This is a genomic window from Fodinibius roseus (genome assembly GCF_900129315.1).
Lineage (GTDB): Bacteria > Bacteroidota > Rhodothermia > Balneolales > Balneolaceae > Fodinibius > Fodinibius roseus.
Genome location: NZ_FQUS01000028.1, coordinates 1 through 54,754, shown reverse-complemented (window position 1 = coordinate 54,754; position 54,754 = coordinate 1). Strand labels below are relative to the sequence as shown.

60 protein-coding genes and 1 pseudogene are annotated in these 54,754 nt (G+C 45.1%); 28 read left to right on the top strand and 33 right to left on the bottom strand.

The window, feature by feature from the left end:
- The 8 genes from BUB16_RS18910 to BUB16_RS18875 form a co-directional block, all read right to left on the bottom strand.
- On the bottom strand, positions 1-521 hold a 521-nt coding region (locus tag BUB16_RS18910; RefSeq protein ID WP_170864470.1), incomplete at its 3' end, for a transposase.
- A 256-nt stretch (positions 522-777) separates the two neighbouring features.
- The gene (locus BUB16_RS22375) at positions 778-1,035 is read right to left on the bottom strand and encodes a hypothetical protein (protein ID WP_211483234.1); all 258 of its coding nucleotides are present in this window, start codon (positions 1,033-1,035) and stop codon (positions 778-780) included.
- 96 nt (positions 1,036-1,131) lie between these two features.
- Positions 1,132-1,923, bottom strand: coding sequence for a penicillin-binding transpeptidase domain-containing protein (locus BUB16_RS18900; protein WP_073068012.1), 792 nt, complete (start codon positions 1,921-1,923; stop codon positions 1,132-1,134).
- 162 nt (positions 1,924-2,085) lie between these two features.
- Positions 2,086-2,607: a GNAT family N-acetyltransferase gene (locus tag BUB16_RS18895; RefSeq protein WP_211483233.1), complete on the bottom strand. Its 522-nt coding sequence runs from the start codon at positions 2,605-2,607 to the stop codon at positions 2,086-2,088.
- 43 nt (positions 2,608-2,650) lie between these two features.
- The gene (locus BUB16_RS18890) at positions 2,651-3,184 is read right to left on the bottom strand and encodes a dihydrofolate reductase family protein (RefSeq protein WP_073068009.1); all 534 of its coding nucleotides are present in this window, start codon (positions 3,182-3,184) and stop codon (positions 2,651-2,653) included.
- A gap of 164 nt (positions 3,185-3,348) precedes the next feature.
- Positions 3,349-4,083 carry a helix-turn-helix transcriptional regulator gene (locus tag BUB16_RS18885; protein ID WP_073068008.1) on the bottom strand — a complete coding sequence of 245 codons (735 nt, stop codon included), beginning with the start codon at positions 4,081-4,083 and terminating at the stop codon, positions 3,349-3,351.
- Between the two features lie 177 nt (positions 4,084-4,260).
- Positions 4,261-4,674 (bottom strand): type II toxin-antitoxin system VapC family toxin, encoded by a 414-nt coding sequence (locus tag BUB16_RS18880; protein WP_073068005.1) that lies wholly within the window; start codon positions 4,672-4,674, stop codon positions 4,261-4,263.
- On the bottom strand, positions 4,667-4,846 hold the full coding sequence (locus BUB16_RS18875; RefSeq protein ID WP_073068003.1) for a hypothetical protein: 180 nt from the start codon (positions 4,844-4,846) through the stop codon (positions 4,667-4,669). Before BUB16_RS18875 ends, BUB16_RS18880 begins: the two co-directional genes overlap by 8 nt.
- A gap of 227 nt (positions 4,847-5,073) precedes the next feature.
- On the opposite strand from BUB16_RS18875, the gene BUB16_RS18870 reads away from it, so the two are divergent.
- From BUB16_RS18870 to BUB16_RS22310, 7 genes are all read left to right on the top strand, one after another.
- On the top strand, positions 5,074-5,682 hold the full coding sequence (locus tag BUB16_RS18870) for a helix-turn-helix domain-containing protein (RefSeq protein WP_139240383.1): 609 nt from the start codon (positions 5,074-5,076) through the stop codon (positions 5,680-5,682).
- 102 nt (positions 5,683-5,784) lie between these two features.
- Positions 5,785-6,354: an ATP-dependent Clp protease proteolytic subunit gene (locus tag BUB16_RS18865; protein ID WP_073067999.1), complete on the top strand. Its 570-nt coding sequence runs from the start codon at positions 5,785-5,787 to the stop codon at positions 6,352-6,354.
- Positions 6,355-6,590: 236 nt separating this feature from the next.
- The gene (locus BUB16_RS21975; RefSeq protein WP_244545745.1) at positions 6,591-6,833 is read left to right on the top strand and encodes an IS110 family transposase; all 243 of its coding nucleotides are present in this window, start codon (positions 6,591-6,593) and stop codon (positions 6,831-6,833) included.
- Positions 6,803-7,666, top strand: coding sequence for a transposase (locus tag BUB16_RS18860; RefSeq protein ID WP_073067997.1), 864 nt, complete (start codon positions 6,803-6,805; stop codon positions 7,664-7,666). The genes BUB16_RS21975 and BUB16_RS18860 overlap by 31 nt, the downstream gene beginning before the upstream one ends.
- Positions 7,667-7,883: 217 nt before the next feature.
- A complete protein-coding gene (locus BUB16_RS18855; RefSeq protein ID WP_073067995.1) occupies positions 7,884-8,081 on the top strand; it encodes a type II toxin-antitoxin system VapB family antitoxin in 198 nt (65 codons plus the stop codon).
- Entirely contained in the window at positions 8,078-8,473 is a 396-nt protein-coding gene (vapC, locus tag BUB16_RS18850; protein ID WP_073067993.1) for a type II toxin-antitoxin system VapC family toxin, read from the top strand. The genes BUB16_RS18855 and vapC overlap by 4 nt, the downstream gene beginning before the upstream one ends.
- Positions 8,474-8,649: 176 nt before the next feature.
- Complete coding sequence (locus tag BUB16_RS22310) at positions 8,650-8,913, top strand: phage integrase N-terminal SAM-like domain-containing protein (protein ID WP_084088438.1); 264 nt, start codon at positions 8,650-8,652, stop codon at positions 8,911-8,913.
- Between the two features lie 134 nt (positions 8,914-9,047).
- On the opposite strand, the gene BUB16_RS18840 is transcribed toward BUB16_RS22310, so the two are convergent.
- The gene (locus BUB16_RS18840; protein WP_073067991.1) at positions 9,048-9,392 is read right to left on the bottom strand and encodes an AtuA-related protein; all 345 of its coding nucleotides are present in this window, start codon (positions 9,390-9,392) and stop codon (positions 9,048-9,050) included.
- A gap of 165 nt (positions 9,393-9,557) precedes the next feature.
- Here BUB16_RS18840 and BUB16_RS18835 point away from each other — a divergent pair, with 165 nt between their 5' ends.
- The 3 genes from BUB16_RS18835 (at position 9,558) to BUB16_RS18825 (ending at position 11,957) form a co-directional block, all read left to right on the top strand.
- Positions 9,558-9,914, top strand: coding sequence for a SnoaL-like domain-containing protein (locus BUB16_RS18835; RefSeq protein WP_073067988.1), 357 nt, complete (start codon positions 9,558-9,560; stop codon positions 9,912-9,914).
- A gap of 365 nt (positions 9,915-10,279) precedes the next feature.
- Positions 10,280-11,530 carry a beta-ketoacyl-ACP synthase II gene (gene fabF / locus BUB16_RS18830; protein ID WP_073067986.1) on the top strand — a complete coding sequence of 417 codons (1,251 nt, stop codon included), beginning with the start codon at positions 10,280-10,282 and terminating at the stop codon, positions 11,528-11,530.
- A gap of 154 nt (positions 11,531-11,684) precedes the next feature.
- Positions 11,685-11,957 carry an Rdx family protein gene (locus tag BUB16_RS18825; RefSeq protein ID WP_073067983.1) on the top strand — a complete coding sequence of 91 codons (273 nt, stop codon included), beginning with the start codon at positions 11,685-11,687 and terminating at the stop codon, positions 11,955-11,957.
- A 67-nt stretch (positions 11,958-12,024) separates the two neighbouring features.
- Here BUB16_RS18825 and BUB16_RS18820 read toward each other — a convergent pair whose 3' ends face one another.
- Both BUB16_RS18820 and purM read right to left on the bottom strand, forming a co-directional pair.
- Positions 12,025-12,558: a DinB family protein gene (locus BUB16_RS18820; RefSeq protein ID WP_084088437.1), complete on the bottom strand. Its 534-nt coding sequence runs from the start codon at positions 12,556-12,558 to the stop codon at positions 12,025-12,027.
- A gap of 289 nt (positions 12,559-12,847) precedes the next feature.
- Positions 12,848-13,858 carry a phosphoribosylformylglycinamidine cyclo-ligase gene (gene purM / locus BUB16_RS18815; RefSeq protein WP_073067979.1) on the bottom strand — a complete coding sequence of 337 codons (1,011 nt, stop codon included), beginning with the start codon at positions 13,856-13,858 and terminating at the stop codon, positions 12,848-12,850.
- A gap of 448 nt (positions 13,859-14,306) precedes the next feature.
- On the opposite strand from purM, the gene dtd reads away from it, so the two are divergent.
- Together dtd and BUB16_RS18805 are read left to right on the top strand one after the other, a co-directional pair.
- Entirely contained in the window at positions 14,307-14,747 is a 441-nt protein-coding gene (gene dtd / locus BUB16_RS18810; RefSeq protein WP_073067977.1) for a D-aminoacyl-tRNA deacylase, read from the top strand.
- A 115-nt stretch (positions 14,748-14,862) separates the two neighbouring features.
- Positions 14,863-15,771, top strand: a complete 909-nt coding sequence (locus BUB16_RS18805) for an alkaline phosphatase family protein (protein WP_073067974.1) — start codon at positions 14,863-14,865, stop codon at positions 15,769-15,771.
- Positions 15,772-16,080: 309 nt separating this feature from the next.
- Here the strand turns inward: BUB16_RS18805 and BUB16_RS18800 are convergent, their stop codons facing one another.
- Positions 16,081-16,641 carry an adenylate kinase gene (locus tag BUB16_RS18800; protein ID WP_073067972.1) on the bottom strand — a complete coding sequence of 187 codons (561 nt, stop codon included), beginning with the start codon at positions 16,639-16,641 and terminating at the stop codon, positions 16,081-16,083.
- Between the two features lie 643 nt (positions 16,642-17,284).
- On the opposite strand from BUB16_RS18800, the gene BUB16_RS18795 reads away from it, so the two are divergent.
- Positions 17,285-18,166: a mechanosensitive ion channel family protein gene (locus BUB16_RS18795; RefSeq protein ID WP_073067969.1), complete on the top strand. Its 882-nt coding sequence runs from the start codon at positions 17,285-17,287 to the stop codon at positions 18,164-18,166.
- A 104-nt stretch (positions 18,167-18,270) separates the two neighbouring features.
- Positions 18,271-19,497, top strand: a complete 1,227-nt coding sequence (locus BUB16_RS18790; RefSeq protein WP_073067967.1) for an ABC transporter permease — start codon at positions 18,271-18,273, stop codon at positions 19,495-19,497.
- Between the two features lie 238 nt (positions 19,498-19,735).
- Here the strand turns inward: BUB16_RS18790 and BUB16_RS18785 are convergent, their stop codons facing one another.
- The 8 genes from BUB16_RS18785 to rpmB all read right to left on the bottom strand — a co-directional run bounded on the left by BUB16_RS18785 (position 19,736) and on the right by rpmB (position 24,232).
- Positions 19,736-20,194 (bottom strand): MarR family winged helix-turn-helix transcriptional regulator, encoded by a 459-nt coding sequence (locus tag BUB16_RS18785; protein WP_073067965.1) that lies wholly within the window; start codon positions 20,192-20,194, stop codon positions 19,736-19,738.
- A gap of 71 nt (positions 20,195-20,265) precedes the next feature.
- On the bottom strand, positions 20,266-21,033 hold the full coding sequence (locus BUB16_RS18780) for an exodeoxyribonuclease III (RefSeq protein WP_073067963.1): 768 nt from the start codon (positions 21,031-21,033) through the stop codon (positions 20,266-20,268).
- Between the two features lie 216 nt (positions 21,034-21,249).
- Positions 21,250-22,467, bottom strand: a complete 1,218-nt coding sequence (tyrS, locus tag BUB16_RS18775; RefSeq protein ID WP_073067961.1) for a tyrosine--tRNA ligase — start codon at positions 22,465-22,467, stop codon at positions 21,250-21,252.
- A gap of 14 nt (positions 22,468-22,481) precedes the next feature.
- The gene (locus tag BUB16_RS18770; RefSeq protein WP_073067959.1) at positions 22,482-23,039 is read right to left on the bottom strand and encodes a CvpA family protein; all 558 of its coding nucleotides are present in this window, start codon (positions 23,037-23,039) and stop codon (positions 22,482-22,484) included.
- Positions 23,040-23,051: 12 nt separating this feature from the next.
- Entirely contained in the window at positions 23,052-23,507 is a 456-nt protein-coding gene (locus BUB16_RS18765) for a GatB/YqeY domain-containing protein (protein WP_073067957.1), read from the bottom strand.
- A 124-nt stretch (positions 23,508-23,631) separates the two neighbouring features.
- Complete coding sequence (locus BUB16_RS21290; RefSeq protein WP_073067955.1) at positions 23,632-23,802, bottom strand: DUF4295 family protein; 171 nt, start codon at positions 23,800-23,802, stop codon at positions 23,632-23,634.
- A gap of 15 nt (positions 23,803-23,817) precedes the next feature.
- Positions 23,818-23,982 (bottom strand): 50S ribosomal protein L33, encoded by a 165-nt coding sequence (rpmG, locus tag BUB16_RS18755; RefSeq protein WP_073067953.1) that lies wholly within the window; start codon positions 23,980-23,982, stop codon positions 23,818-23,820.
- Positions 23,983-23,986: 4 nt separating this feature from the next.
- Positions 23,987-24,232: a 50S ribosomal protein L28 gene (gene rpmB / locus BUB16_RS18750; RefSeq protein WP_073067952.1), complete on the bottom strand. Its 246-nt coding sequence runs from the start codon at positions 24,230-24,232 to the stop codon at positions 23,987-23,989.
- A 286-nt stretch (positions 24,233-24,518) separates the two neighbouring features.
- Here rpmB and gyrB point away from each other — a divergent pair, with 286 nt between their 5' ends.
- Both gyrB and gyrA read left to right on the top strand, forming a co-directional pair.
- Complete coding sequence (gene gyrB / locus BUB16_RS18745) at positions 24,519-26,447, top strand: DNA topoisomerase (ATP-hydrolyzing) subunit B (RefSeq protein ID WP_073067949.1); 1,929 nt, start codon at positions 24,519-24,521, stop codon at positions 26,445-26,447.
- A gap of 60 nt (positions 26,448-26,507) precedes the next feature.
- Positions 26,508-28,964, top strand: a complete 2,457-nt coding sequence (gyrA, locus tag BUB16_RS18740) for a DNA gyrase subunit A (RefSeq protein ID WP_073067947.1) — start codon at positions 26,508-26,510, stop codon at positions 28,962-28,964.
- A 220-nt stretch (positions 28,965-29,184) separates the two neighbouring features.
- Here the strand turns inward: gyrA and BUB16_RS18735 are convergent, their stop codons facing one another.
- From BUB16_RS18735 to mnmG, 4 genes are all read right to left on the bottom strand, one after another.
- Positions 29,185-30,135 (bottom strand): L-lactate dehydrogenase, encoded by a 951-nt coding sequence (locus BUB16_RS18735; protein WP_073067945.1) that lies wholly within the window; start codon positions 30,133-30,135, stop codon positions 29,185-29,187.
- Positions 30,136-30,173: 38 nt separating this feature from the next.
- On the bottom strand, positions 30,174-31,118 hold the full coding sequence (locus tag BUB16_RS18730) for a helix-turn-helix transcriptional regulator (RefSeq protein WP_073067943.1): 945 nt from the start codon (positions 31,116-31,118) through the stop codon (positions 30,174-30,176).
- Positions 31,119-31,301: 183 nt separating this feature from the next.
- On the bottom strand, positions 31,302-31,937 hold the full coding sequence (rsmG, locus tag BUB16_RS18725; RefSeq protein ID WP_170864468.1) for a 16S rRNA (guanine(527)-N(7))-methyltransferase RsmG: 636 nt from the start codon (positions 31,935-31,937) through the stop codon (positions 31,302-31,304).
- 12 nt (positions 31,938-31,949) lie between these two features.
- Positions 31,950-33,839 (bottom strand): tRNA uridine-5-carboxymethylaminomethyl(34) synthesis enzyme MnmG, encoded by a 1,890-nt coding sequence (gene mnmG / locus BUB16_RS18720; protein ID WP_073067938.1) that lies wholly within the window; start codon positions 33,837-33,839, stop codon positions 31,950-31,952.
- A gap of 146 nt (positions 33,840-33,985) precedes the next feature.
- On the opposite strand from mnmG, the gene BUB16_RS21845 reads away from it, so the two are divergent.
- Positions 33,986-34,219, top strand: a complete 234-nt coding sequence (locus tag BUB16_RS21845; protein ID WP_211483232.1) for a hypothetical protein — start codon at positions 33,986-33,988, stop codon at positions 34,217-34,219.
- Here BUB16_RS21845 and BUB16_RS18715 read toward each other — a convergent pair.
- Complete coding sequence (locus tag BUB16_RS18715) at positions 34,188-34,511, bottom strand: hypothetical protein (RefSeq protein ID WP_073067937.1); 324 nt, start codon at positions 34,509-34,511, stop codon at positions 34,188-34,190. The two genes, BUB16_RS21845 and BUB16_RS18715, sit on opposite strands and share 32 nt — an antisense overlap.
- A 442-nt stretch (positions 34,512-34,953) precedes the next feature.
- Positions 34,954-35,457 (bottom strand): fasciclin domain-containing protein, encoded by a 504-nt coding sequence (locus BUB16_RS18710; RefSeq protein ID WP_073067935.1) that lies wholly within the window; start codon positions 35,455-35,457, stop codon positions 34,954-34,956.
- Between the two features lie 738 nt (positions 35,458-36,195).
- Here BUB16_RS18710 and BUB16_RS18705 point away from each other — a divergent pair.
- A complete protein-coding gene (locus tag BUB16_RS18705; RefSeq protein WP_073067933.1) occupies positions 36,196-37,542 on the top strand; it encodes a Gfo/Idh/MocA family protein in 1,347 nt (448 codons plus the stop codon).
- 173 nt (positions 37,543-37,715) lie between these two features.
- Here BUB16_RS18705 and BUB16_RS18700 read toward each other — a convergent pair whose 3' ends face one another.
- Both BUB16_RS18700 and BUB16_RS18695 read right to left on the bottom strand, forming a co-directional pair.
- Positions 37,716-39,905 carry a carbohydrate binding family 9 domain-containing protein gene (locus tag BUB16_RS18700; RefSeq protein WP_084088435.1) on the bottom strand — a complete coding sequence of 730 codons (2,190 nt, stop codon included), beginning with the start codon at positions 39,903-39,905 and terminating at the stop codon, positions 37,716-37,718.
- A gap of 793 nt (positions 39,906-40,698) precedes the next feature.
- The gene (locus BUB16_RS18695) at positions 40,699-40,965 is read right to left on the bottom strand and encodes a hypothetical protein (protein WP_073067931.1); all 267 of its coding nucleotides are present in this window, start codon (positions 40,963-40,965) and stop codon (positions 40,699-40,701) included.
- Between the two features lie 624 nt (positions 40,966-41,589).
- Here BUB16_RS18695 and BUB16_RS18685 point away from each other — a divergent pair.
- The 6 genes from BUB16_RS18685 to BUB16_RS18660 all read left to right on the top strand — a co-directional run bounded on the left by BUB16_RS18685 (position 41,590) and on the right by BUB16_RS18660 (position 47,130).
- Positions 41,590-42,537, top strand: coding sequence for an NAD-dependent epimerase/dehydratase family protein (locus tag BUB16_RS18685; protein WP_073067927.1), 948 nt, complete (start codon positions 41,590-41,592; stop codon positions 42,535-42,537).
- Between the two features lie 418 nt (positions 42,538-42,955).
- Positions 42,956-43,360 (top strand): hypothetical protein, encoded by a 405-nt coding sequence (locus BUB16_RS18680; protein ID WP_073067924.1) that lies wholly within the window; start codon positions 42,956-42,958, stop codon positions 43,358-43,360.
- Between the two features lies 1 nt (position 43,361).
- On the top strand, positions 43,362-44,837 hold the full coding sequence (locus BUB16_RS18675) for a phenylacetate--CoA ligase family protein (RefSeq protein ID WP_073067922.1): 1,476 nt from the start codon (positions 43,362-43,364) through the stop codon (positions 44,835-44,837).
- A 28-nt stretch (positions 44,838-44,865) separates the two neighbouring features.
- Complete coding sequence (locus tag BUB16_RS18670) at positions 44,866-45,573, top strand: phosphoribosylaminoimidazolesuccinocarboxamide synthase (protein WP_073067920.1); 708 nt, start codon at positions 44,866-44,868, stop codon at positions 45,571-45,573.
- Between the two features lie 6 nt (positions 45,574-45,579).
- Positions 45,580-46,275 carry an SDR family oxidoreductase gene (locus BUB16_RS18665; RefSeq protein WP_073067918.1) on the top strand — a complete coding sequence of 232 codons (696 nt, stop codon included), beginning with the start codon at positions 45,580-45,582 and terminating at the stop codon, positions 46,273-46,275.
- Positions 46,276-46,281: 6 nt separating this feature from the next.
- A complete protein-coding gene (locus BUB16_RS18660) occupies positions 46,282-47,130 on the top strand; it encodes a Cof-type HAD-IIB family hydrolase (protein ID WP_084088434.1) in 849 nt (282 codons plus the stop codon).
- Between the two features lie 223 nt (positions 47,131-47,353).
- Here BUB16_RS18660 and BUB16_RS18655 read toward each other — a convergent pair whose 3' ends face one another.
- From BUB16_RS18655 to BUB16_RS18645, 4 genes and pseudogenes are all read right to left on the bottom strand, one after another.
- Positions 47,354-47,701 carry a DUF6122 family protein gene (locus tag BUB16_RS18655; protein ID WP_073067916.1) on the bottom strand — a complete coding sequence of 116 codons (348 nt, stop codon included), beginning with the start codon at positions 47,699-47,701 and terminating at the stop codon, positions 47,354-47,356.
- Between the two features lie 294 nt (positions 47,702-47,995).
- A complete protein-coding gene (locus BUB16_RS18650; protein ID WP_073067914.1) occupies positions 47,996-48,769 on the bottom strand; it encodes a TspO-related membrane protein in 774 nt (257 codons plus the stop codon).
- Between the two features lie 39 nt (positions 48,770-48,808).
- Positions 48,809-48,943, bottom strand: a complete 135-nt coding sequence (locus tag BUB16_RS22085) for a hypothetical protein (protein WP_280173672.1) — start codon at positions 48,941-48,943, stop codon at positions 48,809-48,811.
- 491 nt (positions 48,944-49,434) lie between these two features.
- Positions 49,435-49,764, bottom strand: a pseudogene (locus BUB16_RS18645) (transposase); the annotation flags it as partial.
- 117 nt (positions 49,765-49,881) lie between these two features.
- Here BUB16_RS18645 and BUB16_RS18640 point away from each other — a divergent pair.
- Together BUB16_RS18640 and BUB16_RS18635 are read left to right on the top strand one after the other, a co-directional pair.
- Positions 49,882-50,607, top strand: a complete 726-nt coding sequence (locus tag BUB16_RS18640) for a type IV toxin-antitoxin system AbiEi family antitoxin domain-containing protein (RefSeq protein ID WP_073067909.1) — start codon at positions 49,882-49,884, stop codon at positions 50,605-50,607.
- Positions 50,608-51,588: a nucleotidyl transferase AbiEii/AbiGii toxin family protein gene (locus BUB16_RS18635; protein WP_073067907.1), complete on the top strand. Its 981-nt coding sequence runs from the start codon at positions 50,608-50,610 to the stop codon at positions 51,586-51,588.
- A gap of 116 nt (positions 51,589-51,704) precedes the next feature.
- Here BUB16_RS18635 and BUB16_RS18630 read toward each other — a convergent pair whose 3' ends face one another.
- Positions 51,705-51,992 carry a hypothetical protein gene (locus tag BUB16_RS18630; protein ID WP_139240380.1) on the bottom strand — a complete coding sequence of 96 codons (288 nt, stop codon included), beginning with the start codon at positions 51,990-51,992 and terminating at the stop codon, positions 51,705-51,707.
- A 518-nt stretch (positions 51,993-52,510) separates the two neighbouring features.
- On the opposite strand from BUB16_RS18630, the gene BUB16_RS18625 reads away from it, so the two are divergent.
- Together BUB16_RS18625 and BUB16_RS18620 are read left to right on the top strand one after the other, a co-directional pair.
- Entirely contained in the window at positions 52,511-53,698 is a 1,188-nt protein-coding gene (locus tag BUB16_RS18625; protein ID WP_073067903.1) for a tyrosine-type recombinase/integrase, read from the top strand.
- A 2-nt stretch (positions 53,699-53,700) separates the two neighbouring features.
- On the top strand, positions 53,701-54,669 hold the full coding sequence (locus tag BUB16_RS18620) for a hypothetical protein (RefSeq protein ID WP_073067901.1): 969 nt from the start codon (positions 53,701-53,703) through the stop codon (positions 54,667-54,669).
- The last annotated feature ends 85 nt before the right edge of the window (positions 54,670-54,754 follow it).

Sequence of the window (54,754 nt, the reverse complement as noted above, 5' to 3'; positions counted from 1 at the left end):
CGCACTTTGTAGTGCATTGCATCCAGCCACACAATACAGTAGACTGGCTCCAGCGGGCGGTTCTGCCAGGCTTTGACCTCAGGGATGATCCGGTCGGTAATCTCCGAGAGTACCGTGTGGGAGATCTCACTGTCGTACATCTCCTTGATATGAGAACTGATGTCGCGAAGGCTCATCCCCAGCCCATATAGGCCAATGATTTTATCGGCAAGATTATCGGCCAGAATGGTCTCCCGCTTTTTGATGATCTGTGGAGAAAATGAGCTCTGCCGGTCTTGCGGGGTCTCAATCTGGAAAGTTCCTTCAGCGCTTTTGATCGTCTTAGCCCCTTTACCGTTGCGTTTGTTGCCGGCTTGGCGCTGCTGGTCGCTCAGATGATCCTCCATCTCCGCCTGCAGGGCGGCTTCTAAAAACTGCTTGAGCATCGGGGCAAAGGCCCCTTCTTTGCCAAACAGCGGCTGCCCGGATTTAAATTGCTCCAGGGCCTTCTTCTGTAGTTGGTCTAATTCTTCTTGTGTCATGAGTTGTCTAAGTTAAGTGTATGTTGATAGTACGTATTATTTAACTTAGACAGAGTTAGATTTACACTCTCATTGCTTATACACATTGTTAGCACCAGTATTTATTTTTTCATTTCCTTTTTCCTTTAATGTAAGCATACATAGCCATTGCGTGTCCATGACCTAATTCAAAATCTTTTTAAGCCAATTAGTTATTTCTGTGGCTTTAACGACTAACTCCCCATTGTTAGTAAATCCTTTTTCTTCAGCTATGGTTTTAAATTCTTGAGCCGTTTTTACCTGTTTTATCTTCTATGTTTTTGATATACGCTTGAAATGACATGATTATTGATTTTTCATTGGTGAATTGGTTTTGTTGACCGTAGGAATAAGAAGCTCCAAGAACTACTCCTATTACTATCAGCATTAAAATATTGGCGATATTTTTGTCTACCACCATATGATTTATTGCCGCTAATATTTGATTAAATGTTAAACCTGCGTATGCCAGAATTTTAATGTCCAAACCTTTCAACTATAGCACGAAATTATTTTTAAAAATGGCCTTCCGTTTTTAGCCTTTCGTTAGTCTGAAGTATGAGCTGATGTTGGTCGTTTATTGTTTTACTCGTTAATACGCTTGTATTTCCTTTAATATTCGTTTAGTAACTTCTTTTCTTCCGCTTAAAAAGTCGGGGTTTTTCTCGTTTTTGTCTTTGGTCAGTCGCGTGGCAAAGAAGTAAACGTTGTCGTTTGTTTCAAGGTAACCTACCCACCAACCAATATCCTGTCCATTCTTTCTTGTCCAGCCTGTTTTGCCTCGAAAAGTTAGACTGTCGCTACTTTCTGAAATCATAATTCGTTTGACTATGCTAATATTCTTCTTTGAGAAGGGAAGTCGATTTTCGTATAGCTTGATTAGATATTCAATTTGATTTTTAGGCGTTACCGTAAAGTCGCCATAATTCCAAAAGTCGTTTCCCTTTTCTTTCAGGTTGCCATTACCGTAATTGAGTTTTTGTAGGGTTCTTATGTACTGTTCGCGTTTAATTTTTTTTGAAGCCTCTACGTAAAACCAAACCGTTGAATTTTTAAATGCCGTTTCCAGATCGGTGTCTTGGTTCCAGGCTTCGATTACCATTCCGAGGTGTGATTTTTCTGTTCCGTCCCATTTTATGATTTCCTTTTCGTTGGCTACGACTTTGCTTTCAAGGATTATCAATGAGTTTGGAATTTTAAAGGTTGAAGCGGGCAAGGTTCCTTTTTCAGCATCCAAGCTGTCTGTAAAAATCCACTTTTTATTATTGTAGTCATAAATCGTTGTACTTCCATTTAGATGTAGACTGTTGAAGTGTCTATTGAAATCTTGACCAAATGATACCATCGGAATTAAAAAGAGTATAAATATTATGACTTTATACATATTGGGGTTTTGGAAAAGTTAATCATTGGAAATCTTATCCTTTACTTTTGTTCCTAACAGCAACAAACCGACGGATAAATAATAATAATTCTTCACCGTGTTTTATCGCATTTAATATGTTGAAAAATGGTTCTTCTTTGAGTTCGTACTTTTATACTGATGCTAGATGTTAGTCAGTTTATAAATAAATTCATCTGTTTCTGTTTGTCGTGCATTTGCAAAACAATTTTTCTTAGCGATTTTGACAAAACCACATTTTTCTAAAACTTTTTGTGACCCAAAATTGTCAAATGCAACTCGTCCTAATATTGGCCTAGTAGTTTCAATATCAAGAAAGTCTTTTAGTGCCTTTGTTACAATTCCTTGTCCCCAACAGTCTCTGTCGATCCAATAAGTAACATTTATTTCACCCTCCATTTCAAACTTCACAATACTTCCAACAATAATATTATTAACCAAAATTGTCATATAATTTACCGTTGGATCATTCAACATTTTTGTGTGTTTGAATAAATAGGCTGATTTGTTAGTTGAGTCTTTTGGCACGAATGCAGCTAGGTGACTTGCTTCTTTGTCAAGTTGAAATTGAAAGAACTTGTGTAAGTCTTCAATTTCTGTTCGTCTAAGTTTTATCTCAATTTTCTCAGTCTCGATTTTTTCTGGAGTTGTAGTATTAAAATTCACTTTTCTTTATTTCACCAAATTTAATTTAATGACGATTCATTTTTCATTTCTTTCGTCTGTAATGCAGTTGAGCTAATCCTGTGTCAAATGTTTTTGAAGTTACAAATTCAAGCGTTTGTTCCGGTCTACCATCTTTAAAAAGTCTGATTCCGTTACCTAACAATATTGGAATGATTGAAATAATAAATTCATCAATCAGGTCATTTTTTAGAAGTTCGTTTATTATTTCAGCCCCACCATCGCAATAGATGTTTTTTCTTTGGTCGTTTTTCAATTTTTGCACTAACTCGGTTAGATTGCCGGAATAAAACTTCACTCGTCCGGCATTTGGTCTTTCTGTTCTTGTAATTACATATACATCCCTTTTCCCATTATCGTAATGAGAAGGGCCTATTTCTCTAAGAACATAATCGTATGTTTTTCTACCAACAATAATGGTGTCAACCGTTGCGGTAAATTCTGCATAACCATAATCTTCGCCTTCTTTTTCTACTAATTCTAAGAAGCTGAGATCATCATTTGGCTTTGCAATATAGCCGTCCAAACTTGTGGCTATGAAAAGTGATAGTTTTCGCATTTTTCTTTATTTGTTGATTGTCCGATTTGTTAAGAAGATATCATTTTAGCCCGGCGACTTACGACGCTATATCAGGTTTGTATATGTTTTCAATCACTCCTGATTTTCATTTCAGCCAAAATAGAAATTGTTTTTAAAAGCTACTTTGGAAAAATACGACAACATCAAAGTTGAGATGGGACGAGGCCAGTTTTCCTTTTAATTTCATTAGTTAGATGTGAATGGTCGTAGTAACCACACTCAATTGCGATATCTAATAAACTTCTATCCTGGCCGGAGTTTTTAATTATAGATAAAGCATTCTGAAACCGGACAATATTGGAATACTCTTTTGGGGTAATACCTATGTGCGTTTTAAAATTTCGTTCCAACCGCCTTATTGATATAAAGCTTTTTTTTGCAATTTCGCTTATGCTTACCTGACCGTTCGATTGGTGAATATCGCTGATTATCGATTGCAACAGGTCGTTTCTATTTTGTAATCTATCAGTAAAAAATAGGTTCAGATAATAGAGAGGGTTTTTAATGAATTTGTCGATGTTAAATGAATATTTTTGTTCAAGCTGTACAGTTTTATCTGTCAGTTCATTTTGTGGAGCATAGCTATAAAAATTAGAAAAAATTCCAGGTTTTAGGCATACTCCAAACAGATGGGTGTCAGCTTCAATGAAACTATCCTTAAAGGACGTCATGGTTCCTACAACATACGTTTTAGCAAAATCCATTGTAACAACTCCGTTGTCGGTAACACAAGTGTCCCCCAGATTAATCACCAAGCCAGGACAACCGTCAGGGAATATTCGCTCCCATTGTCTATCATTTTCCTCACCTTTTAATTGCCAAAAGGAATGAATATATGGATCTAATGCTGTGCTGGGTTGAATTTCTTTATATTTCATTGACTGTCGGAGTCTCAGTTTTTTTTTCTAAATAAGCCCTATAACGACCAGCAGATAACCTGCGTGGTGATTACAAATGTAATTTAAAAGACAATACTGGAACTGCAAGGCCAGGGAGTACTGAAGAGACTGTACTACGTCAGGTTAATTTGCTTGTTAGCCATCCAGCCCAGCGGTTCACAGCTTCAGGAGTGAAACTTCTTTAATAGGCTCAAAGTCTCTGATATTAAAAGTGGCGAACTCATCAACTTCATGGGCCAGACCGATACTTATCATCTCAAAGTCATGTACTCTCAGACCGGTTGGGCTGTAGCGACCGATAAGCTCAAGGAAAATAGCCAGCGATTCATGGTTGGGATAAAGGATCGTAACTCCGGCAATGATCTCTTCCAGGATCTCTAAGGCCAGATCGGGTTCAAGATCATAGCCTGAGGATCGGGTAACAACAGCGAGAAACTCGCTAAGATTTTTCGAAGTTGTGAACAGTTGGTTCTTCGTATTTTCTATAACATCCCGGGCTTTTGAATAGAATTGAGAATCCTGATCGATTCCATAGACCAGGACATTGGTATCAACAAGCAGTTTACTCATAGGCTACAGATCGGATGTGCTGTTTGTCTAATTTCCCGTTGAGCTTGAGGGAGGGAATGTTGAGTTTAGACTTTTTTGTCCTTTTCAGAGAAGTGAGATACAGATAAACCTTTTCCAGCTCCACTTCGGAGAGTCGGTCAATTTCCTTTTTAACTTGTTCTTTGGTAATCATGGCTGAAAAATGATTTTAAGATTCTGTTTGTAATCTAATTAACGGAGGGCAAAGTTCATAACGTGTGATAGTTTCAGGCTGTGTGGCTAACGACCCAGCGCATAACCTGCACGGAGATTATGAATTATATAAGGATACAAATTTATGAATTAGAAAACTAATAAACTCGAAGGCGGGATCGTGTCAGTCGTTGATGCGCTTGTTATACGGCGTTATAAACTTTGGGGTTGATTAAAAAGTTAGCACTTCGTGTTAGCACCTTTTATATTACAGTTTCAAAGGAAAAACAAACTTTATTACAACGAAAAAATAATGCTCTGAATTGTATAAATTCACGCAAGCAATTATATATGGATATTAAAATGATCCCCGAAACAAACATCTCTTACGCTTCCTACTTGGATGAGCTTCAAATAATGCTTGCCGAAGCCAGAATAGTTTCATCACATCAGGCTATTACAGGTGAAGCTAATCGAAAAGAGAACAGAACAGATCATAACTCGGAATTAAAGCCGGTGGTTGGGCGAGTAGTCGTTTATATGGAAGAGCATTTGACTGAACAATTGAGCCTTGAGAAACTGGCCGATGAAGTACAACTAAGCAAATATCAATTGATTCGTCGGTTTCGTGAGGAAACAGGTGTGACACCATGGAAGTTTCTAATCGCCAAACGGATTAATAGAGTAAAAGAATTTTTGAAAGATGGGATACCGCCAAACCAGGCAGCTGTAGAGGCTGGTTTCTATGATCAAAGTCATTTGACTAAAACATTCCGCGAAGAAATGGGATGTACTCCCAGAGAATACCAGGAAAAGTATTTTAAAAATCGGAATTAAAGAAATTATAATTGGAATCTAATATTCTGCAATATTTTACAATACTTAGATAAGTAAATGTTCTACTTTTAAGAATCTTAATTTAAATATAGATTCTTAAGTATGAAACAAAACAAGAAACCAATTCTCCCCAAAACAGTTAATGATCGACTATTCAAATCACGTATTATTATCATTAATGGACAAATAACCCAAGAATTAGTGGGAGAGGTTGTCGGTCAATTATTGGCTCTCGCATCAGAATCCGATCATCCGATAACGTTATTTATCCATTCGCAGGGCGGCCACGTAGATTCGGGCCATGCCATCTATGATGCCATTCGGTTTATTGATGCACGCGTTCGAGTGGTTGGCATCGGATGGGTAGCCAGCGCCGGTGCTTTTATTTACGTATCAGTACCTGCTGAAGATCGTTATTGCTTGCCCAATACCCGGTTCTTATTGCATCAGCCCTTAGGAGGCGTTAAAGGAAGCGGCAGCGATATTGCCATTGAGGCCGAAGAAATTGTAAGAATACGAAAGCGATTGAATACAATTTTTTCAAAGGCTACCGGCCAATCAATTGAAAAAATTCAAAAAGATACCCAACGAAATTTTTGGCTCACCGCTGAAAAAGCTCAAAAATATGGGTTGGCAGGTTCAATCGTGGAAAATATTTCAGAGATTGATTAACGATCTTCATTAGTAAAATGTGTTTACTATAAAAATTTATTCAAATATGACCACGAGCCGTATAACGACCTTGCGCATAAGCTGCCTTTAGATTAGGGTACCAAAATAATCATATCTTGGAAGAATCGAAGAAAGCAACTGGGAACGGCCGGGGTGACCTATATAAGCTGCGAGCCTTGCGGGCCAGCGCGCGTATGAGTCCCCGGCCTTTTTCCGACTAACGAGCACTAGTTAGAATGTGGGCTCGAAGGGAGCCGGTAAAGGTAATAGTGGTTAGTCATTGTCCCAGTCTAATATCAATTATTAATATAGGAGAAAAACCGATGGAAGGGAACTACCGGATTGGAATCGACATATCGAAACGGCAGTTGGACTGGCAGGTAACCGAGGCAAGCAACCAGCAGCTGGCCACAGGAACCGTTCAAAACAGCCCCGCGGCTTTACGGGATTGCTGGAACAATGGTCTCGTCAGGGTATAGGCCTAAAAGAGATGATCGTCTGTGTTGAGCATACCGGCCCGTATGGGCTGTTGCGGGCGGCGATGCTGGAGGAGACAGGGGTTCGGTATGTGATGGTGGCCGCTGCCCAGGTTCAGCGCTCATTAGGTATCCGCCGGGGAAAGTCTGATCCCATTGATGCGAGGCGCTTGGCGGAATACCTATGGCGCTTTCGGGATCGCCTGCAGCCTAGCAGGCTTCCTTTAAAAGCGTTGCTTGAGCTACGTGGATGGCTGCTGTGGCGGGAGAAGCTCATAAAAATGCGTACAGGGTTAACCAATGGCATCAAAGCAAATATCCTTACCAGCCAGATAGCAGATCTTGGTGAAATAAACGATCAGATGCAAGCCCAGCATGATAGGTTGACCGAGCAACTGACGTTAGTTGATCGGAAGATTCGGGGCCTGCTTCGCCGGTATAATAACATGGAAGGTCAATACGAGCTGCTCATTAGTATTCCAGGTATCGGATCTGTAATTGCCGGATGGCTGTTGGTGTATACCGAAGGGTTTACCCGGTTTGCCAATGCTCGGCAACTGGCCTGTTTTGTCGGTAGCGCTCCATTTCCTAACCAATCCGGCAACATCAAGAACCCCGACCGGGTCAGCGAGTGGCGTTGCGTACGACTGAAGACACTGTTGCTCAATAGCGTACATTCGGCTATCCAGTATGATCCGGAGCTGCGGGTGTACTACCAGCGCAAGTGCGGGGAAGGCAAACACCCGCAGAGCGTGAAAAATGCTGTTGTGTGTAAGCTGCTTTATCGGGTCTTTGCTGTCATTAATCGTGGGACGCCTTATAGTGAAATTATATGAGCATAAGAATACAACAATAGCTTGACTTAGTCTTAGAATACGCACGTAAAAATGTTGAGTTGATAAATAATGAACGGAGAGCTAAAAAGCCAAAAAGTGGCAAGACCTGCGAGGTGCGTCCCCTCAATGCGCGGGTTAGGTGTACAATAAAGTTAGGAATTTAGCAGTTATGTGTATAGATTGATAAAAAATACACATTAACTAAACCGATACAATTATGCGCACGAATGTAGTGATCGATGACGACTTGATGGATGAAGCCTTGAAGGTGAGTCGATTGAAAACGAAAAAAGATGCTGTGGAAGAAGGCTTGAAATTGTTAGTCCAGCGTAAAAAGCAAGAAAATATCAAAGACTTGCGCGGAAAATTGCACTGGAAAGGCGACTTAGAGGACATGAGAACTGACGAGAAGTGATTTTAGTAGATACAAGTGTATGGATTGATTATTTCAACGGCTTAGAGAATAAACAAACAGAAAGCCTTGACCGGATTCTTTCTGAACAGTCAGTTCTTGTAGGAGACATCATTCTCACTGAAATTCTGCAAGGTTTTGATAGCGTCAAAGAGTTTAGATTAGCCAAACAAGCGCTGGATCCATTAGATTGTGTCCATCTCGGAGGTAAGTCTCTGGCAATAAAAGCAGCATCTAATTTTCGTTTTCTCAGATCGAAAGGCGTAACAATTCGAAAAACGGTAGATATGCTCATTGGAAGTTGGTGCATCGAACATGAAGTAGAGCTGCTACATAATGATAAAGACTTCGCTCAGATAGCAACTCAGCTGCCATTACAAATTTACACTGATTAATGTTGTACACCTAACGGCCCCGCGTTTAAGCGGCACACGTCAAATTCTGTTGTACTAATTAATGAACTTTTTAGCTACGAAAACTAAAACCGGCAGCCACCGGCGAGGTGCGTCCGTTTGAAACGCTTGTTAGGCATTTATTACTATAAACCAAGTAAGTATACCATGGCTATGTAATTCTTTCATTACTGTGTCGAACGAAAAACTATTCCTACCGCACGGAAAAAGCGTATGTACGATGGATTGTTCGGTTCATAAAATTTTGTAAAACCAGGCATCCCTTAAAAATAAAACCGAAAGAGATTGAGCGTTATTTGAGTCATTTGGCCGTTAACAAAAAGGTAGCGGCTTCCACCCAAAACCAAGCGTTATGTGCTATTATTTTTCTTTATAAACAGGTGCCGGAAAAGACATTACCGGAGTTCGAGCATATTAAATAGGCTAAAAAGCCTAAAAAACTGCCCCCAATTCAAAAAGATGCGATAGCAAAAGAAAAAAAATTAAATTGGGAATGGGGAAATAATACCTAATAAAATCGATCGAATGGAAAAGTATGTTAATAAGCAATAAAACCCTAACGAGTCACCTTTTCCAGCAACTCATCCGGCACGTCAATATCCATGCGAAGCAGCGTTGCAGCATGCGTTTTCCCCTGGGCGTCAAGCTTTAGGGATACCGTACCACCGCCTCCCAGGCTATCGTTCAGTACGAAGTTCAGCGCATCTATGTTGGCCATCTCGTAGCGCTCAACTTCTCCCTTGCAGATATGCTTCATATGCTCTTTTACCACATCGGCGGTAAGCGTTTCTTTGAGAAAGGAATACACGTCGGGGTGACGAGCAATAATTCCCACATTACTTTTATTTCCCTTGTCCCCGCTGCGTCCGTGGGCTATGTCAATGAGTTTAACCTGTGCCATACGATCTGATCTTCCGACCTTTGAATTAGTTACCGGCTGATGCGTAATCAAGATAGCTGGCTCCAGGAGTTCCTGCAAATAAAAAAGTCCGATGATCGCAAACGATTTCTCTGGCAGCTTGGTTATACAATCTCATTAATGCTTTAATATTAAACTAATTTACTTATGAGCTACTTAGACAAAATTACGGATATCTATGATCACATTGCACAGGGCACGGCCTTGGATGCTTTTGAAGAGTACTATGCCGAAGATGTAGTGATGGTATTGGAAGATGGTACCGAAGTGGAAGGGAAGGACACCAACCGCAAACGGGAAAACGAGTTTTTTGACAGCGTGGAAGCTTTTCACGGCATAGAGGTTACCTCCATTACTTCGAACGAAGAGGAAGCCACCACCGCCGTTGAATCTGCCATGGATGTCACATTTAAGGGTGGTGACCGGGTCATTCTTGAGCAGGTGGCCGTACAGCACTGGGATGGCGATGAGATCGCCAGGGAGCGATTTTACGCCACTCAGTAATACAGGTATTCCATTTCTCATTGAATAGCTCCCTGTGCTCAGGGGGCTATTTTTATGCGGAATTGCCGGGACAATTCCACCCCCTCAATCATATTCAGACTGGTATGGCGGCCAATATTATCGTATCGGCCAGACCTGTCAGGCACAAACCCGGTCTTTTCATTTCTTTAATCATATCAAGCAAACCACATATAACCATAATTCGTTTTCCTTTTTTCGCGAAGGTTTAGTTTATTGTAGCCGACCGGATGATCCGGCTGAACAGGTTATTATCTATTGTTTATTATATATTGTGAAAGCCGATCAGATCCTCCTTATATTTTACCCATACCGAATTCCTTTATTAATAAATATCTTTTCTTAGCATGAGCAAGCCGAACAGAGTTGTCATTACCGGGTTAGGAGCCCTTTCTCCCTTAGGCAATAACGTGGATGATTTTTGGGATAACCTGAAGAACGGTGTCAGCGGTGCCGACTATATCACGCATTTTGATCCTTCGGAATTTCGTACGCACTTTGCCTGTGAACTCAAGGATTTTGACGTCACGGAGCATCTCGAGCATAATACGATTCGACGCTCCGATCCCTACAGCCACTATGCCCTGGTGGCTACTCAACAGGCGGTAGAGGATTCCGGACTCGATTTCGACGAGATGGATCCCTTTGACAGCGGCGTCATCTGGGGAAGCGGCCAGGGGGGGATGTTCACCTTCGAGGAGGAGGTCAGAAACTATGCCGATAACGATTACTCCCCCCGCTTTAACCCGTTTTTTGTGCCCAAGCTGATTATCAATATGGCACCGGGACTTATTTCTATGGAGTACGGGCTGATGGGGATCAACTACGCCACGGTTTCGGCTTGCGCAACCTCGAATACGGCTATTATGGATGCGCTTAACTATATCCGCTGGGGAAAGGCCAAAGTGATCATTACCGGCGGATCGGAGGCCGGCATTACGGAAGCATCATTCGGAGGATTCTCGGCGATGCGCGCCATGTCCCAGCGGAATGACGATCCCAAACACGCCTCTCGGCCTTTTGACAAGGATCGGGACGGTTTTGTGATGGGCGAGGGAGCAGCAACGCTGATTCTGGAAGACTACGAACACGCCAAAGCCCGCGGAGCCCATATTTACGGGGAAGTCACCGGTGCAGCCATGACGGCCGATGCTTATCATATGACGGCCACCCACCCGGAAGGCAAGGGGGCCTCGGTAGCCATGAAGCAGGCACTGGACGACAGCAATCTCAATCCTGAAGACGTGGATTATCTTAATACCCACGCCACCTCTACCCCGATGGGAGATGCCAGCGAAACCAAGGCGATCGCCCGGGTATTCGGCGATCAGCCGGATCACCTGTCCATCAGTGCCACAAAGTCAATGACCGGACACCTGTTAGGGGCTGCGGGCGCTATTGAGGCAATCGCAAGCATAAAGGCGATGAATGAAGGCGTCATCCCACCCACCATCAATACCGAAACGATTGATGAGGAGATTCCATCCGGGCTTGATATCGTACTGGGAGACACGCTTGAAAAAGAGGTCAATGTGGCGATGAGCGATACCTTCGGCTTCGGGGGACACAATGGCATTGTGGTGTTTAAGAAGGTATAGCTTGTTAAGCGAGTCTTTTCCGGGGAGGGAAGAAAGGAGGACAGAAGAACGGGAGTAGGGATTATTATTTAATGGTCCAAATCACTTTTTACAACTATTCAGCCGGTACACGCATGCGGATTCATTCCCTAATGGTTATCCATAAAACAGAAGAATGGCACATAAACTAAAAATAGTATACTGCACGCAATGCCGGTGGCTTTTCCGGGCAAGCTGGATGACCCAGGAACTGCTCACTACCTTTGAACAGGAACTGGATGAAGTGGCGTTAGCCCCCGGATCCGGGGGCACTTTTGATGTGATACTGAATGAAAAAACGATCTTTTCAAGATCTGAGGAAGGGCGTTTTCCCGAATCAAAAGAATTGAAGCAGCTGGTCCGTGACCAGATAGCACCTCATCGTGATCTGGGACACAGCGACCGGTAACCAAGCCGGTTACTTTTATATCGCCTAATATGCAAAGCACCTCGTCAGCTGCTCATCTCTACTTTACTTACTCACTCCAGGGCGGCACCACCCCATTCACCCGGGCATAGGCTATCGCCTGTCCCACGTGCTCGCTCTTATGGGTAATCAGCTGCATGAGTACCGCCCGACCGTTAACCGTCCTGCCGTACAACTCAGTTTGTTCTTGTAATCTGGATTCCGGCATCGCTTCAACCTGCCCTTTTACGTATTCAATCGACTGCTCCAGTATCTCCACGACCTCCTCTTTGCCGGTAATAGATTCAATATTGTCGACATCCACATCATCCGGGACGGAAACCCCAAGCGAATTCTGCAGATAATAAAAGTTATATCGCGCGATATGGGTATACACTTCCTCCACAGAACTGACGCCCTCTCCCGGACGCCAGGAATATTTCTCGGCGGGCATAGCTTTAGCAAGAGAAAGGACCCGGGAAGCATAATCAAAATGCTGGCTGAACTGCTCCTTGAAGTTATTACCGTCTTCCTGGGCTTTCGTAGTTTGCACGGCTGATGCCAATATTAAAAGCGATAAAATTATGCTATTTAGTGTTTTCATGGCTCTAATCACTATAAGTTTTTAAGTTGCCTGTCTCTCATTTACACCCGTAGCTCAAAAAAAGTAAGTACTCCCGGGTACTTTTATTTTCTTTTCGCTGTTTATCCTATTCATGGCAGTATACACCTGCTTATCAATTCCCGCGAAGATACTCCGGCACCGAATAATAATTCAGGTTACATGTAATTAGATATCGGCTGATTATATTATCCAAACACTGATATCAAAATGTCACCCTATTCGGTATTAGCATTTTTAAATTCAAATTATAGCCGCAGGTTCCTATCCGTTATGCTATTCTTCCTATTTCAATAATTTCCTCATTCATCCCTTCAGCTCTTTCTTTTACCTCTGCTGCCGAACCGGCATCCACAATAGCTATAAGTCCGATTCCCAGGTTAAATGTGGCCCGCATATCGTCTTCGGGGACATTCCCGAGGTTCCTGATAAGTTCAAAGATAGAGGGGATCTCCCAGGCTCCCCAGTCTAACTGTATAGTTAGTTTATCCGGTACCACGCGTTTGGTATTGCCGATAATTCCTCCCCCCGTAATGTGCGAAAAACCGTTGACCCCGTCTATCGTACGTAATTCACGGATAACCGGCAAATACGACTTGTGGACCGCCAGCATTGCATTGCCGATCGTGGTGCCCAGTTCATCTACACGATCATCGATCTCATAGGCTGAAAACAGTACCTTACGGGCCAGCGAATAGCCATTGGTGTGCAGGCCGGTACTGGGAAATCCCAATAGCACATCCCCTTTCCGGATGCGCCGGCCGTCAATAATCTTCCCGCGATCAACCATGCCGACGATGGTTCCGGCCAGATCGAACTCGCCTTCACTGTAAATATCGGGCATTTCTGCGGTCTCTCCCCCAATAAGGGCAACCCCGTTTTGCTTGCAGGCCCGGGCAAACCCCTTTACTACCTGGTAACCGACATCCTGTTCTAACTTACCGGTTGAAAAATAATCCAGGAAAAACAGGGGGTCGGCTCCACACACAGCGATATCATTGATACAGTGGTTCACGAGATCCTGTCCCACCGTATCATACTTCCCGGATTTGAAGGCTACAATTAATTTGGTCCCTACCCCGTCAACGCTGCTTACCAAAACAGGATCGTTATAGCTTGTTAAGTCAGGGCGAAAAAAGCCACCGAATCCCCCGATGTTGCTTAATACCGCATCGCTGTGGGTTTCCCGGACCATTCCTTTGATTGATTCAACCATTTTTTCCCCGGCTTCAATATCGACACCGGAATCTTTATACGTGAATTTATCTGACTTTGAACTCATCTCGGATAACTGGTTTGGCTTTTAAGCTGATAAGAATATAGAAAGTTTAGGCCTGCTTTTTAAGGATTATTTCTCCACATTATCCACCGGAATACATGGTATATACTAAATAGATATTATTTGTAGTACATTGTAGAGGCTGTGGATAAGTGGAGAACTTTTTGATCCACATACTTGTTGTTCTGAAAAACAGAATGTGGATTACTTTGTTGATAATTATCCCAATAAAAACAAGCACTTAGGCCGGATCCAAATAAGTTATCCACAAATATTTACAAAAGTAATGTCAAATTTTTTTTGTTATTGGCAGGGAAAGTTCACTGTATAACCTGTGGATAATGGAAAATTTTTGTTGAAAGCTGTGGAGAATTTTTGTTGGTTTTGAGTGGTTTGTTCTGAGAAGAAGTTATACACACATTTATCCACATACTTATTAACAGTATTTACTATGAAAATTGTGCTCCAAAGAGTTTCCGAAGCCTCTGTTTTTGTTGATAAAGAGCAGATTGGTCACATAAGTCATGGACTGCTACTGCTGGTGGGGGTTCATGAGGAGGATGAAGAAGAACAGATGCAGTGGCTGGCCGACAAAATTTTAAAGCTTCGTGTATTTAATGATGAGGAGGGGAAGATGAATTGGTCTGTAAAGGATGTAGAAGGCGAAATATTGGTGGTTCCCCAATTTACCTTGTATGGGGATTATGAGCAGGGGAACAGGCCCAGCTATTTTGAGGCGGCGGGACCTCAAAAGGCGGAAAAACTCTATGAGAAGATGATCCGTTACTTAAAGGTGCACTCCGGACTGAATATTGAAACAGGACGTTTTGGCGCCTATATGGATGTACGAATACGTAACGACGGGCCTGTGACGCTGGTGCTGGAACGATAAATCGATAAATATATAAATTAATTAGTTAATTAAATTTATTAAACGCCTGTTTTTTTTGAAGATTGCTTGCGTTTCAATTGTGTCTTAAAATGTTGTATTATTTAATAGGTAACCAATGGCTGTCATATTTCTGTTCATCGATGGAGTGGGATTGGGAAGAGAAGATGATTCAAATCCTTTTTACCATACTGATTACAGGGGATTCTCAGCCCTGGCGGGTGATCAATCCTTCTCAGAGAATGCAGGTGAAGTCCATGAAAAGCAGCATTTTTTTAAAAAGGTGGATGCCACCCTCGGCGTAGGGGGTCTGCCCCAGAGCGGTACTGGTCAGGCTACACTGCTCTCCGGGGAAAATGCGGCCCAGGTGATCGGAAAACATTTTGGCCCCTATCCCCATTCAGGAATAAAATATTTGCTGGAGGAGGAAAGTCTTTTTTTGAAGGCACAGCGACAGGGAAAGAAATGTCATTTTATGAATGCCTATCCCGATATTTTTTTTCAGAAAGCTGAAAAGAAAAACCGGTGGAGCTGTACTACGCTGATGGCAAAAAATGCTAATATAACCTTGAACACTACCGAGGAGGTTAAAAGAGGCCAGGCCCTGACTGCCGAGCTAACACAGGAGGCATGGAAGGATCAGCTTCAAATTGAGGTACCGGCCATAAGTCCGGAAGAGGCTGCTGATCGATTAATTAATCAGTCTGTTAATTACGATTTACTGCTGTATGAGTATTATTTGACGGATAAAGCCGGCCACAGCCAGAATAAGACCAGGGCCTACAGGTTTATTGATACCTATGATCGCTTTTTATGGAGGTTGATGAAACAAAAGCCCGCAAGCACTTCGATCGTATTATGCAGCGATCACGGGAATGTAGAAGATCTATCCATTAAGACACACACCTATAACGAGGTACCCTTGGCGTGCGTAGGACCGGGGGCTCCGATCTTTAAAGAAGCTCAAAGCATCCGGGATGTCACACCGGGTCTATTGGAAATATTGCAAACCCAATTAATTGACTAACTACATAGTTAACTATTTATGGGCAACACTCTTCGCCCTGGTAGTAATATTGAGCAATTGAATTGAATGTAACTATGTTGATTTTCCACACGCTGTATCTCAAAGGTGTCATAAGTACCCCCAATATACCCTATCCGACCTCTGAACCGTTGCGCTTCATATAAATGGCCCCTACAGGCTTGCTGCGATGACAGCTTATGCCATGAAAGGGTGGAGGTTTTTCCCTAAGTTCCGTATCAGGTATCATAACCAGGGCGGGATCAGGGGTAAGGAGGATGGAACGATGGCCTATTTACATTTATTAGTTGGTTAATTATCGGGAAGAATAGTGGTAATACGGTTAAAAATGTCTTCAATGGATCCGGTTCCGTCAACTTTGTGTACGGCTCCTTTCTCCCCGTAGTATTCGAGAACGGGCTCGGTTTCTTCCCTGTATACCTTCAGTCTTTTCTTTACTCCATCCCTGGTATCATCGGACCTCCCTTCGCCGCGGCTTAATATTCGCTCAATAAGTTCTTGTTCAGGAACCTGTAGCTGTAAAAATGCCGTTAATGTTTCACCATTCTTTTTGAGGAGATCATCAAAGGCTTTTGCCTGGACCACAGTGCGGGGAAATCCATCCAGGATGTATCCGTCCTCGTATTTGTCATTCTTTAGCTCTTCCTCAACGAGGTCTACCACTTTCTCATCAGGTACCAGATCGCCGGCGTCCAGGATAGCTTTTACTTCTTTGCCCAGTTCAGTTTTATTTTTGATGGCCGACCTGAATATATTGCCTGTGGAAAGATGGGGGATATCGTATTCTTCGCTGATCAGACTTGCTTGTGTTCCTTTTCCGGCGCCCGGGGGACCAAATATAATGATGCGCATAATGTTTTTTTAAAGATTTTCTTTTTAAATTGAGAAAGGGCCAATAATAGCCTAATCTGCGGGTATATTCAATAGGAAATGACTCTCCACTGCTCGTATCAAAAAATTATATTTTAAATAGGAAGCTTTTTGGCAATATCTATTGCGAGTCCGTCGAATGTGATCGGATTCAGAGCGTTACGTTATATAGATCCACTTTACCTCAAAAGATTCCAGGCCTGACTCATATCTTCTAACTGTCGTCACTATCCTCTGAGCCTGACATCTTAAACAAGGACTTTGTCAATTTTAAATACCTCACCTATTCCACTTTATAGTATTTTTGAGCAATTATCATCTATCCAAGTTGTCCCCTTATTGGACACAAGCCAAAAAGTTTTACCACGACACCAAATGCGGAATACTGATATTATGCTGTGATCGGAAGATAATGTATATTACCGAAACCTACTTGCTATTCCATAGATGATACTCTATCGTTTGATTTACATGAGAAGTTTGGAAAATCAAGGATCAACGATCTAAGGATAACGTCGTGGGAGCCGGGATTTCGCAGTTGGGAGATTACTTAAATTCGGTACTGTGATATAGCCCTTTAATCCCTTATTTCATATCGTATGCTATTAATGAATGGTAAAGCATTATGACCTGGGAAGAAGTTTTCAGCTATATACGGGAAACTTTAAACTTTCGCATATTTAGTGTCAGCGAAGCACCGGTAACGGTAGGTTCGATACTGATTTTTTTACTGCTCATCACCTTTTTTGTCGGAGCGGCTATTTTGGCCCGGCGTGCCCTGAATCGCCGCGTATTCAAGCGCATCAAAATTGATGCCGGGACCAGCTATACGCTTTCGCGCATCACCCAGTATGCTATTATTACCATCGGGGTATTAGTCTCATTCAATTTTGTGGGAATTAATTTAAGTAGCCTCACCGTTATCTTTGGACTTCTTTCGGTTGGGATTGGTTTCGGACTGCAAAATGTAACGGCTAACTTTATATCGGGACTTATTATCCTGTTTGAGCGACCGATCAGTGTGGGTGACCGTGTTGTGGTAAGTGATATTGAGGGGGATGTTACCGAGATCAATATTCGTTCAACCATGGTGCGAACGGTCAATAATATTTTTATCATTGTACCGAACTCAGAGTTTGTCTCCAAGGATGTGATCAATTATTCTCACGGAGACCCCACCTACCGGCTGGATATCGATGTAGGCGTATCTTATGGGTCCGATCTCGACACGGTATTAAAGGCAATGAGAGAAGTGGCTGAAGAGAATAACAACGTAATGCAAAAACCGGAAGCCGAAGTGCATCTCATTGAGTTTGGGGATTCCTCCTGGAACATGCAGCTCCGGGCCTGGATCCGAAATGTAAAGGAGTACCCGCGAATCAGAAATGAGCTCAACCAGGCCATTGTGCGGACGTTTAAAAAATATGAGATTGAGATACCATTTCCCCAGCGCGACCTGCATGTACGGAGTTCAGTGAAGCTGCCGATCGATGACGGACAACAATAAATTGATGCGCCGTATAAGGCCGTTTCAATTCTGTGGACCTGAGTTGGTCGCTCCTGTCTTTTAAGCTGTAATCCTGACGTATTATCGTTATTTTCCTTCTATCTATGAAAACAACCGGATTTATAGCAAGGCGGTATCTTTTTTCAAAGAAGCATATTTCACTGATATCCACATTGACGGTTATCAGTATTGCGGGCGTAACGGTTGGCACCGCCCTGCTGATCGTGGTGTTATCGGTATTCAACGGGTTTTTTGACGTCATAAAAGGCTTCTTGCTACAGAACGATCCCGACATTCGCATCGAATCGGTTGAACAACCGTCCTTTCTCTATGCCGGAGAATTAGAAAAAACACTGTCGGGTATCCCGGAAATAACGGCCGTATCCCCCTTTGTGACAGGAAAAGCCCTGATGGTTCAGAATACGGAAAATAATAAGGTAGTTCAGGTCAAAGGGGTGGACAGGGAAGCATTTTTTCGGATTAATGACCTGAGCGAAAATATTGTCTCGGGCACGGCGGACCTGAGCGTACGAGACGGCACGCTGGGAATGCTGGTGAGCGAGCAGCTGATGGGAGAACTAAACCTGAACACCGGGGATGAAGTGTCGATTTTAAGTGCTGACGGGATGCGTAAGTCCCTGACCCAGTTTTCCCTTCCCCGGAACTATCGATTCGAGGTAAGAGGAAGTTATTCACAGATTCAGATTGTAGAAGGAGCAGCTGTATATGTGGACATGGAGGCCGCTCAGCGTCTTTTTGAGGTCCGGAATCAGGTTTCGGGACTCGATATTCGTCTCAAAGATCCCGCGGCGGCAGACCGAACCAAAGACCTGCTAAAAGCCGATCTGGGGGAAGGCTTTCAGATCTCCACCTGGTACGACCTGCAGCGCCCGCTCTATGATATCATGTACCTCGAAAAGTGGAGCTCCTATGTCATCCTTATGATTATCGTAATCGTGGCCGTCCTGAATATTATCGGCTCCCTGACCATGATCGTTATTCAGAAAAACCGCGATATCGGGGTATTGCAGACCATGGGTTTTACACCGGCTGATATAAAAAATGTCTTTGTGCGTCAGGGACTCTATATCGGGCTGATCGGCTGCGTTATTGGTGGAGGGCTCGGCTTGCTTTTGAGCTGGATGCAGCAGCAATACGGACTGATTAAGCTCTCGTCGGCTTTTATTATAGATGCGTACCCGGTAAGTATAGAAGTGGTGGATGTGAGTATTGTGCTGGCGGGCAGCCTGCTGCTTTGCCTGCTGGCCAGCTGGTACCCTGCCCGGCGTGCGGCATCGGTGGCTCCGGCAGAGGCGATTAGATATGATTAGAGTCGAAAGACCCAAAAATATGGCTCAAATCGTCTCTACCCCTCCCCTTTAAGTCCGATTCCCTGGAGGAAGCAGGATCTTGCTTCTTCTCGCATTTCCCATGAAGAAATTCGCATAGACATGGCCGCATGCCCGTAAAAAGGGGATGGGCGGTTAAGCCCACCCCCGGAGGGTTTATGAAGCTACTCACTAATTGAGATGTTGCTCTCAATTCCCACTTGTATAACTTAGAAGGGCGCTACTTATTGTTTGGATCCTGCAGGCCGATTTTTTTGCACATCTCGGCCAGCTGGTCCAGCTCATCATGGGAGAGGCACTTAAACTCCTGCATAATATTGTCGAGGTGCTGAGGGAAGTAGGAGCTGATCAAATCTTCTCCCTCTTCGGTCAGGTGAATAAGCATCGATCGGCGGTCTTTGGGATTTTGCTGGCGCTCCACCCAGCCACTTTTTTCCAGATTGTCCACAACCAGCGTGATGTTGCCCCCGCTCTTGAGCAATTTTTCCCCCAGCGCTTTCTGATTAAGGGGCCCCAAATGAAGGAGCGCTTCCAATACCCCGAATTGACTGACAGTAAGATCCTGCTCAGCGAGCCGGCGATTCAGGCGATTACTTATTGACTCCGATGCACGCATCAGCTTGATAAATGCATTTAACGTTTTGACCTCTTTTTTGCTTCCTTTGTAATGCGTGCCCATTAGCTTAGAAAAATCTGTTATATAAGATGATTTTATAATGTATCAATATACAACTTTGTATACCAAATATATTAAATACTATAATGGATGGTAACGGGGGCATGGTCAGAGAGGTCCCACTCCATTTCTATGGTTGCTTTTTGAGCGGCCTCCAGCAGCTCCGGGGAGCTTATATGGTAATCAATACGCCATCCTTTATTTCGCTCCTTGGAGGCCGCGCGGTAGCTCCACCAGCTGTACAGGTCGGGCTCCCCCTCATGGAGGCGACGATAGACATCCTCGAAACCGGTTTCGAGCAGCTCCGTCACCCATGCGCGCTCTTCGGGAAGGAATCCCGAAGTGTTCCTGTTCCGCCTGGGATTATGGATATCGATGGACGTGTGACAGATGTTAAAGTCGCCGCAAAAAACGACGGGCTTGTCACGGTTAAGATATTGCCGGGCAAAAGGAAGAAAGGCCTCCAGGAAGTCCATTTTTAGCTCTTGGCGGGCATCGCCGGTGGTGCCGCTTGGGGCATAAATCGAGAACACCGTGAGCTCTTCAAACTCCGCCATCAGTACTCGTCCCTCGCGGTCGATCCAGTCCACGCCGATACCTTTGCAAACGTCAAGGGGCGCTTCCCTGGAAAGTATGCCCACCCCGGAATAGCCTTTCTTTTCGGCCGTGTGATAAATGTCGTGATAGTCCATATCCCGGACCGGGTCCGGCACCTGGTGTTCCATGGCCCGAAGCTCCTGGAGACAGATAATATCGGGCCTGCCCCGGGATACCCAGTCCGTAAAGCCCCTGCGTTGCGCCGCTCGAATGCCGTTGACGTTGAGGGAGGATATTTTGAGCATGTGTCTGTAGTTTTGAGAAATGAGATTTTGGTTTTCGCTGTCGCTTATTCCCCAATAGGTCGCTTTAAAAGCGAGAAGAAAAGAGATTTAACAACCGTGCTTTGTCTGGTTTTGATAGCATAGCAAAACACTTGCAGGTCACTTCTGATCGTTTCCGGTTGTCCGTGGGAAAAAGGAATTTAAGATGAGAGAGAAGGTCGAGTCCAAGAATATTTTTCACTGCTTACTTTTTACAATAGCATAATTCCGCTTGCCGACTTTGAGCGTGAATTCCGTATCCTCTCCGAACGTCACCCGGTAGCCTTTATCAGATATCTTTTCATCATTGACAGAGATGCCGCCCTGCTTGATCAGGCGCTTGGTTTCCCCGTTGCTGGAAGTAAATCCGGCCTCGGAAACGATATCCAGCAGGCGCACTTCGGTTCCGGCCTCATACCGGAGGGTGGGGGCGTCATCGGGGACGGCATTGCCGATGACCGTCTGTTCGAAATGGGTGCGGGCGGCCTCTGCCTGCTCCTTCCCGTGATACATCCGGGTGATGGTCAGGGCCAGCTCATGCTTGGTATTGCGCGGGTCTGCCTGCGCTTTTCGCTGGTACCCGGGGAGCTCGTCCACCGGAATGTCGGTAAGCAGCTCAAACCAGGGATAAATGAGGTCGTCGGGAATGGAAAGCACTTTGCCGTACATGTCATTGGCAGGCTCGGTAATACCGATGTAATTGTCGTATGACTTCGACATTTTTTTGGTGCCGTCGGTGCCTACCAGCAGCGGCATCATGAGGGCGATTTGCGGCTCCTGTCCGTCATCCTTCTGGAGCTGGCGTCCCACCAGCAGGTTGAACTTCTGGTCGGTGCCGCCCAGCTCCACATCCGAATGCAGATGCACCGAATCCTGTCCCTGCGCCAGCGGGTAGAGAAACTCGTGCAGGGAAATAGGCTCGTTATTGTTATAGCGTTTGGAAAAATCATCCCGCTCGATCATCTGTGCCACTGTTAGCTTCGAAGACAGCTTGATAACATCTTCAAAGCCCATGGTCCCCAGCCACTCGGAATTATAGACGATTGAGGTCTGCGATTCGTCCAGGATCTGCGTGGCCTGATCCAGGTAGGTGGACGCGTTTTCCCGGATCTCTTCGCGGCTGAGAGGGGGACGCGTTTCATTCTGTCCCGTCGGGTCCCCGATCAGAGCGGTAAAATCGCCGATAATGAGGATCGCCTCATGACCCAGGTCCTGGAACTGCCGCAACTTCCGAAGAATGACCGAGTGTCCCAGGTGGAGGTCGGGACGCGTGGGATCGCAACCCAGCTTTATCTTGAGGGGTTGATCTTTCTTTTTTGAATGCTTCAGCTTTTCAACAAGCTCATCTTCCGGCACTATTTCCACGGTGCCTCTTTTAATAACGTCGAGTTGCTCGTCAACAGGTAAAAATGACATGGAATAATATAGGGTTACTGTTCGAAAGTGGGAAAATTGGTAATAGGATTGTGTTTATCGAGGGTCTTGCGAACCGTTTCGGTAAAATCTTCGGCCCCGGGATATACCGATGCCACCGTATCGTAGGCCCAGGGAGCCAGATAGATAACATAGGGATAGGACGTGGAGTCCTCCCGTAGCTCCTGCGAGGGTATATTCAGTCCGGCCGCCATCAGGAGCAGGGCACTGATGATGATGCCGCATTTGAGCGCCCCGAAAGCAAGTCCCGTCGCCCGGTTGATAAAATTAAGGCGTATCGTTTCGAGCAGCTTTCGGGCCAGAACGGCCACTATATTTACCACCACCAGCGTGCCGATAAAAATAATAAAGGCAGCGATAAAGGGAATATACTCCGCATTGCTTCCGATATAAGGCTGAATATATGTCCCGGCCTCATCCATATACCGAAAGGTTAAGAATACGCCCAGCACAATACCGGCAATACTGAGTACCTCCCGTATGAGCCCGTTTTTAAAGCCCCGGTAGGCAAAAAACGCAATAGGCAGTACGATCAGAAGGTCCAGGAGGTTCATACCGTCGTCTTATCAGGAAAGTTCTTCTTTAACGACTTTGCTCACCAGCGATCCTTCGGCTTTGCCCTTCAGCTCCTGCATCATGGCGCCCATAACTTTGCCCATGTCGGCCATATTCTCCGCGCCCAGCTGCGCTATTTTATCACGGGCGACTTCACGCACCTCTTCCTCCGAAAGCATCTCCGGCAGATAGCTGTTAATAATCTCAAGCTCTGCTTTTTCGGATGCGACCAGGTCCTCGCGGCCCCCCTCGCTAAACTGTTCAATAGACTCTTTTCGCTGTTTGGCGGCCTTCATCAATACTTCAATAGTCTGCTCATCGGATAACGAAGCCTCCCCGTCTTTACGCTCGCTGATTTCGCGTTCCAGAAGATTGGCTTTCAGGGATCGCAGCACGCGCAAGCGTTCCTGCTCTTTGTTTTTCATAGCCTCTTTGAGGTCGGCCATGATCCGGTCTTTAAGTGCCATAATTCAATGCTGGTGTTATCATGTTGTAAATAGAGTTGATCTGCCTGTATTGGCGTACCCTTCAAAAAAAAAGGTTCCACCCGTAAAACGAGTGCAACCTCTTCCGACAGCATAAAGAATGTTATTACTCTTTATTGGCTTTGATGAAGTCTTGCACGTCGTCTTGCTCAACAATGGCTTCCTTATAGCCGAACTTGTTGTTGGCCGTCTTCTTCGCAACAATCACCTTTACCATGCGACGGTCGGCCTCGTTCTTATTCTGGGTCTGCGTTCCAAAAACTTGTTTTTTCGCCATGATCCTAATCGTTTACTATTTGATTTCTTTATGAACAGTGTGCTTGCGAAGCACCGGGTTGTACTTTTTGAGCTCAATCCGATCAGGACTATTACGACGGTTTTTTGTCGTAACATATCGGGAAGATCCCGGTTTTTCCGTGCACTCTAAAATAACTTGAATTCTGTTTCCTTTTGCCATAATGCTATACGTCTTTTAAAAGAGTTCCTTTTTTCCTGGCTTCTTTTAAAACGGCACTAATGCCCTTTTTATTAATCGTGCGAAGCGTCTTGGCAGAAACCTTTAATGTGACCCACTTATCTTCCTCGGGAACATAAAACCGTTTCTTTTGCAGGTTCTGCTGAAACTTATGCTTCGTTTTGTTGTTCGACTTGGAGGACCGGTAACCGTTTAATGCTCCTTTGCCGGTAATATCATCTTTGCGTGCCATGATTCTGAAAACTCGTTGTTAACAATTCGTAGAGAGACGAGAAAAATAGGCTTATTCCTAAAAAATATCAATGTTTCTTTTGACTAAAAAAGCCAAGCCTTTTTACCCGGATTTCGAGGAGGGGATAAGGCCGCTTTGGGAGCATGGCGGAGAGTGTTAAATTTCGATATACGGACAGATCTCTACTTTTGGCAATAACAGGCATTGCTCACTTTGATTTTGCCTATTTATACACTATTTTCAGGCGTCTTCATCATTATTTTAAACCCCATTCATATCAATATTTATGGCGAAAACGAAAGGTTCAGATTATAAAGCGGAAAACATCCAGGTTTTGGAGGGACTTGAGGCCGTACGAAAGCGTCCGGCGATGTACATCGGAGACACCGGACAGCGCGGGCTTCACCACTTGATCAATGAGGTTGTTGATAACTCTATAGACGAAGCCCTGGCCGGATATTGTGACCGCATGGAAGTTATTATTAATGAGGACGGCTCAATGACGATCAAGGACAATGGTCGGGGCATTCCGGTGGATGAACATCCCAAAATAAAGCTGCCGGCGGTGGAGGTGGTGCTTACGAAGCTGCATGCCGGTGGTAAGTTCGATAAGAATACCTACAAGGTATCAGGCGGCCTGCACGGGGTGGGAGTCAGCTGTGTAAACGCCTTGTCCTCTCACTTTTATGCCGAAGTTCATCGCGACGGAGAGATTTACGTGATGGAATTCGAGTATGGCAAAACAGTACAGCCGTTAAAGGTGAAGGGCAAGACCGATAAAACGGGAACCATTATTACGTTTAGCCCGGATGAGACGATTTTTACGCAGACGACGGAATTCAAATATGACATCATTGCCGATCGTATGCGGGAGCTGGCCTTTTTGAATCCCGAGATTACGATTTTGCTTCGCGACGAGCGGGAAGAGGAGGTCCTGGAGCAGGAATTCCATTTTGAAGGCGGGGTCAAGGATTTTGTGCAGTACCTGGACGAGAGCCGCGAACCGATGATGAAAGAACCCATTCTTATCACGGGCGAAGTAGATATGGTGCCGGTGGAGCTGGCGATCCAATACAACAGCAGCTACTCTAAAAATGTCCATTCCTACGTTAATAATATTAACACGCGCGAGGGGGGGACCCATATTTCGGGTTTTCGCCGGGCACTGACACGCTCCCTGAAAAAATACGCCAAGGATAATAACCTGCTGAAAAGTAATATTAAGGTCTCCGGGGATGACTTTCGGGAGGGAATGACAGCGGTACTGAGCGTGAAGGTCCCGGAACCGCAGTTTGAGGGACAGACCAAAACGAAGCTGGGGAATTCGGAGGTGCAAAGCGCCGTCGAGGTCATTGTATATGAAAAAATGAACGAATACCTCGAGCGCAATCCCAAGGAGGCCAAGAAGATTTTAGAAAAAGTAATTTTGGCGGCGGAAGCACGCGAAGCGGCCCGAAAGGCCCGTAAGCTCATCCAGCGCAAGAGCGCGATGAGTGGCGGGGGGCTCCCGGGAAAACTGGCTGATTGCTCGATTAAGGATCCCGAGCACAGCGAAATTTACCTGGTGGAGGGCGACTCGGCCGGCGGATCAGCCAAAATGGGTCGTAACCGGAGCTTCCAGGCGATTTTGCCGCTCCGGGGTAAGATACTGAATGTGGAGAAGGCCAAAATCAACCGGATCCTGGAGAATAATGAGATCCAGGCGATGATTACGGCGCTGGGTGCGGGGGTCGGACATGCGGAAGAGGATTTTGAGCTCGAAAAACTCCGGTATCATAAAATCATTGTCATGACGGATGCCGATGTGGACGGATCGCATATTCGAACGCTGTTGCTGACCTTCTTTTATCGCTATATGTATCCGCTTATCGAAAACGGGCATATTTATATTGCCACCCCGCCGCTTTATCGTATTTCATACACGGGCGGTAATATCGAATACGCCTGGGATGATGATACCCGTGATAAGAAAGTCAAGGAACTGAGAAAATCACGTACAAAATTCGACGTGTCGCGCTACAAGGGATTGGGAGAGATGAACCCGGAACAGCTTTGGGAGACCACAATGGATCCGGAAACACGTACCCTGCAGCGTGTGACGGTGGATAACGCGGCGTCTGCCGACAAGCTCTTCTCTACACTCATGGGGGGGGATGTGGAACCCCGCCGCGAATTTATCGAGCGCAATGCCAAGTATGCAACGTTGGATATTTAGCGATTCGAAGTGAACTTATCTTTATAATTTTATTTTCAACTGACTTAGAAGAACGTATTCATGGCTCGAGAAAAAATTATACCTGTTACTATTGAAGATGAGATGCAGTCGGCGTACATCGATTATTCGATGTCGGTTATTGTGTCTCGTGCCCTGCCTGATGTCCGTGACGGACTCAAACCGGTTCACCGGCGTATTCTTTATGGGATGAGCGAGCTGGGCATGCTCCACAACCGGAACTATAAAAAGAGTGCCCGGATTGTGGGTGAGGTACTGGGGAAGTATCACCCGCACGGCGACTCTGCCGTCTATGATTCCATTGTGCGGATGGTGCAGGATTTCTCCCTGCGATACCCGCTGGTGGACGGACAGGGGAACTTCGGATCCATTGACGGCGACAGCGCAGCGGCCATGCGTTATACGGAAGTTCGTATGGAGCGTATTGCCGAAGAGATGCTGACCGATATCAACAAAGAGACGGTCGACTACCAGAATAACTTCGACGACACCCTCCAGGAGCCGACGGTCATGCCCGGAATGCTGCCCAACATGCTGTTGAACGGTGCTTCCGGGATTGCCGTGGGGATGGCGACCAATATGGCTCCCCACAACATCAGGGAGACCATCGACGGGATTGTAGCTTATATTGAAAACCCGGATATCGAATGCGAGGAACTGATGGAGCATATTTCAGCTCCGGACTTTCCCACCGGTGGTATTATCTATGGATACGGGGGCGTAAAGGAGGCCTATGAAACGGGACGCGGTAAAATTACGCTGCGTGCCCGCTGTACGACGGAGGAACTGCGGCGGGGACGCGAGCAGATCGTTATCACCGAGATCCCGTACCAGGTAAATAAGACGACGCTGGTCAAAAAGATTGCGCGTCACGTCGAAAACGAAAAAATTGAGGATATTTCTGAAATCCGCGACGAATCCGACCGCGAGGGGATGCGTATCGTGGTGGTCCTGAAGCGAAGCGCGAATGCCGGGATTGTGCTGAATCAGCTGTACAAGTATACGCAGATGCAGACCACCTTTGGCGTTATCAGCCTTGCCCTGGTGAAAGGTCGTCCCAAGGTGATGCCGCTGAAGGAACTGATCTTTCACTATGTGGAACACCGGATTGAAATTATTATCCGCCGTACGCTCTACGATCTGGACCAGGCGGAAGCACGGGCCCATATTTTAGAAGGACTGAAAATAGCGCTCGACGATCTGGATGAGGTTATTAAAACGATCCGCGCTTCGGACAGTCCCAAGGAAGCAAATAAAGCACTGCGCCGGAAGTTTGCGCTGACGGATATCCAGGCGAAGGCCATTCTGGACATGCGCCTGCAGAAGCTGACGGGTCTTGAGCGCGATAAAGTTGAGCTGGAATACGGCGAGATTGCAGATAAGATTGCCGAGTATCGCAATATCCTTTCTGATCGCAACAGGCAGACGGATATCATCAAGGAAGAGCTGCTGGAACTTAAGAAACGGTATGGGGACGAGCGACGCACGCAGATCGTGCATTCCGCTGAAGACTTCAGCGTGGAGGATATGATTGCCGACGAGGATGTGGTCGTTACCATTAACAATAAAGGGTTCATTAAACGTATGCCGCTCAGCGGGTACCGGCGACAGAAGCGCGGAGGAAAGGGCATGAAGGGAACCACTACCAAGGATGATGAATATGTAGAGCATCTCTTTGTGGCCACGAACCATAACTATATTTTATTCTTTACCGAAAAGGGCCAGTGTTACTGGCTGAAGGTCTACGAAATACCCGAAGGCTCGCGGCTGTCACGGGGACGTGCGATTGTTAATCTCATCGAAATCGATAAAGATGATGCGATTAAAACGTTTGTGCCGGTTAAAACACTTGAGGATGAAGAGTACATTAACAACCATTATATCATGATGGCCACCCGGGAGGGGAAAGTGAAGAAAACTTCCCTGGAGGCCTACAGCCGTCCCCGCAGCAACGGCATCATCGGTATCAATATTAATGATAATGACGCGCTTCTGGAAGCGGCGCTGACCGATGGTGAGAGTAACATTATTCTGGCCAACCGGAAGGGCCGCGCGATCCGCTTCCACGAGAATGAGGTCCGTGATATGGGACGTAACACGTCAGGGGTCAAGGGCATGAGCCTGGGCAAGGATAATGAGCTGGTTGATATGGTCGTTATCAAGAATACCCATGAAGCCACGGTCCTGGCGATCTCTGAAAACGGCTACGGAAAACGATCGCTGGTAGAAGATTATCGCGAGCAGAGTCGTGGCGGGAAGGGGGTCATTACCCTAAAAGTGACCGGGAAGACCGGTGAGCTGATCGCCCTCAAGGAAGTTTCCGACAAAGATGATCTTATGGTTATCACGGAAAGTGGAAAAGTCATTCGCATGAATTGCGGGGACATACGGACCATGGGACGCAATACCCAGGGCGTGCGTATTATGCGGCTCGATTCGGAAGGCAAGATAGCTGCGATTACGCGCGTAGTCAACGAAGAGGAGGACGCTACGGTGTAGGCGCAACACTTTGTAACACAATAAGATAGCCTGTTTATAGGTTTTAGGCTTACCAAATGCTAAAAGTTTGGTAAGCCTTTTTTATTTTGTGTGACTGAGCTCAACCACAAATAAGATTAAATCAACAACGGTAACCCGTATTTCTCTCAAGGATTTTATGGATATTGGTGTGTAACCTTATGATACAGATAAGCTTATATAGATTTTTAAAGCCCAAAAATTATTTCACAATTCTTATTCCCTCCAGGCTGTCCTGCAGGACAGCGGCCGAATTTTTGAGTCCGTCTACCTCCTCATCATTGAGGTCGGGCGTCATCCGATGGTTAATACCCGCTAATCCCACGCTGCTGGGCAGGCTCATGCAAACATCGCTGATGCCATATTCTCCCTCCCAGCAGACCGTCACCGGAATCACACTCTTTTCGTCTTCAAGAATCCCCTCCACAATCCGGGCAATGACGACCCCGATGGCTGAATTGGTAAAGCCTTTGCGTTTTATGATCTCATAGGCCGCATTTTTGGACTCCTCGAAGAGCTTGTCCAGCGCTTTCCTGTTGAAGGGCTTCCCGAGAATCGTATTATGCTGAATCGGCTTGCCGCCGATGTTGGCCTGGCTCCAGATGGGTACTTCCGAATCACCATGCTCTCCCAGAATATATGCATGGACTGAGCGCGGATCTACGTCATAATAACGTCCGAGCAGTGCACGAAAGCGGGCGGTGTCCAGAAGGGTGCCGGTCCCGATGATACGGTGAGGAGCACGCTTGCTAAGCTGCTGAGAGACGTAGGTGAGAATATCCACAGGGTTGGTTGCGATGATGAGAATCGCATTCGGGGCATGCTGATCCAAACGGGATATAATATCTTCATATACGGCTGCATTCCTGTTTAGTAACTCAAGCCGAGACTCATCCGGGGACGATTGTCCCACTCCGGCTGTCACAACCACAACCTGCGTATTTTTTAAATCTTCATAGCTGCCGGCCCGGACGTTAACATTTCCAACGAGCAGCTGACCGTGCATTAAATCCATCGCTTCTCCCTCCGCCCGTTCTTTATTCAAATCAACCAGTATGATTTCGCTGGCAATGCGTTGATTAAAAAGAGCATAGGCTGCGGCCACACCTACATTACCAGTACCAATAATAGCAATCGATCTTTTTTGGATCATAATATAAAGTTAATTAATAATTATTTGCTGTAATTGTATTAAGTATTATCTATCATTTTATTCAATATTTTATTTCTTTTCTCTATTAATACCTTTGGATCAACCACTTTAACATTATTATGGAATTGCAGCAGCCACTTGTTAATATAATCCAGGTTGTTGAATTCAAATGTGATCCTAAATAAATTAGGATTTTTTTGAATATTCTTAATAATTTTCGTCGGTAAATTAGCTTTGAAGCGGCTTACGCTGTTTTTGTGTACATCTATCACTATTTTCCGGGAAGAGCCGTCAGATCGGAAAATAAGGCCTTCCACGTCGATTTGTCCGTACGGGACAAACTCTTCGCTCAATACTTCCACTTTTGACATGCGATCGAGTACAAAATTGCGGACAGCCTCTCTTTTGTGCGAATGTCCGATGACATTCCAGTGGTCTTTATAAAAAACGATGAGATAGGGATCAATTTTGCGGGAGGAAATATTATTATCCGATTTCGACCGATAGTCGAAGGAGATTTTCTTATTATCGGCAATAGCATTACTGATCAGGTACCAGTTTCCGCCCTCTTTTTTTTCCGCACCGAAGTTCATATAGGGATCCACGACGGTCCGTTTTCCCAGCGACTCCATAAACTGCAGAAGCTCATCGGGCAGTACTTCCTTGATCTTTAGTTCGACTCCCTTGGCATCGCTGATAAGCGTTTGATCCACCTGCGACTTCACAAAATTAAGCCCAACTAAAATTGTCGCCAGCTCCTTTGTGGTGAACATCAGGGGAGGAATTTTATAGCCATGCATGATTCCGTATCCATTGTATTCGTCCCAGGTTACCGGGACATTCATTTCCGATAGTGCATTGAAATCACGAAACACGGTGCGACGACTGACATCAAATTTTTCTGCAATATCGTTGACTGTGATACGATGATTGGATTGCTGAAGCATGAGGATAAGCTTCATGCGGCGCTCGGAGCTGTTCATATAGGAGTATTTCTTCTGTAAGTTAACATGGCGACCGATCTAATATAAGTGATCTGAAGAATAGTTACAGCGGGGATCAGATCCCGACTGGGAGCATATCACCGAAAAAAGGAGAGGGGTTATATCCGCCTAATGACGACAAGGGCCTCCTGTCCGGGTGGCACAGAGAGTACGTGGCGCAGGTTATTCCCGGCTAATAACGACCAGTGCCTTGCCCGCATAAAAGTCCGGTCCTTTTGAAAGGTCATACCGGTGAATGGAAAGGGACTCCTTTATTCCCTGCAGCTCCTCCTTGATATCCATGCCTTTATAAAGCACCATCGATTCCCAGGGCAGGTGGGAGGTCATTGCGTACAGTTCATTGATTTTGAATGCATGCTTGGAGATCAATAAGAAGGAGTGATCCGGTTTAATTTGTTCAACAGAACCATCCGAAATTGTTACGTTTTGTAAGCCGAGCCTTTGGACCATTTGCTTCATGGCCATGCACTTCTTGGAGACAATGTCATTAAGCGTGAATCGCTTTTTGGGATGGGTGATGGCCAGTGGAATACCGGGGAGTCCACCTCCGCTGCCGGCGTCTAAGACTACCTGGGCTGAAAAAAAAGCCTCGAACTGGGATAAAAGGAGGGAGTGTAAAAGATGATGTTTGACTGTTTCACGTGAAACATTACGACTAATAAGATTAATCCTCTTATTCCACCAAAGCAAGTGGTCAAGGTAATTGCCTAATGTTTTTCTATGCTTTGAATAGAGTTGGCGACTGTTTTCAAATGTTTCACGTGAAACATTTGAAGTAGTAAGAGTGAGATGTTCCACGTGAAACAGTGGTTAATTTTTAAGATATACCATCAAGACCGAGATATCACTTGGAGAAACACCGCTTATCCGGCTTGCCTGTCCCAGTGTTTCGGGACGAATGCGCTCCATTTTCTGGGTACCCTCGGCAGAAAGGCTATTTATTTTGCCATAATCGAGGGTGTCGGGGATGATTGTGTCCTCCTGCTTGCGCATTTCCTCCACCATCTCAAATTCTTTTTCGATATACCCTGCGTATTTAATCTGGATCTCCACCTGGTCGAACACATCGCGGTCGTCGGTAATGGCGTGGGCTTTTTCCTTCAATTCCGCATCGGCCTCAAAAAGATTATAGATTGATAGCTGGGGGCGGGGAATAAGCGTTTTAGCCTTAACGGGTTGGGAAAGTATGCTGGTGCCCTGCTCCTTGAGCATCGGGTCCATCTTTTCCGGGTACACCGTATAATCCGAAATAAGATCATGGAGCTGGTCAATAGCTTGGTTTTTAGTCTTGTAGCGCTCAAATCGCTCATCGGAAGCAAGCCCGATTTTGTGTCCCAGGTCCGTAAGACGAAGATCCGCATTATCCTGGCGCAGCAGAATGCGATGTTCGGCGCGTGAGGTAAACATACGGTAAGGCTCTTCGGTGCCTTTAGTAATAAGGTCGTCAATGAGCACGCCAATATACGCTTCGGAGCGCTTCAGAATAAATTCTTCTTTGCCCTGCACTTTGCGGACCGCATTGATGCCGGCCATCAGTCCCTGGCATGCCGCCTCTTCATAGCCGGTCGTTCCGTTAATTTGTCCCGCAAAAAAGAGTCCATCGGTAATTTTGGTTTCCATGCTGCGCCGGATTTGATAGGGCGGAAAATAATCGTACTCAATGGCATAGCCGGGGCGAAGCATGACGGCTTCTTCAAAGCCGGGGATTGTGCGCAGCGCCTTGTACTGGACATCCTCCGGCAAAGATGTAGAAAAACCGTTGAGATACATTTCGTACGTATCCCATCCTTCCGGCTCCAGGAAGAGCTGATGGCTGTCTTTTTCTGAAAAGCGGTTGATCTTATCCTCGATACTGGGACAGTAGCGGGGACCAGTGGATTCGATGGTCCCATTGAACATAGGACTGCGGTCAAAGCCGGACCGAAGCATATCATGTACCTTTTGATTGGTAAAGCCGATCCAGCAGGTAAGCTGTTCTTCCCTGGATGGCAGGGAGTCGGTCATGAAGGAAAAGGGGCTGGGATCCTCATCTCCGTATTGAATTTCAAGACGATCGTAGTCAATAGAGCGGCCATCCAGCCGGGGGGGAGTCCCCGTTTTCAGCCGACCCACTTCAAAGCCCAGCTTTTCGAGGGCTGCGGAGATGCCCACTGAGGCCCGCTCGCCCGACCGGCCACCCCCGAAGTTGGTTTCACCGATATGCATCAGTCCATTGCCGAAAGTGCCTGTAGTAAGTATAACTGATTGCGCCTCAAAGATTTGTCCGGTACTCGTACGAACGCCGGCAGCACGCTTCCCTTCATTTACCGTTATGATATCGACTACATTATCCTGACGGAAGTGCAGGTTTTCTTTTTTTTCCAATTCTTCACGCATCATAGTGCAGTATAGGGCGCGGTCGCTCTGGCAGCGCGGACTCCACATGGCGGGACCTTTACTGGTATTCAGCATGCGAAACTGAACGGCCGATTTATCGGCAACCCTGCCCATAAGTCCACCGAGCGCATCAATCTCTCGTACCAACTGACCTTTGGCGACGCCGCCAATAGCCGGATTGCACGACATCTTGGCGATAGCATCGAGATTCATCGTAATGAGCAGTGTTTGAGCGCCCATTTCAGCGGCGGCACCGGCTGCTTCACTGCCCGCATGTCCGGCCCCGACTACAATGACATCATATGTTGGGTAAAGAGATTTCATAAGCCTTAAGTGTATGTTTTTATTACACTTATACGTTTATAAATGAGCAATCCTGCATATCACGGCAACTCTGAAATGCAGAGCGCATATAAAAGTTCCGGGAATCCTCTAAAGTAAGGGTTTTTTGGGAAAAAATTTAACCGGGAATGCTGTGGCGAACAGTCCGGGTAGTGTTCATACCCATTTGCGCCCTATCCCGGGAAAAGGCCAGGGCGGTTGTTATTGGCGGTAGTGCTGCGATTGAACAGGAAAAGCTAAGCTATTTTCCCGTTCGTTCGTTGAATACACTATTTATAGATAAGAAAATGGTTTCATCGGAACCCCTGGGAAGAGATTCGTGCAGCGGCGCTACTGCTGTTCGTGCCATTCGAGAAAATTGACAACCGCCTGCCAGATAGCTTCCAGCTTTGTGTCCCTCTCGTATTCAAAGACCGTATCATCATCAGCTGAGATGGTGCAGCTTTTTCCTCTAATCATGACAGGATAGCCGAGATCTTCCTCGATCTTAATGACGACCGGCATCATCCATTTCCATGATTGGTGAAATTTCATGTCTTCAACCGACAGGAAAGCCAGCGGTATGTCCTTTACGTTTTCCTGCGCTATTTTAATCGTACTGCCCATAATATTCTCAATGAGCCTGCTTCCCTTATTAATTTCTTCCTGTTGCATAATATTGAATTGGGTAATTGATATGTGTTTATATTAGGCTAATAGTTTGAGCATTATATTGCCCGGCTTCCTATTGTTATCCGTTAACATTTCACTCACTCCAGCTATCACCAGGCAAAGGCGTTTCAGGATGACACTTTTAGATCTCCTTCTCGCTAACCTGACCGGAGTTTGCGTTAAGTCGGATTATGCCTCATACGCATTTAAGCCCTTAAAGATAAATAAAAAAAGAAGAGGAGAAAGGGTGATTTCCGGCGGTGGGGAGGGTATTGGTTAGCCCGGAGGCGGAATTGAAGGATAGCTATAACCGTAAAGAAAATATGCCAAAAAAAAGGCTGCCCCAAGAGATAAAACCAGATTTCTGAATAGCTATGAATTCTGATTTTACCAGGGTCTTTTCGGGGCAGCCGCGCAACGGTGATGATTATGCGTCCGAAGTTGCTTATTCTTCGGGCTGGGTAAGAACCGTATCGATAACAAACACGGTTCCATTCGTAGCTTCTATACCGCTTGAAGTGATGGTCGCCTGGTCTTCATTGATGGTCACGGCGTCATCATCATCCGTGCTGAACGACAACGTTCCTTCATTAAGGGCGGTAGCGGATTCGGTGTCCTGCAGCTCATCGTAGGTAAGGTTTTCTTCCACGACGTGATACTGCAGGAGATCCGTCAATGCCTCATCACTCAGGGTATCCGCCTCTGCTTCCTCCAACGCATCATCAGTGGGGGCAAAAACAGTAACAGGTCCCTCTTGTGAAAGGGTATCGGCCCAGTCTTCCTCTGAAAGGAAATCGTAGAGGGTGGAAAGCGTGCTTTCACCTTCGATAGTCTCCAGGGCATTGAGATCAGTATTGGGACCTGTGCTGTCATCGTCATCGCACGCTGTAAATCCAATGACGGTTGCTATCAGAAAGAGAGTGGTTAATTTTTTTATCGATGTTATCATAAGAATACAAGTTTATAGGGTTATCAGTAGTTAACATTGGTATTACACCGTCGCGAAGGGAAGTAACTACTCAGGCAGAATTTTTTTTCAGAGTTATAACTATATGGGAATTAAATCTACAAAAGTCAGGTCGTTTTCTTTTTTATAAGACCTTTGAAAAATCAGGAGTTTTGATCAATATCAACCCCTGAACGAATTCAAAACCGCAGCATAATAATGCATATGTGAGGTTTTTGAATTTGCGAAAATGCAGAGATTGGCCAAAAAACGATTTTGCAAGGCGCTCTGTTAGAAGCGATGAAAAGAAACAGGTGAGAGGCGGGGCGGCTTGCCCACAATCAAATTTCTTCGAGAATAATCCGGGTTAGGACCTATAAAAGTAAGATTTGAAGCGGATATTAAGGGTAATGTTGAAGGCAGCCGGATCTTCGTCAGAAAAAGGGGCGTTATTTCGATGCAGGATAGGTAATAAATAGGGAACAGCGAAGTTATCATAGGGAGCAGTTTGCCAGAGGAGCGATCGGTGCTATGACCGTTAGAATCACGCTCTGAAAACAACCAAAGGAAAACAGGCTTTTATATTTTTTGTTTTATATCTTTCTTCTTTTATTGGATAGGCACAGGAAAATCGGAGTACAAATAAGCCGCATATCCATATCCCGGCATCGCAAAGCAAGACCTCTTTTTAAATACAAGATTACACCATAACACTACACCTATACAGACATTTACAAAACCATGGATCCTGAATTCTCTTTAAAAGGCAAAAATAACAGTATTTCACGACGAACGTTTCTGGGGAGTTCTGCCGCTTTGGTGGGAGGAGCCTTCCTAAGTCCGCTGGCAGGCGGAAGTAATGCATTCGGAGCACCAAAGGACACGCTTAAACTCGCGCTGGTGGGGAGCGGATCGAGAGGAGCCGGAGCCGTTGTCAATGCATTACAGGCAGAAGAGGGGGTTGAACTCGTAGCGATGGCAGATATTTTTGAAGAGAAGCTGAACGATAGCTATCAGAATCTGATGCGCGTTGACAGCATTAGCAATCGAATAAAGGTGCCGGATGATCATAAGTTTGTGGGACTGGATGCTTATCAAAAGGCGATCGACCTGGCCGATGTGGTGCTCCTGGCAACCCCGCCGGCGTTTCGTCCCCTCCATTTCGAAACGGCAGTGAAAGCCGGGAAACACGTGTTTATGGAGAAGCCTCTGGCAACGGACGCGCCGGGCGTGCGCAGGATCTTTGAGGCCGGTAAAGTGGCTGAAGAAAAAGGGTTAAGCGTGGTAGTGGGACTCCAATACCGGTATTCCAGGCGGTTCCAAAAGCTTGTAGAGAAGGTGAATGCCGGTGAACTCGGTGATATCACCTCCATGTCCTGCAACTATTTGCTGGCCGGTATCAAGCAGGTCGCACGCAAACCTGGCGACAGTGAACTGGAGTACCAGTTGCGAAACTGGCGCCAGTTTGAATGGCTGTGGGGTGGATCACCCGCGGGACTCACGATTCATTTCGAAGATATTGCGCACTGGGCAAAAGGCTCATATCCCGTGCGGGCATTCGGGACAGGCGGCAGGGCCGCCCTGGAGGGACCCGAACAGGGCAACATCTATGACCACTACTATATAGACTATGAATATGAGGACGGAACCAGCTTGCACAGCCGAACCCGCCATATCCAGGGATGCTGGACCAATCGCACCTTTTCTTTCCAGGGAAGCAGGGGCGTTGCTCATGCGTCGGGCGGCTCCGGTCCGGAGATCAAAAGCCGGAATGGAGAGACGCTTTGGAGCTATGACGATGCGGGGGACCCGAATCCATACCAAACCGAGCATGAAGTGCTCTACCGAGCTATCCGAAGCGGTAATCCCGTCAATGACACCGAATGGGGAGCCAAGAGTACGCTGACAAGCATCATGGGACGAATGGCCGTTCAGTCGGGGAAACTTGTTGAGTGGGACGATGCTCTGAACTCGGATGTGGTAATGGTTCCCAATAACTTGTCGGAAGATTCCGAGCCGCCCGTTCTTCCCCGGGAAGACGGAAGCTATCCCGTGCCCATTCCGGGTGACGACTCCAGGATTATTTAATGGCAATGAATATGGGAGTGGAAGCATTCACGGGTTACGTAAAAAAAATAGATGCGAGTGTAGCGTAAATTGCGAGATGAACGGTTGAGAGTAAGCAGGAAAGAATACCCAAATTAGATGGCACTATGCCTCGGGGAGTCGCAATCTGCCGTTTATAGTGGGTTCCGGATGTTCTATAAATTCCACCAATACGTTAATTTCAGCATCAGGGAACGGCTTTTCACGGAAAAGGATCCCGGTATGTAGTTATCGGTGTAAACCACAAAAAGGTCGGATGCCGGTTGGAAACGCCATTGGAACCGGCTGTTGATATTGATGTTATCCAGCTGGTCGTTATACTGGACAAAGGTTGTAAAATAGATATTCTTGGTGAATGTGATATCCAGGCGGTTGCCTACCAGCCAGAATTCGGAGCGATTCCAGGGTTGAGGCAAATCCAGCCTGTTATAGCTGGTGTAGGCGGAGATATTGATGTAGGGCTGGAATCTGAATCCCAGCTCCGAGCGGAGATACAGGCGATCCCCGCCTGCAAAAAAACCACCCCGCTGTACGGAAAACAAGTAGGTGTACAGACTCTGAGGCTTGGAAGCAAACTCCAGCCCCAAATTATTCCAGGTATGGCGGCTCCCCGCCTCCAGGTTGTATCCGGATATGCTCGTGGGATCGAAGGGATCGAGGAGTTCTACGAACCGATGGGTAATCCAGCTGCTGAGGGTCCCCCCATTCCGAAAATTGACGCTGTAGGTGATTTTGTTTTCATAATCAGTGTTGAGCAGCGACTCATCGAAGTAGGTGGATGTACTTATTGTGGGGCCGTGGCTTAAGACGCGTCCGTTGGCCGGGAAAAACAGGTACCCCACTTCCGGGTACAGCCGGATATATCCGTTTCGCGGGACATACCCGGTTTCGGCGGTAAAGTCACTTCCGACATAATCCTGGGCCCATTGAACCTTCCAGTTACCGTCGGAGTAAAGGACACTGGCGGTATGGCCGAAGGTTCTTCCCGAAGTTTCGGATGAAAAAGATTTAAGCAGCGTGAAATTGCCGTTCCACAAGTCGGATGAGGTCGCAAGGTCGTATTCCACCCCGATATTGCGATTATAACCGGCATCGGCAGCAGTTCCCCCATTCCCGTTGTCGGCCAGCGAGCCGAGGGATTCCTTGTTTACAAAAATCAGGCCGAGATTGGAACGGTCGGAAACCCGCCTCTTCAGAGCAAATACGGAGAAATTCCGGGAAGGGATGTTCTGCTCCGAGACGCGTTCCGTCTGCATATTCATCGCCCCCACTCTCCAGTCCCGGTTGATCTGCCCGCTTAAGCGTCCCCCGAACAGGATAGGGGCATCCAGCCCAATTCTCCTGGAAAAGAAGGGACGAATATTTTCGTTGCCGAAGTTGGCAAACAGATCTTCATTCTCGAGAAAAAACTGTCGTTTTTCGGGGAAAAAGAGCTCAAACCGTTCCGTATCGATGATCTGCTCATCCACCTCAACCTGTGAGAAGTCGGGATTAATGGTCAGGTCGAGATTTAGCGACGAGTTGAGACCTATTTTAGCATTTACTCCCGCTTCCCTCCGGTAAGAGGGGCTATCCGACGGTTGAAAATCCTTGTTCAATCCTCCCAGGAGGTGGGGAATAACAGAGATGTTGGATCCGGCCGATGGTGGCGGGGCATCCCATACGAGGTTTCCGGTGTAAGCCAGCGAAGCGGAAGGAAACTGCCGGGGCACCGGCGCCCATCCCGATTTTTCCTGGAACGTCAGATCATACCGGCTGAAATTGATGCCCCAGGTCGTGATTTCCTGATCGTAACGCAGGGACTTGAAAGGAATTGCTGCTTCAAAGACCCATCGGTCCTCATAATTTCTCACTTTTGAAACCCACTTATTATCCCAGCTCAGGTTGACGCTGCCCCCGTCGTACATAAGTCCATCCCATTCGGCTCCCTCGGCGTTGGCGCCAAAAGAAAAACCATTGGTTTGATCATCGAACGGATCCATGAAAAGCAGAAAGTTATCGTTGTTTCCGAAATTGAAGTCTCGTCGGAGCGACTCCACAACATTGGGGTCCGGCTCTCCGCGGAAATTAACAGCGATAATATACAGGTTCCTGTCGTCATAGGTCATTCGTACCTCGGTACGAAGCCGGGCACGGCTGGTATCCATCGGGGTAATCATGTGAAAATCGGTTGCCGATTCCGCTTCTTGCCATGCGGATTCATCCATTCTGCCGTCAACCGTCACGGGAGAAGTGGCCTTGTTGATATGCAATTGGTAATGGTTATTAATTTTCTGGGCCCGGGCGGTTATTACCACCAGCGCGAGGTACAGGAAAGTAAACAAAACCGGTTTTTGAAAAGCCATTAAGGGGAAGGTAATTATTTTTACTAAATATTATTTTACGGTAAAGCCGACCGACAGAAAGGTATTTGCCTCCCTGTGTATGTCTTAAGTGGATAATAAAAGCATCCCTGCGGAGGTTTTGGGAGCCGGCGCACAAATTGGGTCTTCTCAAGCCTGAACCTGCGGATAATGCGGGGTACCTTTTGAAGGATCTCTGCTTTGCAGAAAGCTCATGTAACTACAACTATGCCCGTTTTGCCCCTTGATCTTCTCCAAAATCTACAACCGCCTGACTCGTTATTTAAACGTTGAGGCGATACTAAAAAATCAAACACAAGGAAACCTTAAATATTTAAAGGTATAATATACAATATCAGGCTAAGAAGATAAGCCGGTTTTTTTAAGAACCAATATAAATTATCCTTTTTTGCGGGGTATCCGGGATATCACCATGTGCCGTTGAAAACCATCCCATCGAATCCATCAGTCGGTAAGGTCATGTATTGGTTGTGGGGGAGGGTACAGTTTGAGCGGGCTAAGAGCGATTAGAAAAGCTAATTGAGAAGATATATAGTCAGATTTAAAAAGGGCGGTAAAAGCAATCCATAATAAATAGGCCGGAAAAGCCAGGCCGTCCGGGATTTTAGGGTTTTGAATCTATTGAAGGTGATCAGAACAGCGATAACAAGTGGCATACCATCCCGGTATGGCATCCAGCGTAACCCCGCTTGCCACCAATCCGACAGCGTCCCAGATTATGACAGCCCTTGTAATTCTTACCCGGTAGGGTATGCTCATTTCATCCTGACCCTATTCACGGCGAGGCAGCAAACGACCTTTCCTTGCTGGATTGGTACCGGATGGAACTTGAGGCGAAATAGTGGTCTATTTTGTCGAATATCTTTTCCAACGCCTCCTCATTGAATTGCCCTGAAGCAATTATTTCCTTATATCCGTTGGAGAAGATAAGCTGGGTACAGGGACCTCCGGATAGTTTCATCTTTGACTCCCTGGTTTTGTAAAACCCCTTATAATTTCCTGTTTTGTAGTAGGTTTTCAGACGGGTTTCGATAGCTTTCATAATGAATAGGTTAAAATGGTATTTGCCTTATCGGTATAGTTCCCAAATTACGTTAGCAAGTTGTAAGAAATAACAATAAATGTGCCGGGAAACTGTATTTGTCCGGTTATTCTCGTTCGATAAATGCGGTTTTAGTTAGTTATGAGGAGTCATCTGATGAGATGACCGCCCGTTTTTACAGGAAGCCAGTCTGTCAATTTGTGTGAATATCTTTTTTAAAGCCTCCTCCTTACACCTTCCGCTGGCAAAAAGTTTCTGAATGCCGTTTGTAAATGTAACGTGAATTTGTCCCGTAAAGGGGGAACTCCGCACTTTGTATTTATAAAAGTTCTTGTATTGCCCGAATTTATAGTATTTTTGTAACCCTTTCTCTATCTGTTTCATGTTGGCTTCAAAAAATGAGGCAATGGAAACAACTGTAATAAATATTATACGATAATAGTAAAACTTAATATTACAAAAAGCAATAAGTAAATGAAATTATCCTTTTGAAAGGGTATGAGAGGTAGAAACGACGGGGTAATAAATTTTAATGCAGCCCTTTTTCGTTTCAATATCAGCGTTTTTGTATGTTATGGAAATAAAGAGCCGCATTAATCAAAATGTTAAAAAATAAAGCAGAAAATGAGAGTGGTCATTATTGGGGGGACGGGACATGTGGGAACTTTTCTGGTTCCGCGGTTGGTTCTGGACGGTTATGAGGTAATTTGTGTCAGTCGTCAACAACGCAAGCCCTATCGATCACATCCGGCATGGAAATTTGTAACGCAGGTGGCTATTGACCGCACGGAGGCGGAGGAGAAGAACCTGTTTGGGAAGCAGATCGCTGAATTAAATCCCCATGTGGTAATAGACATGATCTGCTTTACGCTTGAGAGTGCGAAAGGCCTGGCAGAGGCTCTTATGGGGCAAGTGCAACATTTTCTGCACTGTGGGACCCTCTGGGTTCATGGTCACAGTGAGCGGGTCCCCACCCGTGAAAGTCAGCCGCGGAACCCGTTTGGGGAGTATGGAATAAATAAGGCTGCCATTGAATCATATCTGATTTCTCTGTCCCGCCGAAAGGGATTTCCCGCTACCATTCTTCATCCGGGACATATTACGGGTCCGGGCTGGATGCCCGTCAATCCCGCAGGGAATCTTGATCCCGGTATATTCAGCCGGCTGGCGGGGGGCAAAGAAGTTGTATTGCCCAACATCGGCATGGAAACAGTTCATCACGTGCATGCCGATGATGTGGCCCAGGCATTCGTTAAGGCGATGGATAACTGGAGTCAGGCGGTGGGCGAAAGCTTCCATGTTGCCTCCGAACAGGCACTTACGCTCCGGGGATATGCAAGGGCCGTGGCGGAGTGGCGGGGGCAGGAAGCCAAGCTGCGATTTCTGCCGTGGGAGGAATGGAGGAAGACGGTCAGCGGGGAAGAAGCGGATCTGACGTGGGATCACATAGCACATAGCGCCAATGCCAGTATAGAAAAGGCCAAAGAACGCTTGAAATTCCAGCCACGGTACAGCTCCCTGCAAGCCGTCCGGGAGGCGGTGAGGAGTTTTTGGGAAGAGGAATATGAATAAAAAGGAAGGCGACAGGAATTACTGCGGGCCGGTTATAGGAATATCATGATCCGGGACAAGATCAGGGAAATTTATCCTCACATAACAACGGCTTTCGAAATGTCATGATACTACATTAGATTAGCATATTATTCGGGGCCATGCCTGACCCTTTTTAAAAAGCATTATGGAATTAGGTAAAAAATATTATATTGAAACTAATCCTCCCATCAATCTTTTATGGTTGATTTAATAAAGGTTTTTTTGAATGTTGTTGGCTGAAGTTTGCCATTAATAAGTAGATGGAAATGGGAAACAAGCAATCTCCGGGTGGTGATTTTAACGGGATATCATCACTATCCCATCCCCGAGCCAACTGAGACTGTGAAAAAATGTGGGATTTCATGTACACAAAAAACCAATAACTAAAAATTTTATTATGGAAGAATCCAGGAAAAGTAGAGATATGAGAGGTTACGTACCGGCAGAATCGTCACAATTAGCTGAATATCCGGGAGCCGAATCTGCGGTGGCAAGTGAAATTGCCCGGATGAATCCTTCAACCATATCCAAGATAATGGCGGCCGAACCTATGGCAATAAGCGAAAGGATCAAAGAATCGCCTGACAATATTATGGAAATTGCTACGGCCGAGCCTGTTATTTTAAGTAAGGCGCTGGCTTCCAATCCGTCGATCATTTCCGAAGTTGCTGAAAAAAATCCTGCTTTAATTGGCAAGGTTATGACGGCCGAGCCCGCTGTCTTCTCAGAAATAGCTGCTGCCGAACCGGCAGCATTTGGTAAAGCTATTGCGGGTGTGACCAAAGAGATAGGTTCAAAGTAGCATGCATGGAACCCAGGAAGAAAGAAATGTTACTTCCGGACCTACATCAGAAGAATTTACAAACTGGATAAAGGATCTTCCTGCCCGGCTTGAACCCGAGCACGTCGGATCTGCTGTTATGGCTCCCTTGTTTTCTCATGTGCTGGCTCATCCCGCCAGGTACGAGGAAGGATTTGCTCTTCTCAGGGATAAGATGATTGATCTTACGGTCCGGATGGCCCGTGAGAATACCTCTTATTATGGAAAGAGTCTTGAAACAGCCGGCCATAAATTCACCGGTTATGAGCAGCTGGAAGAGCTGCCGCTTGTCACCAAGGAAAGCATCTATGAGCACGAATACGGGATCATTTCTGATATCACAACCTTTGGATTTGTAACCTTCACGACAGGAACGATCAGTCAGCGTCCGTTGCTTATTCAGAGATCGCTTGAAGAACAGCAGTATCTGCAGAATTTCTTTTCCGTTCTGCAGTCCAACCGGTTTGAATCCGAAGCATCCCAGCCGCTGGGCATCTCGGAAGGATCTATGAATCATGGCGCCGTGCTGAAAATACCCGGATTCGGTTATAATTTCATGGTTGAATTGATCAGGGATTACGGGGTTTTGCGGACAGTATGGCTATTACAGAATGAATTTGATTTCCCCGGACACCAGCGGAAGGTCAGCAAATTAAATATAACCTATATGGGCCTTTGTGTTCTCTACCAGTACATGGAACAGGAGAATATCAGGCTTCCGGAAGATCAGCTGGATGCTATTACCATCTTCGGCTGGCCCGTACCGCCGAAAAGAAAAAAAGCTATGGAAGATTTTTTCGGAACCGGCATCACCGATAATTTTTCCATGTCCGAAATGTTTGGCGGAGCCCGCTATTGTGACAATTGCGGGGGGTTTCATTTTGAGCCTTTTGTGGTACCTGAAGTGCTGAATGTGGAAACCGGAGGCCGTATTGATGAAGGAGTGGGTGAGCTTGTGATAACCCCGCTTTTTCCTTTTAGCCAGCGATTTGTACTAATACGGTACAAAACCTCAGACCTAGTAAAAATCTATGATACCGATTGTCCTGCGGGAAAGAAAGCCTATAAATTTAAAGGGAGACTACAGCGGAGTGTAAAAATAGCTCCGGGTATCTATGCGGGTGAAGCGGAAGTCGCCAAAGCCATCGATGATGTCCCCGGGCTGAGCCGTCCTTCTTCCGGCTTTTCCATACTCAACGATCCCTCGGCTCCGAACTGGCCAAAATTCAAAATAAACGAGCTTCACGAGGACTTTAAATTGGGACTCACCGCTGAGTTAACGTTTTCTCCGGAAGAAAAGCCAGGCCTTCTCAAAAACACCAAAAAACAGATTGTAAAACGTCTCACACAAGATCTTACCTCGGAAGTATCTTCCTGGCTTCAAACCAATACCGATGCTCTTACCATCCGCCTGGCAGCACCGGATACGCTTTCCGAGCGAGATTACTGGAATCTTTAACCTATTTAACATAGCCATATCCTGCTCTATGAATAACGCTATTGACCGTGTGATATCCGATTCTCCGATAATGGAAGGGAGAAGTAAACGTATATACGAATACAAGGATGATCTCCTGCTTGTGGAGTTGATTCCATCGCTGACAAGCTATACCTATGACCGCCATGAACTTGTTGAGGGGACCGATGTCCTGCGATTGGATTTCTACGAGAAGGCCGTCGGGGTACTTCGGGAGAAGGGTATCAATACAGCCTTTGTGGAACGTGTGGATCCCCGGCGGTATATTGCGCAGCGCTGCAGCAATCCCCCCTTCGAGGTCATCGTCAAAAATTTTGCCATTGGCTCCACCTTGAAATTTTATCCCGGATTGTTTGAAAAATATGCTGAGTTCGAAAACCCGATCGTCAAGTTCGACTACCGAACCGATCCCGAAGACCAGCCGATTGCAGCCGATTATATCCGGGAATATGGAGTAGATCCCGAAGTGCTGAAAACCATTGCTTTAAAGGTCAACAAGGCCCTGAAAGAGTGGATGTCTGATCTGGTACTGGTGGATTTTTGCCTGATCTTTGGAAAGAATTCCCGCGGAGAATATGTTGTTACCTCAGAAATTTCTCCCGATGGCATGAGGCTGAAATCGGAATCCGGCCGATCGCTTGACAAGGACTTGTTCAGAAAAGGAGCCTCGCATGAGGACATCAGAAAAGAGTGGACGCGTCTTCTTAATTTAATCTGACAGATTGTGGAAGAGAAAAACATGCTTATCACCGGCTCCAACCGGGGAACGGGGTATGCCGTTGCAAAATATTTTGATACCAAAGGATATGTTGTCCATTCTCTCAATAAGACGCTCAAAGGAGAAGCATGGATGAATGAACTCCAATGCGATCTTTCGAAGCCGAAGGAGATCAGGGCAGCTGTTGATCGATTAAAAGAAAAAACGGGAACCATCTCACTCTGTTTCCTCAATGCTGCTGTACGGAAACTGTCTTCCATCAAAGAGATGCCTGAGAAAGATTGGTTATATTCGGTCAATACCAATTTAAACGCCTCTTTTTTGCTCCTGAAATATCTTACCCCCTCATTGGAATCTTCCGGGGAGGGCAGGGTTATCATTATGGGAAGTCATGCCGCGGATCATTATTTTGAAGGGGGTGCCGCCTACTGTGCTACAAAAGCGGCTCTTAAAGCACTATCGGAAGTATATATACAGGAAACAAGAGATCGTGGAATTCGTACGACCTTAATCAATGCCGGAGCCATAAAAAACAGGTCCAAAACGCATGACGATAAAAAAATAGAGCCTGAAAAACTTGCTGCGTTCATTTATCAAATTGCACGGGCTTCGGGAAACATGCTCATCGGCGAGGTAGAATTACGTCCCTTAGATACGGTATCACCCCCGGATCGGGGCATTGCTAAAATCCAATACATTTAAATCCTGATGCTGAACAAAAAATTCGTCGTTTCTGATCTTGACGGCACACTTCTTAACAACGACGGGGTATTATCCAAGCATAGCCGGACAAAATTGCAGCGATTAATCGACAACGGGCTGGATTTTACCGTAGCGACGGCCCGGAGCCTTCACACGATTTCCGATATCCTCCGGGACCTGCAGCTGTCCCTCCCGGTAATTTGCCTGAATGGCGCCTATATTTCAGATTACAATACCAAGGAGCACATTGTTATCAATGAGATTCAACAGGACGTGAGACAACGAATTCGGGAATATGTCGAGAAGCATGATGTGGGTGTTTTCATCTCTTCTCACTATGGCGGGTCGGATTTCCTGTTTTACAATCAGATCAGCAACGGCGGACTGCAGTGGTATTATGAGGATCGCCTTGCTAATAATGATCACCGGCTGCAAAGCACGAAAAGTATCCGGGACCTCAGGGACCATTATATAACGTGCTTTACGTTTATAGACCGGGAACAGAAGTTGCTTCGAATAAAACAAGAGTTGCTTGATCAATTTCCGGACCGGGTAGAAGTTCACCTGTTTGAGAACTTCTACTCCAGGGGCTGGCATTGGCTTACTGTTCACGATTACAGGGCGACAAAAGATCGGGCCATCCAACAGCTACAAGATGAATTTGGCCAACGGGATAAGGATCTGGTTGTCTTTGGAGACCACATTAATGATATCAGGATGTTTAAAATTGCACACCAGTGTATTGCGGTACAAAATGCGGATGAGCGGCTCAAGAAACATGCGCACGAAGTCATAGGAACCAATATGGAAGACAGCGTTGTCAACTATCTCGAGGATATGTTTCGAGCATCGTAAAGCGGTTTTTGCGCCCGATCTTTTTAGCTCTCGTATGTTTCACAGCAAATAGATTGTAACTCTTTGAAAATCCTGAGGGCTACCTTTAAGATCGATCCCTGAACTCCCGGACGGATAATTTTTCTTTTTTTTGGGCATGCCACGATCAATGTATGCGGATGATCTCCTAACCTGCGTAAATGAATTTGTATAGATCCACCAAGTGCCTATTCCCAGGGTAGCCTTAAAAAAGGCAGTCAATCCCATCAAGTGCCATGTGTATCAACAAGCCTAAGCCCATCAGATGCAGCATGTTCTTCGCAGGAAGGGTTTTATCCTTCCCTTTCCCTGATCCCGTTATCAAAGGGAGTGCAAACAGCAAAATATAGATTCCAATGGCCGGAATAGTATGAAGAGGATGGAAGCCAATTGAGCACCGCCCCGGATCATAAATGGGATTTGCTAACAGGTGATCAAGGTCAACCAGCATGGTAAGAATCATAATCAACACCGCCTGTCTCCATTGTTCTTTATAGAAAAGATGGGCCACTATGACAGGAACCAAAATGTGTAGAACAATATGTATGCTCATTTAACCGGTTGTATTTTATTTTCAATCAATACCAATATTAATCAGTCTGCTCAGTGAAAAAGGCGGGTTTTGTATACCTATAATGAACGAATCTGTAGATATGACCTCTATTATATCCAGTTCAGGTCTTTGGGAATTTTAATCTGATTAAACTCCAGACACCTGAACAGTAGCTGATATCAGCGTTTGAAAAATCGGCCCTGGGGTTCAGCATGATAAAACAGGTTTTGCAACGCTTCCTGTTTCTGATTCACCTGAGCTAAAACAAATTACATACCCCATCGTGATTTAATCTCATGCCGGCGGAAAGCTTTTTCGGTTTATAAACCCGTGAATTCCACTGCTGATAAAGAGTATGGCAGCAACGGCAAGGGCTGTATTAGCGATGACAGGCACTTCTCCCCAATTGGCAACAGCTATAGCTACCAATCCCCAGACCCCGACCAGGGCGAATTCACGCATATTCCGGGTCCAGGTCATGGTCATATATATCACCCCCGCTGCAAAAATCATAATTACCGTCCAGCTAACTGGTGAGATTCCAAAGCCCCGCCATTCTATTTTAGTTAAGTAGGCAGCGGTGTTAGCAATAAAAGCTACGGTAATCCACCCGGAATAGGCTGAAAATGGCCACCAGACGAAAGCTATTTTATGAAGCGGTGCATCTTCCATCTCCATATTGGTCCGCACGATAATCCTGATCAGTGAAAAAAGGAGCAGAGCCATGATAAGGACAGAAAGACCGGTGAAATCATACACCCAGGTTACAATCCAAAAGATATTTGCAAAGCAGGAAATAACAAACCACCAACCGACTTGAAATACAATTTCATCGCTCGCTTTTTGGTTAAAAAGGCTGCGCGCCTGGTAAATAACAAACGCCCCCAGTCCGAGATAAATCAGGCTCCAGATTGTGAAAGCGTAACCGGCGGGCGTAAAGTAATTATGATACTGCCCAGAAACGCCGCCTACCGTGTTTCCATTGAACGCACCGGTTGTGGAGAGATAATTTATCACTATTACCGCTATGAAGACACTACCATTTGTTATTTGAAGTAATTTTTTCATTATGTCGTCACCGGGTTACCAATTACTGATTTTTAGCGTTCAAGCCGAAATAAAGGTAACGGCACTCCACCGGCGGTTCACGACTTTAGCCATCGAAAGCGCAGGTTCAGCATGAACGGAATCATGACGGTGTGGCGATGGCCGGTAGCATTGCAGGGGATTCGCTTTGCCCATAAGAGACTGGATTTCGGTCTCATTGAGGATGACAGGGGGTCTTTACGGATCTATCCATGATTATTTCACGATTTGTGTGATTGTGTGTTTAAGATGTATTGTACATACTATATGAACCCTTTGCAAAACCCAGCCAAGACCACAGCGGATTGTTTGATTTGGATAACCTTTCACAACGTATACATGGATATATTGACTTGAGAGCTCAAGGCATACTAACCGGTGAAAAAGAGTTGAAAGAAGAGTCTAAGTATATCTTGACTGAAGTCATGTTGCGTGGTGAAGTTTCCCGTGGAGATGCCAAAAGAGTGACGGGGCTTTCTGAGCGTTCAGCCCGAAGAGTGTTGAGTGCTCTGGAAGATGAAGAACTCGTTACATCCGAAAGTCATAGAAGCCCGGTAAGGTTTAGTATTCCTCCGAAAGTGGTTGGGTATTACTTCCCGGGCCTATATCCGGTCAAGTCTCAATTAGTGTGTAAAAACGTGAGAAGTTCATGCGGCCAGTTGGTATGAGATGTTATTGTTTTCTGTGGTAATACCTTCTTCGGGAATCATGGTCTTCCGCAGGTGTTTTAGCTGACTCAGTTCCAGAGGGTCCATACTTACACGTTGCCAGTCTCGAGCGGCTCGGATCAGACTCCTGTAGACCAGTTTCATAGCTCCCTTTTCGTTTACATGCGCGGGAATGACTTTCGTGCGGCGTTTCTGCTCAACAAAGGCCCGTTCGATCAGGTTTGTCGTGCGGATATACCGGCGGTGACCGGCCGGAAACTCCAGGTGCGCCAGACACGCGGGCAAATTGGCCTGGAAGTCACTTAATAGTATTATTAAGATCTCTTATTATGTCGAGTAAATAACGTAAAAAACTTGACATATTTAACGATTAAATGCTATATTGATACAAGCTGTTGAAAGGCCATTAGCATAACACGTAGCATTATGAGTACTGCAAAAAGAATAAAAGAGAAAGTTTCTTCCTTTGACGAAGGAACGACATTTAAATATGACCAGCTCGGTATAGATAACAGCGAATACGGGGCTGCTACCAAGGCCATCGAGCGATTGATATCCAAGGGTGTCGTAAAAAGGATTTCCAAAGGCCTGTTTTACAAGCCCAAAAAGTCATTATTTGGCGATTTAAAGCCTAATGAAAAACAGCTGCTCAAACCCTATATGTACGAAGGTGACAATCGCATCGCTTACATCACCGGCTTGTCTTTGTACAATCGGATGGGGCTTACAACGCAGGTCCCCAAAAACATTACGCTGGCCTGCAATAAGAAAAGGATCAATACCGAGATTGATAACCTGAACATAAAATCGGTCAAGAGCTACGTGGATCCCAATACCGAGAACATCCTTTTCCTGGAGATCCTGGATGCCATAAAGGATTTCAAGAAAATCCCGGATCTGGATATCGATAATGCTATCGGGCAACTGCAAGAGCGCATACATGATTTGAGTACTACCGACAGAAATAAGCTGATTACCTACGCCCTGCAATATCCTCCCCGGGTACGTGCGCTGCTGGGAGCCCTGCTTACCGATCAGGAATTTAGCAGCGCTTTTCCCAAATTGAAAAATAGCCTGAATCCACTGTCGAGTTACAAATTCGGTAGTCTTGGCAGTAGCCTGTCCACAGCCCAAAACTGGAATATTGTTTAGATGAACCTACACGAAGATGCCGAAATCTTTCGGGATGCCATAAGGGCTACGGCCGATTATAAGAATATTCGGGAAATCTACATCGAGAAAGACTACTGGGTAACCTATGCCCTTCATGCGATCTTTCATTCCGATATGAAAGACGTTGCCGTATTTAAGGGAGGCACCTCGCTCTCCAAATGTTACCAGGCGATCAACCGGTTTTCGGAGGATTTAGATCTAGTAGTGTTAGAAGATCCCGGGCTATCTAACAACCAAATGGACAAAAGGGTCCGGAATGTCAGCAAAGTGGTTGACGATACTGATTTGGAGGAAGTAGAATTACCCGGGATTACTATGAAGCGTGGAAAAAATAGAAAGGTAGCCTACGAGTATGCAAAACATGAATATGACCAACCCTATGGCCAGGTTCGGGATAAAATCATTGTTGAGGTTTCAAGGCTGGGACATTTTGAACCTCATGAAGAAGTAGAGGTTCACTCGTTTATTGCCGACATGATGAAAGCGAGAGGTCAGGAAGATCTCGTTGAAAAATATGGATTAGCTCCCTTCCCCTTGAAAGTACTAACTATAGAACGGACCTTTTGCGAGAAAATAATGTCTTTGGTCCGGTTTTCACATGCCGAAAACCCGTATGAGGATCTCGGAAATAAAGTCCGGCACACCTATGACATTCACATGTTGCTGAAGAAACCTTCAATTCAAAGTTTCTTTGAAAGCAAAAAGCTCGATAGGATGTTGGTTAAAGTCGGAGCTGATGATATCAAAAGTTACGGCAACAAGTACGATTGGTTGTATGAGCATCCCGCATCAGCCCTGCTTTTTGACAAACCCGAGGAAACCTGGGATAAGATCAAGTCTGTGTATAACAGCACTTTTAAAAAATTGGTTATTGGAGGCCTTCCGGATGATGACGCTGTACTGAGTGATATTAAAAGGGTTGCCCAGCGTCTTAAAGCTATAGACTGGAAGCTTGGATAGTAAGGTTGAAGAATATGTACACTTTAATCGTTTGCAAGCTTTCTACCCTATAAAGCTTCATCTTGCGTAAGCTCGTTTTCTGTTCTTCTAAAGCCATTTTAAGTAATCACTACAAATTATTCTTCTTTACGATTCTCCAATAAGTTCAGGATCGGTGCATCATCTTTATGTTCCTCGGGTATAATTGGATCATCACCTTCTCTTATAACTGTAGCATCAATATCATTAGGTCCAATTTCATAGGCTTCTCTGATATATAAACCTCTAAGTCCAATAAAATACTCCCATCCAAACTTTGGAGGTTGTGAACCATCAAAACCTTCAGGAGCAAATGAGGGAACCAGATAATAAGCCCCAATATTTTGATATGCTTCAATAAATCTTTCTAAATTCTCGGATCCCATTGGTTCCATTTTATGTATTCGTGAATCAAACGTAGGGAATCTTTTACCTTTAGGAAATTCGAGAGGATTTTTAACAATTAAACAATTCATTGAGTGTATTAATCTAATCCTATCTATTTCTGCACAGCAACTGAAGCTTATACAAAAAGAGTTTGTCTCCAAACTTGAGCATCGCTTAAGAATAGAGTGAATAGTAACCTTGTACCATTCTTGTACCAGACCAAAAGAAGGGCTACAAATTGAGCCAACTATACAAAACAAAAAAGCCCCTAACTCTTTATGAGTTAAGGGCTTATCGTTGAGCGATCCGGACGAGATTCGAACTCGCGACCTCCTGCGTGACAGTCAGTAAAAACTTCCTTAACAGGAGATAGCATTACGTAACAAATTACTTTCTAATCCCTTGTATATCATACATTTAGGGCATACATTATAGCCATTATAACCCCATGCCATAACAGAAATGGGCTGTCCCCAAGCTGTCCCTGGCAAAATAATTATCAAGTAAAGAGGAAGTAATGCCAAAGAGAAAACTAACACATTCTTTCATCACTAATTTAGATGAACCCAAAAAACGTACCGACTATGCAGATACACTTGTCAAGGGTCTAGTCTTGAGAATTACCCCAACCGGTTATAAATCATTTTGCTTTCGTTATGGGGCCAAAGGAAAACGATATACAATCGGAAAATTTCCAACAATAGGGTTAGCTGATGCCCGGTCGATATCCAAAGATCTTAGAATTGAAGTGGCACAAGGTAATGATCCACAGGCTGAAAAAATTAAAAAGAGAGAAAGAGGAGACTCTGAAAGCTTCAGAGAATTAACTGAAGAATTTAAAGACAAACACTTACCCACGCTAAGAGAAAGTACAAGTTATGAATATGAGAGAATTATTGATAAAGAATTAATCCCGGTCTTAGGTAAGTATGGTATTGATGAAATTACCAAGGATAGAATCAGAAACTTGCTAGACCAAAAGGCCTATGAGGATGAATCTCCAACAATGGCAAATCGGATACGAGCCAGACTTTCTAAGATTTATTCATTTGGTATAGAGAGGGGATTAGTAAATCAGAATCCAGTTCAAAATATTTCAACCTATGATTCTGGAAGAAATAAACGAGAGCGGTTCTATAATAAAAAAGAATTAAAGAAATTATGGAAAGCGTTCAATAATGAAGATGAACCAATAAGATCTTTATTTAAAATACTTTTACTCTGTGGACAGCGAAAAGGGGAAACAAGCAGAATGAAATGGGAAGATATAAATGATGGTATCTGGACAATACCTGCGTCAGAGTCTAAGTCTAAGCGTACTCATGATATACCATTATCAAATTGTGCGAATGAAATAATAGAAAAAATACGTCCACTTACAGGTAGAAGTAGTTATGTGTTCAAATCTCCCAGGATGGATGATGATCCGATACAATGGTTTCGAAGGGCTGTTAAAAGAATACGCAAGAAATCAAAAGTAAAAGATTTTAGGATACATGACCTTAGGAGAACCGCCGCAACCCATATGGCAAAGTTAAAAGTAGATAGAACAGTGCTTGGCAAAATCTTAAACCATAAAGGTCTATCTGGGGATACACAGATAACGGCTATTTATGACCGCCATTCTTACTTAGATGAGAAAAGAGAGGCGCTTCAACAATGGGCTAGTCACTTAAAAAAAATAATTAGTGAACAAGATAACTAAGTATGTTTATTGATATTTATGAGAGCAATAGGGTATCCAAGTATTTGGAACAGTTTGATAAAATTGTTAGTGAAATTGACAGCATTCCGCAAACAAATGCCTATCTATCTGAATTAGAATCAAGTTTTAAAGAAGAGAAAATTTCTTTTGATAAGATTTTATCTCAAAAACTTAAATCCTTCAAGGCTGAGTTTGAATCTTATGGTGGTGAGACTATATATGCAGATATGTATCACCCTGGAATTATTAAAGTTATCAAGAAATATAATAATCCGAAGTCGTTTTATAGTGCATATAGATTAAAAGATATTGGGTATACGATTTGTGAAAGAGTTGATGAAATAAAAGTAGCAGTTAAAAATAGACCTAGCTCTATAGGGGCAAAATTACGAGAAAGATTCGAGGAGCTTCTAATATTAATCTTTATTTACGGACTTAAATATGTTGAATCATCCGATGATTACGTTACATGGTATAAGGAAAAGGATACTACATTTAGACAAGCAAATGATCTTAAAAAGCTCTTTTCACTTTTCAAAGAGTACAAAGATATAGGTTGTCGTCTATGGGTAGTTAAATATTTTAAAAGGTGTAATAATCGCTTACTAGTCCTTGATGACATAGAGTATGATGAAGTGAACTATTTAGAACTTTCTGATGAAGAAAAGAAGAAAGAGAGAAGGAAGGCTGAATCTAACAATGAAAAGCTGAGTGTAGCCGAGGAGTGGTTATGGCCTTTAGCAAGAGATATAGGGAAAATGGAAAATCCAACTCATCAAGATATAGAAAATAGAATACTAAAGGATTTTCCTAATTTTGATGGGGTTCCTGGAGAACTTGATCTCAAATTTACTAAAGGTGAAAATAATTTAAATAAATCTAAAATAGATATAGCTCTTAGGTATCTATTTAATAAAAATCATGACCCGAATGTTGGAAAAGGATCAATAGCTGACCGTTTCGCTGTGTAAATTAGTTTCTGTAAAAGTAGGTAAGGAATTGGAAAAAAAGAAAGGCCATGGCTAGGTTTTGATTGATCGCTTAAAATCATAACCA

Bases quoted from the DNA above. Each gene is read 5' to 3' on its own strand.
- BUB16_RS18770 (WP_073067959.1), bottom strand. From the start codon at position 23,039: ATGAACCTCCTGGACCTTCTGATCGTACTGCCTATTGCGTTTTTTGCC.
- dtd (WP_073067977.1), top strand. From the start codon at position 14,307: ATGAAAATTGTGCTCCAAAGAGTTTCCGAAGCCTCTGTTTTTGTTGAT.
- rpmG (WP_073067953.1), bottom strand. From the start codon at position 23,982: ATGGCAAAAGGAAACAGAATTCAAGTTATTTTAGAGTGCACGGAAAAA.
- BUB16_RS18660 (WP_084088434.1), top strand. From the start codon at position 46,282: ATGCTGAACAAAAAATTCGTCGTTTCTGATCTTGACGGCACACTTCTT.
- BUB16_RS18655 (WP_073067916.1), bottom strand. From the start codon at position 47,701: ATGAGCATACATATTGTTCTACACATTTTGGTTCCTGTCATAGTGGCC.
- BUB16_RS18855 (WP_073067995.1), top strand. From the start codon at position 7,884: ATGCGCACGAATGTAGTGATCGATGACGACTTGATGGATGAAGCCTTG.
- BUB16_RS18865 (WP_073067999.1), top strand. From the start codon at position 5,785: ATGAAACAAAACAAGAAACCAATTCTCCCCAAAACAGTTAATGATCGA.
- BUB16_RS18620 (WP_073067901.1), top strand. From the start codon at position 53,701: ATGTTTATTGATATTTATGAGAGCAATAGGGTATCCAAGTATTTGGAA.
- BUB16_RS21845 (WP_211483232.1), top strand. From the start codon at position 33,986: ATGCTGTGGCGAACAGTCCGGGTAGTGTTCATACCCATTTGCGCCCTA.
- BUB16_RS18710 (WP_073067935.1), bottom strand. From the start codon at position 35,457: ATGATAACATCGATAAAAAAATTAACCACTCTCTTTCTGATAGCAACC.
- BUB16_RS18735 (WP_073067945.1), bottom strand. From the start codon at position 30,135: ATGATCCAAAAAAGATCGATTGCTATTATTGGTACTGGTAATGTAGGT.
- BUB16_RS18700 (WP_084088435.1), bottom strand. From the start codon at position 39,905: ATGGCTTTTCAAAAACCGGTTTTGTTTACTTTCCTGTACCTCGCGCTG.
- BUB16_RS18820 (WP_084088437.1), bottom strand. From the start codon at position 12,558: ATGAAAACACTAAATAGCATAATTTTATCGCTTTTAATATTGGCATCA.
- BUB16_RS18715 (WP_073067937.1), bottom strand. From the start codon at position 34,511: ATGCAACAGGAAGAAATTAATAAGGGAAGCAGGCTCATTGAGAATATT.
- BUB16_RS18695 (WP_073067931.1), bottom strand. From the start codon at position 40,965: ATGAAAGCTATCGAAACCCGTCTGAAAACCTACTACAAAACAGGAAAT.
- fabF (WP_073067986.1), top strand. From the start codon at position 10,280: ATGAGCAAGCCGAACAGAGTTGTCATTACCGGGTTAGGAGCCCTTTCT.
- purM (WP_073067979.1), bottom strand. From the start codon at position 13,858: ATGAGTTCAAAGTCAGATAAATTCACGTATAAAGATTCCGGTGTCGAT.
- BUB16_RS18890 (WP_073068009.1), bottom strand. From the start codon at position 3,184: ATGCGAAAACTATCACTTTTCATAGCCACAAGTTTGGACGGCTATATT.
- BUB16_RS18795 (WP_073067969.1), top strand. From the start codon at position 17,285: ATGACCTGGGAAGAAGTTTTCAGCTATATACGGGAAACTTTAAACTTT.
- BUB16_RS18650 (WP_073067914.1), bottom strand. From the start codon at position 48,769: ATGAAAAAATTACTTCAAATAACAAATGGTAGTGTCTTCATAGCGGTA.
- BUB16_RS18675 (WP_073067922.1), top strand. From the start codon at position 43,362: ATGCATGGAACCCAGGAAGAAAGAAATGTTACTTCCGGACCTACATCA.
- BUB16_RS18900 (WP_073068012.1), bottom strand. From the start codon at position 1,923: ATGTATAAAGTCATAATATTTATACTCTTTTTAATTCCGATGGTATCA.
- BUB16_RS18670 (WP_073067920.1), top strand. From the start codon at position 44,866: ATGAATAACGCTATTGACCGTGTGATATCCGATTCTCCGATAATGGAA.
- BUB16_RS18765 (WP_073067957.1), bottom strand. From the start codon at position 23,507: ATGGCACTTAAAGACCGGATCATGGCCGACCTCAAAGAGGCTATGAAA.
- BUB16_RS18805 (WP_073067974.1), top strand. From the start codon at position 14,863: ATGGCTGTCATATTTCTGTTCATCGATGGAGTGGGATTGGGAAGAGAA.
- BUB16_RS18835 (WP_073067988.1), top strand. From the start codon at position 9,558: ATGAGCTACTTAGACAAAATTACGGATATCTATGATCACATTGCACAG.
- BUB16_RS18730 (WP_073067943.1), bottom strand. From the start codon at position 31,118: ATGAACAGCTCCGAGCGCCGCATGAAGCTTATCCTCATGCTTCAGCAA.
- BUB16_RS18705 (WP_073067933.1), top strand. From the start codon at position 36,196: ATGGATCCTGAATTCTCTTTAAAAGGCAAAAATAACAGTATTTCACGA.
- mnmG (WP_073067938.1), bottom strand. From the start codon at position 33,839: ATGAAATCTCTTTACCCAACATATGATGTCATTGTAGTCGGGGCCGGA.
- BUB16_RS18885 (WP_073068008.1), bottom strand. From the start codon at position 4,083: ATGAAATATAAAGAAATTCAACCCAGCACAGCATTAGATCCATATATT.
- BUB16_RS18685 (WP_073067927.1), top strand. From the start codon at position 41,590: ATGAGAGTGGTCATTATTGGGGGGACGGGACATGTGGGAACTTTTCTG.
- BUB16_RS18875 (WP_073068003.1), bottom strand. From the start codon at position 4,846: ATGATTACCAAAGAACAAGTTAAAAAGGAAATTGACCGACTCTCCGAA.
- BUB16_RS21975 (WP_244545745.1), top strand. From the start codon at position 6,591: ATGTGGGCTCGAAGGGAGCCGGTAAAGGTAATAGTGGTTAGTCATTGT.
- BUB16_RS18790 (WP_073067967.1), top strand. From the start codon at position 18,271: ATGAAAACAACCGGATTTATAGCAAGGCGGTATCTTTTTTCAAAGAAG.
- BUB16_RS21290 (WP_073067955.1), bottom strand. From the start codon at position 23,802: ATGGCGAAAAAACAAGTTTTTGGAACGCAGACCCAGAATAAGAACGAG.
- BUB16_RS18640 (WP_073067909.1), top strand. From the start codon at position 49,882: ATGAGTACTGCAAAAAGAATAAAAGAGAAAGTTTCTTCCTTTGACGAA.
- tyrS (WP_073067961.1), bottom strand. From the start codon at position 22,467: ATGTCATTTTTACCTGTTGACGAGCAACTCGACGTTATTAAAAGAGGC.
- BUB16_RS18780 (WP_073067963.1), bottom strand. From the start codon at position 21,033: ATGCTCAAAATATCCTCCCTCAACGTCAACGGCATTCGAGCGGCGCAA.
- BUB16_RS18630 (WP_139240380.1), bottom strand. From the start codon at position 51,992: ATGGGATCCGAGAATTTAGAAAGATTTATTGAAGCATATCAAAATATT.
- BUB16_RS18785 (WP_073067965.1), bottom strand. From the start codon at position 20,194: ATGGGCACGCATTACAAAGGAAGCAAAAAAGAGGTCAAAACGTTAAAT.
- BUB16_RS18635 (WP_073067907.1), top strand. From the start codon at position 50,608: ATGAACCTACACGAAGATGCCGAAATCTTTCGGGATGCCATAAGGGCT.
- BUB16_RS18800 (WP_073067972.1), bottom strand. From the start codon at position 16,641: ATGCGCATCATTATATTTGGTCCCCCGGGCGCCGGAAAAGGAACACAA.
- BUB16_RS22085 (WP_280173672.1), bottom strand. From the start codon at position 48,943: ATGGGCAAAGCGAATCCCCTGCAATGCTACCGGCCATCGCCACACCGT.
- BUB16_RS18825 (WP_073067983.1), top strand. From the start codon at position 11,685: ATGGCACATAAACTAAAAATAGTATACTGCACGCAATGCCGGTGGCTT.
- BUB16_RS18680 (WP_073067924.1), top strand. From the start codon at position 42,956: ATGGAAGAATCCAGGAAAAGTAGAGATATGAGAGGTTACGTACCGGCA.
- rpmB (WP_073067952.1), bottom strand. From the start codon at position 24,232: ATGGCACGCAAAGATGATATTACCGGCAAAGGAGCATTAAACGGTTAC.
- BUB16_RS18840 (WP_073067991.1), bottom strand. From the start codon at position 9,392: ATGGCACAGGTTAAACTCATTGACATAGCCCACGGACGCAGCGGGGAC.
- gyrB (WP_073067949.1), top strand. From the start codon at position 24,519: ATGGCGAAAACGAAAGGTTCAGATTATAAAGCGGAAAACATCCAGGTT.
- gyrA (WP_073067947.1), top strand. From the start codon at position 26,508: ATGGCTCGAGAAAAAATTATACCTGTTACTATTGAAGATGAGATGCAG.
- BUB16_RS18625 (WP_073067903.1), top strand. From the start codon at position 52,511: ATGCCAAAGAGAAAACTAACACATTCTTTCATCACTAATTTAGATGAA.
- BUB16_RS18880 (WP_073068005.1), bottom strand. From the start codon at position 4,674: ATGAGTAAACTGCTTGTTGATACCAATGTCCTGGTCTATGGAATCGAT.